This window comes from Coralloluteibacterium stylophorae (assembly GCF_018122625.2).
Classification (GTDB): domain Bacteria; phylum Pseudomonadota; class Gammaproteobacteria; order Xanthomonadales; family Xanthomonadaceae; genus Coralloluteibacterium; species Coralloluteibacterium stylophorae.
On record NZ_JAGQFT020000002.1, the window covers coordinates 111525 to 166935 of the forward strand.

At 72.5% G+C, this 55411-nt stretch carries 53 protein-coding genes and 1 pseudogene (2 of these 54 only partly in view); 26 read left to right on the top strand and 28 right to left on the bottom strand.

Going from position 1 to position 55411, the window contains the following annotated elements; genetic code table 11:
- The 3 genes from cysQ to KB893_RS02985 all read left to right on the top strand — a co-directional run.
- A protein-coding gene (gene cysQ, locus KB893_RS02975) for a 3'(2'),5'-bisphosphate nucleotidase CysQ (protein ID WP_211926591.1) crosses the window boundary here: on the top strand, nucleotides 1-322 show its final stretch. The gene continues 467 nt to the left of window position 1, outside the view; 322 of the gene's 789 nt are visible here — the last part of the coding sequence; its start codon lies beyond the left edge, outside the window; its stop codon occupies nucleotides 320-322.
- A complete protein-coding gene (gene mazG, locus KB893_RS02980) occupies nucleotides 315-1133 on the top strand; it encodes a nucleoside triphosphate pyrophosphohydrolase (protein ID WP_211926590.1) in 819 nt (272 codons plus the stop codon). Before cysQ ends, mazG begins: the two co-directional genes overlap by 8 nt.
- 82 nt (nucleotides 1134-1215) lie before the next feature.
- A complete protein-coding gene (locus KB893_RS02985) occupies nucleotides 1216-1518 on the top strand; it encodes an Mpo1-like protein (protein WP_211926589.1) in 303 nt (100 codons plus the stop codon).
- A 4-nt stretch (nucleotides 1519-1522) separates the two neighbouring features.
- Here the strand turns inward: KB893_RS02985 and KB893_RS02990 are convergent, their stop codons facing one another.
- The 3 genes from KB893_RS02990 to KB893_RS03000 form a co-directional block, all read right to left on the bottom strand.
- Nucleotides 1523-1873 carry a DMT family protein gene (locus tag KB893_RS02990; RefSeq protein ID WP_211926588.1) on the bottom strand — a complete coding sequence of 117 codons (351 nt, stop codon included), beginning with the start codon at nucleotides 1871-1873 and terminating at the stop codon, nucleotides 1523-1525.
- A gap of 65 nt (nucleotides 1874-1938) precedes the next feature.
- Nucleotides 1939-4428, bottom strand: a complete 2490-nt coding sequence (locus tag KB893_RS02995) for an ABC transporter permease (protein WP_211926587.1) — start codon at nucleotides 4426-4428, stop codon at nucleotides 1939-1941.
- Nucleotides 4425-5141 carry an ABC transporter ATP-binding protein gene (locus KB893_RS03000; protein WP_211926586.1) on the bottom strand — a complete coding sequence of 239 codons (717 nt, stop codon included), beginning with the start codon at nucleotides 5139-5141 and terminating at the stop codon, nucleotides 4425-4427. Before KB893_RS03000 ends, KB893_RS02995 begins: the two co-directional genes overlap by 4 nt.
- On the opposite strand from KB893_RS03000, the gene KB893_RS03005 reads away from it, so the two are divergent.
- From KB893_RS03005 to KB893_RS03015, 3 genes are all read left to right on the top strand, one after another.
- Nucleotides 5089-5742: an arylesterase gene (locus tag KB893_RS03005; RefSeq protein WP_211926585.1), complete on the top strand. Its 654-nt coding sequence runs from the start codon at nucleotides 5089-5091 to the stop codon at nucleotides 5740-5742. The genes KB893_RS03000 and KB893_RS03005 overlap by 53 nt on opposite strands.
- A gap of 78 nt (nucleotides 5743-5820) precedes the next feature.
- Entirely contained in the window at nucleotides 5821-6561 is a 741-nt protein-coding gene (locus KB893_RS03010; RefSeq protein WP_211926584.1) for a response regulator transcription factor, read from the top strand.
- 22 nt (nucleotides 6562-6583) lie between these two features.
- Nucleotides 6584-7654, top strand: a complete 1071-nt coding sequence (locus tag KB893_RS03015; protein ID WP_211926583.1) for a sensor histidine kinase — start codon at nucleotides 6584-6586, stop codon at nucleotides 7652-7654.
- A 27-nt stretch (nucleotides 7655-7681) separates the two neighbouring features.
- Here the strand turns inward: KB893_RS03015 and KB893_RS03020 are convergent, their stop codons facing one another.
- Nucleotides 7682-8347, bottom strand: a complete 666-nt coding sequence (locus tag KB893_RS03020; protein WP_211926582.1) for a TVP38/TMEM64 family protein — start codon at nucleotides 8345-8347, stop codon at nucleotides 7682-7684.
- Nucleotides 8347-9912 carry a TerC family protein gene (locus tag KB893_RS03025; RefSeq protein WP_213173426.1) on the bottom strand — a complete coding sequence of 522 codons (1566 nt, stop codon included), beginning with the start codon at nucleotides 9910-9912 and terminating at the stop codon, nucleotides 8347-8349. Before KB893_RS03025 ends, KB893_RS03020 begins: the two co-directional genes overlap by 1 nt.
- Before the next feature lie 293 nt (nucleotides 9913-10205).
- On the opposite strand from KB893_RS03025, the gene KB893_RS03030 reads away from it, so the two are divergent.
- Nucleotides 10206-11204 carry an isoaspartyl peptidase/L-asparaginase family protein gene (locus tag KB893_RS03030; protein ID WP_211926580.1) on the top strand — a complete coding sequence of 333 codons (999 nt, stop codon included), beginning with the start codon at nucleotides 10206-10208 and terminating at the stop codon, nucleotides 11202-11204.
- Nucleotides 11205-11249: 45 nt separating this feature from the next.
- Here KB893_RS03030 and KB893_RS03035 read toward each other — a convergent pair whose 3' ends face one another.
- Nucleotides 11250-12254 carry a TIGR00266 family protein gene (locus KB893_RS03035; RefSeq protein WP_213173427.1) on the bottom strand — a complete coding sequence of 335 codons (1005 nt, stop codon included), beginning with the start codon at nucleotides 12252-12254 and terminating at the stop codon, nucleotides 11250-11252.
- Nucleotides 12255-12325: 71 nt separating this feature from the next.
- Complete coding sequence (locus KB893_RS03040; protein WP_211926578.1) at nucleotides 12326-12985, bottom strand: DUF533 domain-containing protein; 660 nt, start codon at nucleotides 12983-12985, stop codon at nucleotides 12326-12328.
- A 156-nt stretch (nucleotides 12986-13141) separates the two neighbouring features.
- Here KB893_RS03040 and gcvPB point away from each other — a divergent pair, with 156 nt between their 5' ends.
- From gcvPB to KB893_RS03070, 6 genes are all read left to right on the top strand, one after another.
- A complete protein-coding gene (gcvPB, locus tag KB893_RS03045; protein WP_213173428.1) occupies nucleotides 13142-14593 on the top strand; it encodes an aminomethyl-transferring glycine dehydrogenase subunit GcvPB in 1452 nt (483 codons plus the stop codon).
- 4 nt (nucleotides 14594-14597) lie between these two features.
- Nucleotides 14598-14987 (top strand): diacylglycerol kinase, encoded by a 390-nt coding sequence (locus KB893_RS03050; RefSeq protein ID WP_211925876.1) that lies wholly within the window; start codon nucleotides 14598-14600, stop codon nucleotides 14985-14987.
- Nucleotides 14988-15000: 13 nt separating this feature from the next.
- Entirely contained in the window at nucleotides 15001-15735 is a 735-nt protein-coding gene (locus tag KB893_RS03055; protein ID WP_211925875.1) for a TerC family protein, read from the top strand.
- Between the two features lie 74 nt (nucleotides 15736-15809).
- Complete coding sequence (lgt, locus tag KB893_RS03060) at nucleotides 15810-16700, top strand: prolipoprotein diacylglyceryl transferase (protein ID WP_211925874.1); 891 nt, start codon at nucleotides 15810-15812, stop codon at nucleotides 16698-16700.
- Nucleotides 16700-17494 carry a thymidylate synthase gene (locus tag KB893_RS03065; RefSeq protein WP_211925873.1) on the top strand — a complete coding sequence of 265 codons (795 nt, stop codon included), beginning with the start codon at nucleotides 16700-16702 and terminating at the stop codon, nucleotides 17492-17494. The genes lgt and KB893_RS03065 overlap by 1 nt, the downstream gene beginning before the upstream one ends.
- Nucleotides 17491-17976, top strand: coding sequence for a dihydrofolate reductase (locus KB893_RS03070; RefSeq protein ID WP_211925872.1), 486 nt, complete (start codon nucleotides 17491-17493; stop codon nucleotides 17974-17976). The genes KB893_RS03065 and KB893_RS03070 overlap by 4 nt, the downstream gene beginning before the upstream one ends.
- A gap of 18 nt (nucleotides 17977-17994) precedes the next feature.
- Here the strand turns inward: KB893_RS03070 and KB893_RS03075 are convergent.
- From KB893_RS03075 to KB893_RS03115, 9 genes and pseudogenes are all read right to left on the bottom strand, one after another.
- Nucleotides 17995-18810: pseudogene (locus tag KB893_RS03075) on the bottom strand (symmetrical bis(5'-nucleosyl)-tetraphosphatase); the annotation flags it as partial.
- Complete coding sequence (gene apaG / locus KB893_RS03080; RefSeq protein ID WP_211925870.1) at nucleotides 18810-19190, bottom strand: Co2+/Mg2+ efflux protein ApaG; 381 nt, start codon at nucleotides 19188-19190, stop codon at nucleotides 18810-18812. The gene apaG and the pseudogene KB893_RS03075, both read right to left, overlap by 1 nt.
- Before the next feature lie 61 nt (nucleotides 19191-19251).
- Nucleotides 19252-20043: a 16S rRNA (adenine(1518)-N(6)/adenine(1519)-N(6))-dimethyltransferase RsmA gene (gene rsmA / locus KB893_RS03085; protein ID WP_211925879.1), complete on the bottom strand. Its 792-nt coding sequence runs from the start codon at nucleotides 20041-20043 to the stop codon at nucleotides 19252-19254.
- Nucleotides 20044-20111: 68 nt separating this feature from the next.
- Nucleotides 20112-21107 (bottom strand): 4-hydroxythreonine-4-phosphate dehydrogenase PdxA, encoded by a 996-nt coding sequence (gene pdxA, locus KB893_RS03090; protein ID WP_338026839.1) that lies wholly within the window; start codon nucleotides 21105-21107, stop codon nucleotides 20112-20114.
- Between the two features lie 7 nt (nucleotides 21108-21114).
- Nucleotides 21115-22437, bottom strand: coding sequence for a peptidylprolyl isomerase (locus tag KB893_RS03095; protein ID WP_211925868.1), 1323 nt, complete (start codon nucleotides 22435-22437; stop codon nucleotides 21115-21117).
- A 70-nt stretch (nucleotides 22438-22507) separates the two neighbouring features.
- Nucleotides 22508-24754, bottom strand: coding sequence for an LPS assembly protein LptD (lptD, locus tag KB893_RS03100; protein WP_211925867.1), 2247 nt, complete (start codon nucleotides 24752-24754; stop codon nucleotides 22508-22510).
- Nucleotides 24755-24878: 124 nt separating this feature from the next.
- Entirely contained in the window at nucleotides 24879-25799 is a 921-nt protein-coding gene (locus KB893_RS03105; protein WP_211925866.1) for a histone deacetylase family protein, read from the bottom strand.
- Complete coding sequence (locus KB893_RS03110) at nucleotides 25796-26359, bottom strand: cob(I)yrinic acid a,c-diamide adenosyltransferase (protein ID WP_211925865.1); 564 nt, start codon at nucleotides 26357-26359, stop codon at nucleotides 25796-25798. Before KB893_RS03110 ends, KB893_RS03105 begins: the two co-directional genes overlap by 4 nt.
- Before the next feature lie 9 nt (nucleotides 26360-26368).
- Nucleotides 26369-26983 (bottom strand): DUF6580 family putative transport protein, encoded by a 615-nt coding sequence (locus tag KB893_RS03115; protein ID WP_211925864.1) that lies wholly within the window; start codon nucleotides 26981-26983, stop codon nucleotides 26369-26371.
- 91 nt (nucleotides 26984-27074) lie between these two features.
- Between KB893_RS03115 and ubiH the strand changes: the two genes are divergently transcribed.
- On the top strand, nucleotides 27075-28292 hold the full coding sequence (gene ubiH / locus KB893_RS03120; protein WP_246505268.1) for a 2-octaprenyl-6-methoxyphenyl hydroxylase: 1218 nt from the start codon (nucleotides 27075-27077) through the stop codon (nucleotides 28290-28292).
- Nucleotides 28289-29494, top strand: coding sequence for an FAD-dependent oxidoreductase (locus KB893_RS03125; RefSeq protein ID WP_211925862.1), 1206 nt, complete (start codon nucleotides 28289-28291; stop codon nucleotides 29492-29494). Before ubiH ends, KB893_RS03125 begins: the two co-directional genes overlap by 4 nt.
- A 7-nt stretch (nucleotides 29495-29501) precedes the next feature.
- On the opposite strand, the gene rlmM is transcribed toward KB893_RS03125, so the two are convergent.
- The 4 genes from rlmM to KB893_RS03145 form a co-directional block, all read right to left on the bottom strand.
- Entirely contained in the window at nucleotides 29502-30554 is a 1053-nt protein-coding gene (rlmM, locus tag KB893_RS03130; RefSeq protein WP_211925861.1) for a 23S rRNA (cytidine(2498)-2'-O)-methyltransferase RlmM, read from the bottom strand.
- A gap of 10 nt (nucleotides 30555-30564) precedes the next feature.
- Nucleotides 30565-31125 (bottom strand): nucleoside deaminase, encoded by a 561-nt coding sequence (locus KB893_RS03135; RefSeq protein WP_211925860.1) that lies wholly within the window; start codon nucleotides 31123-31125, stop codon nucleotides 30565-30567.
- Nucleotides 31125-31529, bottom strand: coding sequence for a hypothetical protein (locus KB893_RS18190; protein ID WP_246505269.1), 405 nt, complete (start codon nucleotides 31527-31529; stop codon nucleotides 31125-31127). The genes KB893_RS03135 and KB893_RS18190 overlap by 1 nt, the downstream gene beginning before the upstream one ends.
- 68 nt (nucleotides 31530-31597) lie before the next feature.
- On the bottom strand, nucleotides 31598-33331 hold the full coding sequence (locus tag KB893_RS03145) for a glutamine--tRNA ligase/YqeY domain fusion protein (protein WP_211925859.1): 1734 nt from the start codon (nucleotides 33329-33331) through the stop codon (nucleotides 31598-31600).
- 232 nt (nucleotides 33332-33563) lie between these two features.
- On the opposite strand from KB893_RS03145, the gene KB893_RS03150 reads away from it, so the two are divergent.
- The 3 genes from KB893_RS03150 to KB893_RS03160 all read left to right on the top strand — a co-directional run bounded on the left by KB893_RS03150 (nucleotide 33564) and on the right by KB893_RS03160 (nucleotide 35298).
- Nucleotides 33564-33842 (top strand): putative signal transducing protein, encoded by a 279-nt coding sequence (locus KB893_RS03150; protein WP_211925858.1) that lies wholly within the window; start codon nucleotides 33564-33566, stop codon nucleotides 33840-33842.
- A 278-nt stretch (nucleotides 33843-34120) separates the two neighbouring features.
- Nucleotides 34121-34771 (top strand): peptide-methionine (S)-S-oxide reductase MsrA, encoded by a 651-nt coding sequence (msrA, locus tag KB893_RS03155; RefSeq protein ID WP_211925878.1) that lies wholly within the window; start codon nucleotides 34121-34123, stop codon nucleotides 34769-34771.
- Entirely contained in the window at nucleotides 34768-35298 is a 531-nt protein-coding gene (locus KB893_RS03160) for an adenine phosphoribosyltransferase (protein WP_211925857.1), read from the top strand. The genes msrA and KB893_RS03160 overlap by 4 nt, the downstream gene beginning before the upstream one ends.
- 10 nt (nucleotides 35299-35308) lie before the next feature.
- Here the strand turns inward: KB893_RS03160 and KB893_RS03165 are convergent, their stop codons facing one another.
- The 3 genes from KB893_RS03165 to ahpC form a co-directional block, all read right to left on the bottom strand.
- A complete protein-coding gene (locus KB893_RS03165; protein WP_211925856.1) occupies nucleotides 35309-36256 on the bottom strand; it encodes a LysR substrate-binding domain-containing protein in 948 nt (315 codons plus the stop codon).
- Between the two features lie 118 nt (nucleotides 36257-36374).
- Nucleotides 36375-37967 (bottom strand): alkyl hydroperoxide reductase subunit F, encoded by a 1593-nt coding sequence (gene ahpF / locus KB893_RS03170; protein ID WP_213173429.1) that lies wholly within the window; start codon nucleotides 37965-37967, stop codon nucleotides 36375-36377.
- A 116-nt stretch (nucleotides 37968-38083) separates the two neighbouring features.
- Entirely contained in the window at nucleotides 38084-38647 is a 564-nt protein-coding gene (gene ahpC, locus KB893_RS03175; RefSeq protein WP_211925853.1) for an alkyl hydroperoxide reductase subunit C, read from the bottom strand.
- Between the two features lie 213 nt (nucleotides 38648-38860).
- On the opposite strand from ahpC, the gene KB893_RS03180 reads away from it, so the two are divergent.
- From KB893_RS03180 to prmC, 3 genes are read left to right on the top strand one after another with little or no spacing between them, the layout of a single operon-like run.
- Nucleotides 38861-39436, top strand: coding sequence for a carboxymuconolactone decarboxylase family protein (locus tag KB893_RS03180; RefSeq protein WP_211925854.1), 576 nt, complete (start codon nucleotides 38861-38863; stop codon nucleotides 39434-39436).
- Nucleotides 39437-39476: 40 nt separating this feature from the next.
- Nucleotides 39477-42173, top strand: a complete 2697-nt coding sequence (locus KB893_RS03185; RefSeq protein ID WP_213173430.1) for a M1 family metallopeptidase — start codon at nucleotides 39477-39479, stop codon at nucleotides 42171-42173.
- Nucleotides 42170-43015: a peptide chain release factor N(5)-glutamine methyltransferase gene (gene prmC / locus KB893_RS03190; protein ID WP_211928223.1), complete on the top strand. Its 846-nt coding sequence runs from the start codon at nucleotides 42170-42172 to the stop codon at nucleotides 43013-43015. Before KB893_RS03185 ends, prmC begins: the two co-directional genes overlap by 4 nt.
- 412 nt (nucleotides 43016-43427) lie before the next feature.
- Here the strand turns inward: prmC and dxs are convergent, their stop codons facing one another.
- From dxs to KB893_RS03210, 4 genes are all read right to left on the bottom strand, one after another.
- Nucleotides 43428-45338, bottom strand: coding sequence for a 1-deoxy-D-xylulose-5-phosphate synthase (dxs, locus tag KB893_RS03195; protein ID WP_211928130.1), 1911 nt, complete (start codon nucleotides 45336-45338; stop codon nucleotides 43428-43430).
- Nucleotides 45339-45414: 76 nt separating this feature from the next.
- Nucleotides 45415-46053, bottom strand: coding sequence for an HNH endonuclease (locus KB893_RS03200; RefSeq protein ID WP_211928129.1), 639 nt, complete (start codon nucleotides 46051-46053; stop codon nucleotides 45415-45417).
- Between the two features lie 82 nt (nucleotides 46054-46135).
- On the bottom strand, nucleotides 46136-47923 hold the full coding sequence (locus KB893_RS03205; RefSeq protein ID WP_213173431.1) for an acyl-CoA dehydrogenase C-terminal domain-containing protein: 1788 nt from the start codon (nucleotides 47921-47923) through the stop codon (nucleotides 46136-46138).
- Between the two features lie 44 nt (nucleotides 47924-47967).
- Nucleotides 47968-48450, bottom strand: a complete 483-nt coding sequence (locus tag KB893_RS03210; RefSeq protein WP_211927103.1) for an LEA/WHy family protein — start codon at nucleotides 48448-48450, stop codon at nucleotides 47968-47970.
- A 164-nt stretch (nucleotides 48451-48614) separates the two neighbouring features.
- Here KB893_RS03210 and KB893_RS03215 point away from each other — a divergent pair, with 164 nt between their 5' ends.
- Entirely contained in the window at nucleotides 48615-49622 is a 1008-nt protein-coding gene (locus KB893_RS03215; RefSeq protein ID WP_211927104.1) for a GGDEF domain-containing protein, read from the top strand.
- A gap of 5 nt (nucleotides 49623-49627) precedes the next feature.
- Here the strand turns inward: KB893_RS03215 and KB893_RS03220 are convergent, their stop codons facing one another.
- Complete coding sequence (locus KB893_RS03220) at nucleotides 49628-50737, bottom strand: ABC transporter ATP-binding protein (protein WP_211927105.1); 1110 nt, start codon at nucleotides 50735-50737, stop codon at nucleotides 49628-49630.
- Nucleotides 50738-50984: 247 nt separating this feature from the next.
- Here KB893_RS03220 and zwf point away from each other — a divergent pair, with 247 nt between their 5' ends.
- The 4 genes in view from zwf to edd are tightly spaced (at most 26 nt apart) and all read left to right on the top strand, a layout consistent with a single transcriptional unit that may run on beyond the window.
- On the top strand, nucleotides 50985-52442 hold the full coding sequence (gene zwf, locus KB893_RS03225) for a glucose-6-phosphate dehydrogenase (protein ID WP_211927106.1): 1458 nt from the start codon (nucleotides 50985-50987) through the stop codon (nucleotides 52440-52442).
- Nucleotides 52439-53440, top strand: a complete 1002-nt coding sequence (gene glk / locus KB893_RS03230) for a glucokinase (protein WP_211927107.1) — start codon at nucleotides 52439-52441, stop codon at nucleotides 53438-53440. Before zwf ends, glk begins: the two co-directional genes overlap by 4 nt.
- Nucleotides 53437-54180, top strand: a complete 744-nt coding sequence (locus KB893_RS03235; RefSeq protein WP_211927108.1) for a 6-phosphogluconolactonase — start codon at nucleotides 53437-53439, stop codon at nucleotides 54178-54180. The genes glk and KB893_RS03235 overlap by 4 nt, the downstream gene beginning before the upstream one ends.
- Before the next feature lie 26 nt (nucleotides 54181-54206).
- Nucleotides 54207-55411, top strand: partial view of a phosphogluconate dehydratase gene (edd, locus tag KB893_RS03240; RefSeq protein ID WP_211927109.1) — the 5' portion only. The gene runs 715 nt beyond the window's last position; only the first 1205 of its 1920 coding nucleotides appear in the window; it begins with the start codon at nucleotides 54207-54209; its stop codon lies off the right edge, out of view.

Sequence of the window (55411 nt, forward strand, 5' to 3'; positions counted from 1 at the left end):
CGTTGCCGCCAGCCGTTCGTGGCGGGATCCGCGGGTCGAGCGCATGCTGGCGCACGTCCCGGGCGCCGAATGCGTGGGCATCGGCTCCTCGCTCAAGTTCTGCCGCATCGCGGAGGGACGCGTCGATCTCTATCCGCGTTTCGGCGCAACCTGCGAGTGGGACACCGCGGCCGGGCAGTGCGTGCTGGAGGAGGCCGGCGGAGGCGTGTTCGCCACCAGCGGCGAACGGCTGGCCTACAACACCCGCGAGTCCCTGGTGAACCCGGACTTCGTCGCGGTCGGCGACCCGGCGCTGCGCTGGCGGGACTGGCTGGATGGCTGAGGCCAGGCCGGACCCGGGCGACATCGCCGGCCTGCTCGCGGTGATGGCGCGCCTGCGCGATCCCGAACGCGGCTGCCCATGGGACCTGCAGCAGCGCTTCGAGACGATCGCGCCGTACACGATCGAGGAGGCCTACGAGGTCGCCGACGCGATCGACCGCGGCGACCTCGACGACCTGCGCGACGAACTGGGCGACCTGCTGCTGCAGGTGGTGTTCCACGCGCGCATGGCCGAGGAGGCGGGCCGCTTCGGCTTCGCCGAGGTGGTCGCGGGCATCCGCGACAAGATGCTGCGCCGGCATCCGCACGTGTTCGGCGATGCGCGCGCCGGCGATGCCGCCGCCGACTGGGAGGCGATCAAGCGCCGGGAGCGACGGGACCGTGGCGCGGCCGACACCTCGGCGCTGGCCGGCATCGGCCGCGGCATCCCGGAATGGCAGCGGGCGCTCAAGCTGCAGGCGCGCGCGGCGAGGACGGGCTTCGAGTGGCCGGCACCGGGGCCGGTGCTGGACAAGCTTGCCGAGGAACTCGCGGAAGTGCGGGCGGAATTCGATGCGGTCGCCGCCGAGCCGGAGGACGCCGCCGCGCAGGACCGGCTCGAGGACGAGCTCGGCGACGTGCTGTTCGTGGCGGTCAACCTGGCCCGGCACGGACGCGTCGACCCCGGCACCGCGCTGCGGCGGGCGAATGCCAAGTTCGAGCGGCGCTTCCGCCGCATGGAGGCGCTGGCGGCGGCGGACGGGCTGGTCTTCGAGCAGCTCGGCCTGGCCGAGCAGGACGCGCTGTGGGCGCGCGCCAAGCGCGAGGAATGAACGGGCGTCGGCGCTGCGCCGCAACGTGCGCGCGCCGGCGCGGATGCGCACCATGCTCGGCCCGCTCCGCCGGGAGACGCCCATGTCCCGATTCGCCAGCTTCCGCGAGTTCTATCCCTTCTACCTGAGCGAGCACGCCCACCCGGTCTCGCGCCGGCTGCACTTCCTCGGCAGCTGCGGCGCCGTGCTGCTGGTGGCGCTCGCCGCGGCCACGGCCAGCGCGTGGTGGCTGCTGGCCGCGCTGGTCTGCGGCTACGCGTTCGCCTGGGTCGGGCACTTCTTCTTCGAGAAGAACCGCCCGGCGACCTTCCGCCACCCGCTCTATTCCTTCCTCGGCGACTGGGCGATGTTCGCCGACATCCTGCGCGGCCGGATCCGCCTCTGACGCGTCAGTCCAGGAAGATCAGCCAGCTGGCCAGCACGATCAGGGCGAAGCCGGCGAGATGGTTCCAGCGCAGCGACTCGCCGAGGTAGAGCACCGAGAACGCGGCGAAGACCGCCAGGGTGATCACCTCCTGGATCGTCTTGAGCTGCGCGGCCGAATAGACCTGGTGGCCGATGCGGTTGGCCGGCACCGCCAGCCAGTACTCGAACAGCGCGATCGCCCAGCTGGCGAAGACGACGATCCACAGCGGCGCCTTCGGGAACTTCAGGTGCCCGTACCAGGCGAACGTCATGAACACGTTCGAGGCCAGCAGCAGGGCGATGGGGGCGAGGAAGGACGCGGCTTGGCTGGGCATGGGGGCAGGGTGCACGGCGGGGGCGACAGCGTAATCCGCCGCCGCCCGCGCCGCCCGGACCAACCTCAGCCCTCGCGCAGTGCCCGCGCCGGCGGCGTGCGCAGCACGTGCCGCGTGCCGAAGCGGCCGGCGGCGATGGCGAGCAACAGGCCACCGGCCGCACCGCCCAGCAGGATCTCCCAGGGCAGTTCCAGTGCCATCTCGAACGCCTGCCGGGCCAGGATCTCGCCGGTGAGCACCGCGCCGAACACCGCCAGCAGCGCGGCCAGCCCGCCGAGGGTGGCGAACTCCACCGTTACCGCCGCCGCGAGCTGCCGCTTGCGGGCGCCGAGGGTGCGCAGCACCGCGCTTTCGAAGCGGCGTTCGGCCGCGGTCGACTGCAGCGCGGCCAGCAGCACCAGCACGCCGGCGGCAAGACTGAAGCCCAGCACCAGCTGCACCGCCTGGGCGACGCGCTGCATCACCTCGCGCACCCGCGACAGGATCGCGTCGATGTCGATGAGGGTGACGTTGGGGAAGGCGCGGCTGACCTGGGCCAGCTCCGGGCCCCGGCCGCCGGGAAGGTGGAAGCTCGAGATCAGGCTGTAGCCGGCATCGCCGACCGCGCCGGCGTTGACCACCACGAAGAAGTTCACCCGGAACGAATCCCACTGCGCCTCGCGCAGGCTGGTGATCGCGAAGTCCAGCACCCGCTCGCCCACGCGCACGCTGAGCGTGTCACCCAGGGCCAGGCCGTAGCGCTCGGCGAACTCGCTCTCGACCGAGGCTTCCGCGGCGCTGCTGCCCGGCTCCCAGAAGCGGCCGGCGACGAGCGTGTTGGCCGGCGGGAAGGTGCTGCGCCAGGTGAAGTTGAGCGGGCGGTCGGGATCGCCGGAGCCGCCGCGGTCGTCGTCGTTGTCGCCGCGGCGCGGCGGCGGCGCGCCGTTGATGCCGACCAGGCGCCCGGTGCTGAACGGCTCGATCTGCACCTGGCTTGCGCCGAGCGCATCGAGGCGGGCCGCGACCGCCTCGCGCTGGTCGGGCTGCACGTTCATCAGGAAGTAGTTCGGCGCATCCGGCGGCAGCCGCGCCTGGCACTGGCGGAGCAGAGCAGGGCCGATCGCGGCCAGCAGCAGCAGCGCGCACAGCGACAGCGACAGGCCCACGAGCTGCAGCACGCCGAGCCCGCGGCGGCGCAGCAGCGAGGCGAGCCCGAGGCGGGCCGCCCCGCGCAGGCGCGCCTGCACCCGTCCGAGCACCCACAGCAGCAGCGCGCCGAGCAGACCCGCCGACACGGCCAGGGCGCCGAGGCCGGCCATCACCCACAGCGCCAGTTCCAGCTCGCGGGTGGCATAGACCGCAAGGCCCACGCTCGCCGCGAGCGCCGCCAGGTAGGCGAGCGCGGAGGTCGGCGGCAGGGTCGCGTAGCTGCGGTTGAGCACGCGCATCGGCGGCACCCCGCGCAGGCGCAACAGCGGCGGCAGGGCGAAGCCGACCAGCAGCACGATGCCGATCGCCGCGCCAGTGAGCGCCGGCGCCGCGTTCGGCAGCGGCAGGCGCGCCGGCAGCAGCGTGCCCAGGATCTCCACCAGTCCGGCCTGCGCGGCCATGCCGGCGGCGATGCCGAGAGCGCAGGCCGGCACCGCCAGCATCACCAGCTGCAGGGCGAGCGTGGCGAGGATGCGGTTCTGGCGCGCGCCCATGCAGCGCAGGATCGCCACCTGGTCGGTACGGCGCAGCGCGAAGCGGTTGGCCGCCAGCGCGGTGGCCACGCCCGCGAGCAGCACCGCGAGCAGCGCCGCCAGGGCGAGGAAGCGGCCGGCGCGCTCGAAAGCCTGGCCGACCGAGCGCTGGGCGTCGGCGAGGCTGACCATGCGGAAGCCCTCCGCGCGCGGCTGCACCCAGTCGCGGAAGGCGTCGACCGCCGCGGCGTCGCCGGCCACCATCAGCCGCTGCGAGACGCGGCTGCTCGGGCCGAGCAGCTCCGCACGCTCCACGTCGGCGAGGCTGACCAGCAGGCGCGGGGCGAGCTGCATCAGCTCGCCCGCCGCATCCGGCTCGGTGTGCAGGAGCCGGCTGACCCGAAGCGCGCCGTCGCCGAACTCGATGCTGTCGCCGACGTCGACGCCGAGCGTCGACAGCAGCCGCGCGTCGGCGTAGGCCTCGCCCGGCGGCGGTGCGCGCGCGGGCTCGGGCGCGAGGCCGCTGCGTTCGCGCGCGACCTGCAGCGTCCCGCGCAGCGGGTAGCCGGCGTCGACCGCCTTGATCTCGGCGAGCTGGCTGGCGTCGCCGGCGAAGACCACGCTGGGGAACTCGACGATGCGCGCGGTGGCAAGCCCCTGCCGCTCGGCCTCCGCCTGCCAGGCCGGATCCGGCGCCTGGCGGCCGCGCACGCCGAAGTCGCCGCCGATGACCTCGGCGCCGCTGCGCTCCAGCGCCAGCTCGACGCGGTTGACGAGCGTGCCCACCGCCGTCATCACCGCCACGCCGAGCACCAGCGCGGCGAACACCGTCGCCAGGTCGCCGTGCCCGAACTCGCGGCGCAGCGAGCGCCAGGCGAAGCGGACGACGTTCATGCCGCCTGCTCCTCGCGCAGGCGGCCGCCCTCGATGCGCAGCACGCGCTGGCAGCGGCGGGCGAGGGCGAGGTCGTGGGTGACCAGCACGAGCGTGGTGCCGGTGTCGCGGTTCATCGCGAACAGCAGGTCGCCGACGTGGCGCCCGGTGGCCTGGTCGAGGTTGCCGGTGGGCTCGTCGGCGAAGAGGATGCGCGGCCGCGCGACGAAGGCGCGCGCCAGGGCCACGCGCTGCTGTTCGCCGCCCGACATCTGCCGCGGGTAGTGGCGACGGCGCGCGGTCAGCCCGACCGCCTCCAGCGCCGCGGCGACGCGGCCGCCGTCCTCCTGGCCGGCGAGCTCCAGCGGCAGCGCGACGTTCTCCTCGGCGGTCAGCGCCGGCAGGAGATGGAAGCTCTGGAACACGAAACCGACTTCGCGCGCACGCAGCGCCGCGCGCGCCTCCTCGTCCATCCGTTCAAGGTGCGCGCCGCCGAGCACGATCTCGCCGCGCGTGGGCACGTCGAGCCCGGCCAGCAGGCCCAGCAGCGTGGTCTTGCCCGAACCCGAGGCGCCGACGATGGCGACGCTTTCCCCGGGGTTCACGTGCAGCGTCACCCCCGCCAGTATCGTCAGTTCCCCTTCCGGTCCCTGCACCGACTTGCCGAGGTCCCGCACTGCAATGACCGCTTCCCCGCCTGCCGCTTCCGTGTCCGCCTGGATCTCGCGCTGCATCGTCGTCCTCTGTCTGTGGATGGCGGCCGCGGCCGCCTGGGCGGCGCCCAGGCCGCTGCTGGTCGTGGGCGACAGCCTGAGCGCCGCGCACAACATTCCCGTGGAATCGGGCTGGGTGAGCCTGCTGGAGGATCGCCTCGCCGAGTCCATGGTGACACCGCCGAAGGTCATCAATGCCAGCATCAGCGGCGAGACCAGCGCCGGCGCGCTGACCCGGCTGCCGGCGCTCCTGGAGCAGCACCGGCCGGGCGTGGTGGTGATCGAGCTCGGCGGCAACGATGCGCTGCGCGGGCTGTCCCCTGTGCAACTGCGCGACAACCTCGCGCGCATGATCGAGGCGAGCCGCGAGGCCGGCGCGAAGGTGCTGCTGCTCGGCATCGAGATCCCGTCGAACTACGGCCCGGCCTACCGCGACCGGGTGCGCGGCGTCTACAGCGGCCTGGCGGAATCGCTGGACGTGGCGATGCTGCCCTTCCTGCTCGACGGCATCGCGCTCGATCCGGCGCTGATGCAGGCCGACGGGATCCATCCGACCGCTGCCGCGCAGCCGCGCGTGCTCGACAACGTCTGGCCGCGACTCGAGCCCCTGCTTGACGAGTGATTCACTGCGTTCACGTTCAAATCACCGCGAAATCGTCAGCTTTCACAAAGCTGAAGCCACTCCGTTGGGGTTTTGATCATGCGTAGCCGAGAAGAACCCGCCGGCCTTGTGCTGGTGGTCGAAGACAACCGCAACATCTCCGAGATGGTCGGCGAATACCTGGAGTCCCGGGGGTTCGGCGTCGACTATGCCGCCGATGGCCTGGACGGATTCCGCCTGGCGAGCGACAACAGCTACGACGTCATCGTGCTCGACCTGATGCTGCCGCGGCTCGATGGCATCGGCGTGTGCCGCCGCCTGCGTCAGGAGGCCAAGAAGGCCACGCCGGTGCTCATGCTCACCGCGCGCGACACGCTCGACGACAAGGTCGCCGGCCTCGACGCGGGCGCCGACGACTACCTGGTCAAGCCCTTCGCCGTGCCCGAGCTGGAGGCGCGCATCCGCGCCCTGATCCGCCGCGAGCGTCGCCAGGTCAGCGCCGAGCTGCTCAAGGTCGACGACCTCGTCCTGGACACCGCCAGCCTGCGCGTGACCCGCGCCGGCCGCGAGATCCAGCTGTCGCCGATCGGCCTGCGCCTGCTCACGATCCTGATGCGGGAGTCGCCGCGCGTGGTCAGCCGCCGCGACATCGAGCGCGAGATCTGGGGCGACGCCCTGCCGGATTCCGACACCCTGCGCAGCCACCTCTACAACCTGCGCAAGGCCATCGACCGGCCGTTCGAGAAGCAGCTCCTGCACACGGTGCAGACCGCGGGCTACCGTGTCGCGGACCTGGAAGCCCCGCCGGCGTCCGCGTCCGCGGCGGCTGTCGGAGCCTGAGGACGATGCTCCAGGTGCATTGATGAAACGCAGTTCCGAACTGCGCGAGAAGGTCCGCCGGGCGTTCCTGCTGCATGCCGCATCCATCCTGTTCGCCGCCCTCGCGGGGGCGGCGATCACGTGGCTGGCGATGACGCACGCCCAGGACCGCATCGACGCGATCGGCGAAAGCGCCCTGGCCCTGCTGGCGGCGCTGGCGCTGGTGATCGTGGTCGCAGCCTCATGGCGGACCTATCGCGGCTACAGTCGCGCGGTCGGGCCGATGCGCTGGCTCGCCGGGCGCGTGCGCGACTTCGATCCCCGCAGCCATGCCGGCGACGGTTTCGCGCCGGACGACCTGCCGCGTGGCATGGACGCGGAGACCCGCGTGCTGGCCTCCTCGCTGCACGAGATGTCGCAGCACGTGCAGGAGCTGGTCGAGCGCGAACGCAGCTTCACCCGCGACTCCAGCCACGAGCTGCGCACGCCGCTGACCGTCATCCGCATCGCCAGCGACCTGCTGCTGTCCGATCCGGGGCAGTCGGAGTACGCGCGTCGCTCGCTGCGACGCATCCAGGACGCGGGCCGCGAGATGGAGGCACTGATCGACTCCTTCCTGCTGCTGGCGCGGGCGCCCGACATGGAGCGCACCGGCGAGGAGGCGCGGGTGGCCGACCTGGTCTACGAGCAGGTCGAGGACGTGCGTCCGCTGCTCGAGGGCAAGGACGTCGACCTCCACGTCGAGCACGAGTTCGACTTCCTCGTCCAGGCACCCTCCCGGGTGGTGGCGGTGCTCATCGGCAACCTGCTCAGGAACGCCTGCATCTTCACCGACCGCGGTCGCATCGTGGTGCGGATCGGGCGCGGCGAGGTGACGGTGGAGGACAGCGGCGTGGGCATGAGCGAGGACGTGCTCGCGCGCGCGTTCGAGCCGTTCTACCGCGCCACCGAGGGGCGCCGCGGGCACGGCATCGGGCTGTCGATCGTGCGCCGGCTGAGCGACCGCTTCGGCTGGTCGATCGACCTCGACAGCACCCCCGAGCGCGGCACCGTCGCCCGCGTCCGCTTCCCGGAGGCCGAGGTCGTCGGCCGCCACGTCGTCGTCGAGCACTGAGGTCCGGCGGCCGGCGTCGGGCCCTGCTCAGGTCCCGCTGCGTCGCTCGCGCCGTCGTCGCCACCAGCCGAGGCCGAGCACGAGGAGCATCACGGCCGCCAGCGCGACCAGCGCCTGGCCGAGATCGCCGTCGAGCGCCGACTCTCCCAGCACCACGAAGGCGATGCCGTAGATGCCGCTGATGGCGAAGGCGCAGGTCGCATAGATCGGGAACGGTACCCGCGCGACGCCCAGCAGGTAGTGCTTGGCGAAGAGCGGGACGCCCGGCGCGAGCTTGACCATCAGCGCGAAGCGCCAGGCGTCGGTCCGCGCGCCGGCATAGTCGGGCAGGGTGCGCTGGTGGCGCCGCAGCCAGCGCCGCAGCCATGGCCGCAGGCCGCTGTGTGCAAGCCAGTAGCACAGCACCAGGTTGGCGGCCAGCGCGATCGCCGAGCCGCCGAGACCGCCGGCCACGCCGAAGCGCATGCCGGCGATGATGAAGAAGGGCGTGATCGGCACGCCCAGTGCGGGCAGGACCGCCATCGCCACGAAGAAGGGAACCGGGGCCAGGTCGCGCAGCAGGTCCTGCGCGGCGTCCAGGTCGAGGCCGGCCCAGCGCCATCCAGCCACCGCGGCGAGGGGGAGCGCCGCGACCAGCACGACCGACCCCCACGGCACGGCCCGGGTGCCGCGGTCGTGCACGGAGCGCGCCATCAGGCCGGGTCCGCCGTCACCGCCGATTGCAGCGGGACGGCCCGCACCTCGACGATGCGCGGTCCCTGCATCTCCACGACCTCGAAGCGCCAGCCCTGGTGCTCGAGCGCCTCCCCGGTGGCGGGGACATGATCGAGATGGAAGATCAGCAGCCCGGCGAGGGTGTGGTAGCTCGCCTCGCGGTCGTGGTCGAAGTCGAGCAGGTGCGCCGCGGCCGAGGCGGGCATCCCGCCGTCCAGGCGCCAGCTGCCGTCGTCGTTGCGCGCGGCGATGCGGTCCGGGTCGCGGGTGTCGGCGAGGTCGCCGACGATGGCGGCGAGGACGTCGCTGGCGGTCACCAGGCCTTCGACGCTGCCGTACTCGTCGAGGACCACCGCGACCGGGATCGGATGCCGGCGCAGGTCCTGCAGCACGCGCAGGGCGCTGGCGCTTTCGTGCACGATCAGCGGCGCGGTGATCGCCGCCGCGGGGTCGAGATCGCCGCCGTCGAGCAGCTGCTGCAGGAGCGCGCGCGACTCGACCACGCCTTCGAAGCGGTCGAGTTCGCCACGGGCCACCGGGATGCGGCTGTGCGGCGATTCGCGCAGCGTCCTGACCTGGGCGTCGCGGTCGTCGTCCAGGTCGAGCCAGTCGATGTCCGGGCGCGGCGTCATCAGCCATTCCACCGGCTTGTCGGCGAAGCCGAGCACGTTGTAGACCATGTCGCGCTCGGTCTTTTCGAAGCCCGGCTCGGCGGCGTCGGCCACGCGGTCGTGGACGTCGGCGTCGTCACCGGGGCCGTCCTCGCGCGGGCGGCTGCCGAGCAGCTTGAGCACGGCCTCGGCGGTGCGCTCGCGCATCGGCCGCGCGCGCGCCTGCTTCTGCCGGTTGCGCAGGGCGAGCTGGTTGAACACCTCGATCAGGATCGAGAAGCCGATCGCCGCGTAGAGATAGCCCTTGGGCAGGTGGAAGCCGAAGCCCTCGGCCAGCAGGCTCAGGCCGATCATCAGCAGGAAGCCCAGGCACAGCATCACCACCGTCGGGTGCGCGTTTACGAAGCGCGTCAGCGGCTTGCTCGCCAGGATCATCACGCTCATCGCGACGATCACCGCCACGTACATGATCGACAGGTGCGGGACCATGCCCACCGCGGTGATCACCGAGTCCAGCGAGAACACCGCGTCGAGCACGACGATCTGGGTGACCACCACGCCGAAGCTCGCGTAGCCGCCGCTGCTCTGCGCGTGGTCGCGCCCTTCCAGGCGCGAGTGCAGCTCCATCGTCGCCTTGAACAGCAGGAAGATGCCGCCGGCGATGAGGATCAGGTCGCGTCCGGAGAAGCCGCGCCCGAGCACCTCGAACAGCGGCTCGGTCAGGCGCATGATCCAGGACAGGAACGCCAGCAGGACCAGGCGCATGACCAGCGCCAGGCCGAGGCCGATGATCCGCGCGCGGTCGCGCTGCTCGGGCGGCAGCTTGTCGGCGAGGATGGCGATGAACACCAGGTTGTCGATGCCGAGGATGATCTCGAGCACGATCAGCGTGGCGAGGCCCATCCAGGCGGTGGGGTCGGCGATCCATTCCATGGCGAATCAGGACTCTGCGATGAGCCGGTCGGCCTGCGTCGACGCAGGGCCGCGCAGTGCAGCCGAGGCATGCGCGGCACGTGCGCCGCGCGCGGCGCCGGCCCGCAACGGAGCCGGTGCGGGGCGCGATGCGGGGGCGGACCGGAGGGGGAGGGAGCGCGCGGACCGCGCGGCGGAGCCGCGGGACGCCGCGGTGGCCGGGTCCGGGTCGGAGGCGGGCATGCGTCGAGCATACCCGATGCCGGTGATGCGCCGGTATGCTCGGCGGTCCCGTTCCGTCGCCCGGAGGTTGCATGCGCCGTCTCGCCTTCCTGTTCACCGCCCTCGCCGTCGCCAGCGGCGCACAGGCGGCGGAGCCTCGGGTCGCCATCGCAATCCATGGCGGAGCGGGCACGATGTCGCGCGCCGCGCTGACCCCGGAGGCCGAGAAGGCGATCCGCGCCGACCTCGACCGCGCGCTCGATGCCGGTCACCAGGTACTCGTCGCCGGTGGGCCCGCGCTGGACGCGGTCGAGGCGGCGGTGCGCGTGCTCGAGGATTCGCCGCGCTTCAACGCGGGCCGCGGCGCCGTCTACAACGCCGAGGGCGTCAACGAGATGGACGCGGCGATCATGGACGGGCACAGCCTGGCCGCCGGTGCGGTCGCCGGCGTCCACCGCGTGCGCAACCCGATCGGGCTGGCGCGGGCGGTGATGGAGAAGTCGCGGCACGTGATGCTGGTCGGCGATGGCGCCGAAGCCTTCGGCCGCAGCGTCGGCATCGAGATGGTGGAGCCGTCCTACTTCGGCACCGAACACCGCCGCCGGCAGCTCGAGGAGGCGCAGGCGAAGGAACGGGCGCAGCCGCGGGCGGCCCTGCCCGCCAGCGCCTACTTCGGGACCGTCGGCGCGGTCGCCCTGGATGCGGAAGGCCACACCGCGGCGGCCACCTCAACCGGCGGCATGACCAACAAGCGCTGGGGGCGCGTCGGCGACGCGCCGATCATCGGTGCCGGCACCTATGCCGCGGAGGATTGCGCGGTATCGGCCACCGGCTGGGGCGAGTTCTTCATCCGCCTCGCGGTGGCGTACGACATCTGCGCGCGCGCGGCCTACCGCGGCGACAGCGTGGCCGAGGCCGCGACCGAGGTGGTCATGCGCCGGGTGCCCGGGCTGGGCGGCGACGGCGGCGTGATCGCCATCGACGGGCAGGGCCGGATCGCGCAACCGTTCAACACCCCGGGCATGTACCGCGGCTGGATCGCCGCGGACGGCAGCCGCGGCACCGCGATCTTCGCCGACGCGGAGGAGTGAGGCGGCGCGCCCGCGCAGCGTTGCGCGGGCGCGGACCCGGTCGCGCTAGAAGCCGCGGTCGCCGCCGAGCAGGTCGCCGAGGCTGCCGAGGACCGAGCCCTCTCCCTGGCGCTGGCCGCCGGCCTGCGGCGCGGCCATGAACATGCGGCTGGCCAGGCGCGAGAACGGCAGCGACTGCAGCCAGACCTTGCCCGGCCCGGTCAGGGTCGCGAGGAACAGGCCCTCGCCGCCGAAGAACATGGACTTGACCCCGCCGACGCGGCGGATGTCCATGTCGACGCCGTCGGTGTAGGCGACCACGCAGCCGGTGTCGACGTCCAGGCGCTCGCCTGCGCGCAGCTCGCGCTCGACCACGGTGCCGCCGGCGTGCACGAACACCAGGCCGTCGCCCTCGAGCTTCTGCATGATGAAGCCCTCGCCGCCGAACAGCGCGGTGAGCACCTTGCGCTGGAAGTGGATGCCGATCGACACGCCGCGAGCGGCGCAGAGGAAGCTGTCCTTCTGGCAGATCACCCGGCCCCCGAAGTTCGACAGCGACAGCGGCACGATGGTGCCGGGGTAGGGCGCGGCGAAGGCCACCCGCGCCTTGCCCTGGCCGCCGTGGGTGAACACGGTGGTGAACAGGCTCTCGCCGGTGATCACGCGCTTGCCCGCGCCGACCAGCTTGTCGAGGAAGCCGCCGCCGCCGCCGCGGGTGCCGTCGCCGAAGATCGTCTCCATCCCGACCGCGGCGTCCTTGTACATGAGCGCCCCGGCCTCGGCGATGGCGCTCTCGCCCGGATCGAGCTCGACCTCGACGAACTGCATGTCCTCGCCGTAGAGCCTGTAGTCGATCACGTCGGCGCGCTGGGTCTGCGACATCGGCGGCGGCCGGGTGCCGGCCGGCGTCGGCTCGCCGCCGAGCTCGGCGCAGCTCGCGATCGGGATCCACTCGGCGAAGCCGGCGCGCCAGCAGTGGCCCTGCGGATGCGCGCGGGCGCGTGCGATCGCCGCCTCCTCGTCGAGCGGGCCTTCCTGCTTGCCGTCGTAGCTGAGGTACCACTGGTGCATGGGTCGTCTCCGGATAGGGCGCGGGGAGCCCGATGATGCCGGGCGTGGATGACCGGGTCAGCCGCCGGAGGTCACGGCAGCGGCGGGGCCGGCGGCAGCAGGCGGGCCTCGATGCCGGCACGTGCGGCGGCATCCAGGCCGAGCGCGTCGGCCAGGCGCGCGAGGTAGTCGCGCTCGGCCGGGGTGTCCACGCGGATCGCCAGCAGCGATGCCGCGTAGGCATCCGCGGCGAGCCCGTCGCGGAGCGTGGCGATGAGGCGCTCCAGCGGCAGCGGATGCGCAAGCTCGTGGTCGAGCGCGGCCAGGGCCTCGGTATCGAGACCGGCCTCGCGGGCGCGCGAGACGATGCCACGATGCTCCTGGCTGTCGATCAGGCCGTCGGCATGCGCGGCGGCGATCATCGCGCGGACCAGGGCGAGCGCGTCCTGCTGCTCCGGTGTCATCGGTGCGGTTGCTGCGCTGCGCGCGGGCGGAGGCGGCGGGGTGCCGGCGGGCGCTGCCGCCGGGGTGCCGGCGCGGGCCTGGTCCTGCTCCCGGTAATGCTCCCAGGCCGCATAGGCGACGCCGAGCGCGCCCAGGGCCAGGCCGCTGCGGCCGACGAAGCCCCCGAGCCCGCTGGCGTTCCCGGGCGCAAGGCCATAGCGCTGGTGCTTCTTCCTTTTCTTCTTGCCGTAGCCGCCGCCGAGCGACTCGCCCAGCATCTGGCCCAGGAGGTGCCTCGCGTCGAACATGCGCCGTCTCCGAGCAGGGCGGAAGCGCCGGGCCACGCGGGTGCGCGACCGGCTCCGCGGCGCCATCCTGCCATCCGGGGGCTCCGGACGCGGGCGGGCGCTGTGGCACCATACGCGCTCCCCATCGCCAGACCCGACGGCCCCGGCCGGACCCACATGCTGATCTTCGAGCAGTCGCAGCCCGGCCGCAGCGCCGCCGCCCAGCGCCCCGAGGGCGCCGATGCCTCCGCGCTTCCCGAGCGCTTCCGGCGCACCTCGCCGACCGGCCTGCCGGAGGTGTCCGAACTGCAGGCGGTGCGGCATTTCACCAACCTCAGCCGCAAGAACTTCTCGATCGACACGAACTTCTACCCGCTGGGTTCGTGCACGATGAAGTACAACCCGCGCGCCTGCCATTCCCTGGCGATGCTCGACGGCTTCCTCGGCCGCCATCCCTATGCGCCCGATGCGCTCTCGCAGGGCTTCCTGTCGTGCATGTACGAGCTGCAGGAGATCCTCGCCGACGTCACCGGCATGCAGGGCGGCGTCTCGCTCACGCCGATGGCCGGCGCGCAGGGCGAGTTCGCGGGCATCGCGATGATCATGGCCTACCACCGCCAGCGCGGCGACCTGGAGCGGACCGAGATCATCGTGCCCGACGCGGCACACGGCACCAATCCCGCCACCGCCGTGATGTGCGGCTGCACGGTGCGCGAGATCCCGACCCAGGCCGATGGCGACGTCGACGTCGAGGCGCTGAAGAAGGTGCTGGGCCCGAAGACCGCCGGCATCATGCTGACCAACCCGTCGACGATCGGCGTGTTCGAGCGCCGCATCGTCGAGATCTCGAAGCTCGTGCACGAGGCCGGCGGCCTGCTGTACTACGACGGCGCCAACCTCAACGCCATCCTCGGCAAGGTGCGGCCCGGCGACATGGGCTTCGACGCCATCCACATGAACCTGCACAAGACCTTCTCCACCCCGCACGGCGGCGGCGGGCCGGGCGCCGGCGCGGTGGGCGTCTCCGAGCGCCTGCGCGAGTACCTGCCGGTGCCGCAGGTGGTGAAGGAAGGCGAGGGCTACCGCCTCGTCCACGAGAAGGAGCGTCCGCTCTCGATCGGCCGGTTGTCGACCTTCGCCGGCAACGCAGGAGTGCTGCTGCGCGCCTACGTCTATGCGCGCCTGCTCGGCCGCGAGGGCATGCGCCGGGTGTCGGAGTTCGCCACGCTCAACGCCAACTACCTGGCCAGGCGCATGGCCGAGAAGGGCTTCGACCTCGCCTATCCGCAGCGCCGCGCCAGCCACGAGTTCATCGTCAGCGTGCAGAAGCAGAAGAAGGCGCACGGCGTGACCGCGCTGGACTTCTCCAAGGGCCTGCTCGACTACGGCATCCACGCGCCGACCAACTACTTCCCCCTGCTCGTGCCCGAGTGCCTGCTGATCGAGCCGACCGAGACCGAGAGCAAGGAAGTGCTCGACGGCTTCGTCGAGGTCATGGCCGAACTGCTGGAGAAGGCGAAGACCGATCCGGAGTGGCTCAAGGCCGCGCCCTATACCACGCCGGTGCGTCGCCTCGATGACGTCAAGGCCGCCAAGGACCTGGATCTGGCGTATCGCGCACGAGCGTGAGGGCATGCGCGACGGCCGCGCCAGCAACGTCCCGCGCGGCCCGCGCGGCGTCCTGCGGGCCGCGCGCTGGTCGCTGCGCGGCCTTGCCGCCGCCTGGCGCTACGAGGCGTCGTTCCGCCTGGAGGTCTGCGTCGCGGCGGTCCTGCTGCCGCTCGGCGTGTGGCTCGGCCAGAGCCCGGTGGAGCGGGTGCTGCTGACCGGGACCGTGCTCCTGGTGCTCACGGTGGAACTGCTGAATTCGGCGATCGAGACGGTCATCGAGCGCTTCGACCCCGGCTTCCACGTGCTCGCCGGGCGCGCCAAGGACCTGGCCTCGGCCGCGGTCTTCGCCGCCATGCTCAACGTGGCCGCGTGCTGGCTGCTCCTGCTGCTGCCGCGCTGGCTCGGCACATGAGGATCCCGACCCGATGATGGAACTGCTGACCAGCCCCGAAGCCTGGATCGCCCTGTTCACCCTGGCGACCCTGGAGATCGTGCTGGGCATCGACAACCTGGTGTTCGTGTCGATCGCGGTGAGCCGCCTGCCGCCGTCGCGGCGCGACTTCGCGCGGCGCTTCGGCATCGCCGTGGCCTGCCTGACCCGCATCGGCCTGCTGCTGACGCTCGCCTACCTCGCGCGGATGAGCGAACCGCTGTTCCTGCTGTTCGGCCAGGGCATCTCGATCCGCGACCTGATCCTGATCCTCGGCGGCATCTTCCTGGTGGTGAAGGGAGCGCTCGAGATCCGCTCGGCCATCGCCGGCGAGGAGGATTCGGCCGGGGAGGGCAAGGCCTCGGCGGTGTTCGCGCTGGTCATCGCGCAGATCGCGGTGATCGACATCGTGTTCTCGCTGGACTCGGTGATCACCGCGGTGGGCATGGTCGACCAGGTCCCGATCATGGTCGGCGCGATCCTGATCGCGGTGACGCTGATGTTCTTCGCCGCCAATCCGCTGGGCCACTTCATTGACGCCAACCCGACGGTGAAGATGCTGGCGCTGGCCTTCATCGTGCTGGTCGGCCTGGTGCTGGTCGCCGACGGCTTCGGCTTCCACATCCCGCGGCCCTACGTGTACGTCGCGATGGGCTTCTCCGGCGTGGTCGAGGTGCTGAACCTGATGGCGCGGCGGCATCTGCTGCGGCACGACGGGCAGGATCGGTGAATCCCGATCGCGCCCATGCGCCGGTGACGCCGCGTCAGGCAGAATGTCCGCTTCCCCGCGGAAGCCGCTGACGCATGGTCTACCTGCACCAGATCGACCCGATCGCGCTTTCGCTCGGGCCCCTCGCGATCCACTGGTACGGGTTGATGTACCTGGCCGGCTTCGTCGCCGCCTGGTTCCTGGGGCGCGCGCGCATCCGCCAGGGACGCCTGCCGGGCGTGGACGAGAACGGCCTCGGCGATCTCTTCTTCGCGGCCATGCTGGGCGTGGTCGTCGGCGGACGCATCGGCTACGTGCTCTTCTACGACTTCGGCGCCCTCCTCGCCAACCCGCTGATGCTGTTCAGGGTCTGGGAGGGCGGCATGAGCTTCCACGGCGGGTTGCTCGGCGTGCTGGTGGCGGGCCTCTGGTGGTCGCGGCGCGCGGGCCTGCACTTCTTCGACGTGATCGACTTCCTCGCCCCGCTGGTGCCGCCGGGGCTGGGCTTCGGCAGGCTGGGCAACTTCATCGGCGGCGAGCTGTGGGGCAAGTTCACCGGTGCCGGCTGGGGTGTGGTATTTCCGAACGCACCGGAGCTGCGCGGGCAGAGCATGGAGGCGATCCGGGCCATGGACGCGGCCGGTGCGCTCGAGGGATTCGCGCGGCACCCGTCGCAGCTCTACCAGGCCGGCCTCGAGGGCCTGGCCATGTTCCTGCTGCTGTGGTGGTTCTCGCGGCGGCCGCGGCCGCGTTATGCCGTGTCCGGACTGTTCGCGATCCTGTACGGCTGCTTCCGGATCCTGGTCGAATTCGTGCGTGTGCCGGACGCGCACATCGGCTACCTGGCCTGGGGCTGGGTGACCGAGGGGCAGCTGCTGAGCGTGCCCTTGATCGCCATTGGCGTGTTCCTGCTGTGGCTGTCGCGCCGCGCGCCGACCGTGCAGCCGCTGCCGCCGTCCGCCGCCACGCCCGGAAAGGCCGCCTGATGCGCCAGTACCTCGACCTCCTCGGCCACGTGCTCGAGCACGGCACCGTCAAGGGCGACCGCACCGGCACCGGCACGCGCTCGGTGTTCGGCTGGCAGATGCGCTTCGACCTGCGCCAGGGCTTCCCCCTGGTCACCACCAAGAAGCTGCACCTGCGCTCGATCGTGCACGAGCTGCTGTGGTTCCTGCGCGGCGATACCAACATCGCCTACCTGCGCGAGAACCGGGTCTCGATCTGGGACGAGTGGGCGGATGCCGACGGCGAGCTCGGCCCGGTCTACGGGCGGCAGTGGCGGAGCTGGGAAGGCGCCGGCGGCGAGACCATCGACCAGATGCGCTGGGTGGTGGAGGAGATCCGGCGCAACCCCGATTCGCGGCGCCTGGTCGTCTCCGCCTGGAACGTGGCGGAGCTGCCGAAGATGGCGCTGATGCCCTGCCATGCGCTGTTCCAGTTCTACGTCGCCGATGGCCGCCTGTCCTGCCAGCTCTACCAGCGTTCCGGCGACATCTTCCTCGGCGTGCCCTTCAACATCGCCAGCTACGCCCTGCTGACGCACATGGTGGCGCAGGCCTGCGACCTCGAGGTCGGCGATTTCGTGCACACGCTCGGCGACGCGCATCTCTACAGCAACCACCTCGACCAGGCCCGCGAGCAGCTCGCGCGCACGCCGCATCCGCTGCCGCGGCTGCGCCTGAACCCGGAGGTGCGCGACCTCTTCGCGTTCCGCTACGAGGACATCGGGATCCTGGACTACGTCTGCGATCCGGCCATCCGCGCGCCGGTGGCGGTGTGACCCTCGCCCTGGTCGCCGCGCTCGACCGCAATCGCGCGATCGGCCGCGGCAACGCGCTGCCCTGGCGGCTGCCGGACGATCTCAGGCGCTTCAAGACGCTGACGCTCGGGCATCCGGTGCTGATGGGGAGGAAGACCGCGGAGTCGCTGGGGCGTGCGCTGCCCGGGCGCGAGAACCTGGTCCTGACCCGCAGCGGCCGCGCTCCCTTCTCAGGCATGCGCGCGGTCGCTTCGCTGGAGGCGGCGCAGGCGGTGGCCGGTGCGGCGACGCTGATGGTGATCGGCGGCGGCGAGGTCTATGCGCTGGCGCTGCCGCATGCGCAGCGGCTGCATCTCACCCATGTCGATATCGCGATCGACGGCGCCGACGCATTCTTCCCCGCCTTCGCGGCCGGCCAGTGGCGCGAGGTGGCGCGCGAGGCGCATCCGGCCGACGCGCGGCACGCCGTCGCGTTCGACTACGTCGACTACGTCAGGGCCTGACGCTCAACCCGCCTTCGCGTCGCGGCCCGGCACCTGCACGATGCGGCGCTCGTCGCCGTCCAGGCGCAGCGCGGTGAGCGGGCCGCCCCAGACGCAGCCGGTATCGAGCGCATAGATGCCCATGCCCATCTGCAGGCCCAGCGAGGACCAGTGGCCGCAGACGATGGGCAGTTCGCGCTCGACCCGCCCCGGGGCCGAGAACCACGGATAGACGCCGGCCGGCTGCGTGCCGGGCATGCCCTTGACGTCGAACACGATGCGCCCGCCCGGCGTGCAGTAGCGCATGCGGCTGAACACGTTGATGATCGCGCGCCAGCGGTCGCCGCCGGCCAGGCGCGGGCTCCAGCCCGGCTTGTCGCCGTAGAGGTTGCGCAGCAGCTTGGCGTGGGCCGGCCCGCGCAGGCGCTCCTCGACCTCGGCGGCGTAGCCGCGCGCCTCGTCGAGGCCCCACTGCGGCAGGATCCCCGCGTGCAGCATCGCGAAGCCGAGGTCGCGGTCGATGTGCATGAGCGGCTGCTGCCGCAGCCAGTCGAGCAGCACGTCGCGATCCGACGCGAACAGGATCCGGCGCAGGTCGGGGTTGACCTTCTGCTGTTCCTCCGGCCGCCGCAGGCCGATCGCCAGCAGCGAGAGGTCATGGTTGCCGAGCACCACGGTGCAGCTCGCGCGCAGCTCGTGGACCAGGCGCAGCGTTTCCAGCGACTGCATGCCGCGGTTGACCAGGTCGCCGCACAGCCACAGGCGGTCGCGCGCGGGGTCGAACGCGATCTTCTCGAGCAGTCGCTGCAGCGGGTCGTAGCAGCCCTGGAGGTCCCCGATCGCCCAGATCGCCATCAGTGCAGGGTTCGCGGGACCGAGAGCGTGAACGCGGGGATCGGCGCGAGGAACTCGTCCCCGTCGTCGTCGCGCATGGCGTAGCTGCCGCGCATGGTGCCGACCGCGGTCTCGAGCACGGCGCCGGAGGTGTACTGGAAGTCGTCGCCGGGGCGCAGCCACGGCTGTTCGCCGACCACGTCCTCGCCGCGCACTTCCTGCACCTTGCCGTTGGCGTCGGTGATGATCCAATGCCGCGCCACCAGCTGCGCGGCGCGCCGCCCGGTGTTGCGGATGGTGATCGTGTAGGCGAAGACGTAGCGATCGTCGTCCGGTGCCGACTGGTCGGCGAGGAACCGTGTCGCCACCGCGATCTCGATAGGGGAGGCGATGTCGCTCATGCCCGGCATTGTACGTAAACCACCGGCGCCCGGTGCCGACAACATGAACCGCGACGCGTGCCTAGCGCGCGTCGGCGAGCAGGTTGGCGAGGGCGACGAAGCGCTCGACCGCGACCGTCTCCGCGCGCGCGCCGGGATCGATCCCGGCCGCGTCGATCGCCTGCGCATCGCAGACCGGCGCGAGCGCGTTGCGCAGGGTCTTGCGACGCTGCCCGAACGCGGCGCGCACGACGCCGGCGAACAGGGCCGGATCGGCGATGCCGACGGCGTCCTCCGGCTTCGGCACCAGGCGCACGACCGCGGAGTCGACCTTCGGCGGCGGCCGGAACGCGCCCGGCGGCACCCGGATCAGCGGCGTGACCCGGCACCAGGCCTGCAGCATCACGCTCAGGCGTCCGTAGACCTTGGAGCCCGGCGCCGCGCCCATGCGGTCGACGACCTCCTTCTGCAGCATGAAGTGCATGTCGCGCACCACCGCGCGGTGCGCCAGCGCGTGGAACAGGATCGGCGAGGACAGGTTGTAGGGCAGGTTGCCCACTAGGCGGATCGGAGCGCCCGCGGCGAGCGCGGTCAGGTCGACATCGAGCACGTCGGCGTGGATCACCTCGAGTTCGCCGAGGTCGCCGGCGGCGGCCCGGAGCGGCGCGATCAGGTCGCGGTCGAACTCGATCGCGGTCAGCGTGCGGTGGCGGCGCAGCAGGGGGAAGGTCAGCGCGCCGGCGCCGGGGCCGATCTCCACGATGCGCTCGCCCGGCTGCGGATCGAGCGCCTGCAGGATCCGCTCGACCACGCTGGTGTCGTGCAGGAAGTGCTGGCCGAGGGACTTCTTGGTGCGGTGGGCGTCGAGCGACATGGCGTGGCGGAGCGCGGGCGGCGCGGAAGGGTACGGCATCCGCGCGCTCGGCGCCGGATGCTCCGGCGTCAGCCGCGGGCGGCGCCGGCCAGGCGCGCGCAGAGACGGTGCGCGGCGCGCAGGCTGGAGACGTCGGCGACGCCGCGTCCGGCGAGGTCCAGGGCGGTGCCGTGGTCCACGGCCACGCGGGGGTAGGGCAGGCCGAGGGTGATGTTCACCGCGCGCTCGAACCCCGCGAACTTCAGCACCGGCAGGCCCTGGTCGTGGTACATCGCCAGCACCGCGTCGCAGCGCGCGAGCCGGTGCGGCAGGAAGGCGGTGTCGGCAGGCAGCGGGCCCTCGAGCAGCAGGCCTTCCTCGCGCAGCCGCCGCAGGGCCGGGGCGATGACCTCGATCTCCTCGCGGCCGAGATGGCCGTCCTCGCCCGCGTGCGGGTTGAGCCCGAGTACCGCGATGCGCGGGCGGACGATCCCGAACCGGCTGCGCAGCGACGCGTCGACGGTCCGCAGCACCGTCTCCAGGCCGGCGCCGGTGACGGCGTCGGCGACCGCGCGCAGCGGCAGGTGCGTGGTGGCCAGCGCCACGCGCAGCTCCCGCGCGTCCGCGTCCTCGGCGCCGACGGTGGCCAGCATCATCACCACCTCGCAGCCTGCGTGGGCCGCGAGCAGTTCGGTGGTGCCGACGTAGGGGATGCCGGCGGCGTTGATCGTCGCCTTGTGCGTCGGGCCGGTTACCAGCCCGTGGCAGTCGCCGCGCAGGCAGGCATCGGCGGCGGCGGTCAGCGCCTGCACCACCGCCGGCGCGTTCGCCGGATCCGGCTCGCCGAAGCGCGTCGTCCGGGCCTGGGGCACCGCATGCACGGCGAGGGTGGCCGGGGCGCGGGCGGGAGCGCCGTCGTGGCTCAGCCGGAGCGGCAGGCCGAGCAGGTCGGCCGCCGCCTCGAGCGTCGCAGGATCGGCGAAGGCGACGAGATCGTGGTCGCGTGCGTCCTGCGCCAGGCGCACGCAGAGCTCGGGCCCGACGCCGGCGGGTTCGCCGGGAACGAGCGCGAGCCTGCGCGTCACGCCGGGATCAGGGCGTCGCGGTCGAGGCGGAGCTGTCGGCCGCCGCGCCGGCCAGGCGCACGTCGACATAGGCCTCGCCGCGCAGCTGGCGCAGGAAGCGCTCGTATTCCTCTTCCGACTTGCGGCGGCCGATCGCCTCGCGCACCTGGTTGCGGCGCAGCTCCTCGGTCACGTCCTGCTGGCGCGAACCGAGACGTTCGATCAGGTGCCAGCCGACGTCGCTCTGGAACGGCTGCGACAGCCCGCCGTCCTCCAGCGCAGTCAGCTGCGCCGCGACCGCGCCGCCCCAGGCGTTCTCCTCGAACCAGCCCATGTCGCCGCCCTCGGCGCGGGTGGAGGTGTCCTCGGACACCTCGCGCGCGACCTCGGCGAAGTCGTCGCCGCCGACGATGCGGGCGCGGGCGGCGTCGATGCGCTGCTTGGCCTGCTCCGGCGAGACCACTTCGCTGGTGCGGATGAGGATGCCGCGGGCGTGGTACTGCGTGGCGATCTGGCGCTGGGCCTCGCGACGGTCGATCACCTGCAGCAGCGTGTAGCCGCTGGGACCGCGGATGGGGTCGGTGACGCCGCCGGGCGGAAGATCGCGGACGACGTTGGCGAACAGCGGCGGGATCTCGTCGTAGCTGCGCCAGCCGAGGGTGCCGCCTTCCAGCGCGTTGGGGCCGTCCGAATAGCGCGCGGCGGCCGCGGCGAAGTCCATCTCGCCGCTGGCGATCAGGTCCTTGACGCCCTGCGCCTTGGTCAGGCCGGTCTGCGCCTGCTCGGGCGTCGCCCCGTCGGGCAGTGCGATCAGGATGTTGGCGATCTGCACCTGCTCGCCGCTGCCGCCGGCGCCGTTGGCGATCGCGTTGTCGACCTCGGCATCGCTGACGCTGACGCGGCTGCGGGTCAGCTGCTGCTGCAGGCGCTGGACCAGGAGCTCGTCGCGCAGGTTGCGCCGGAATTCCTCGAACGAGAGCCCTTCCGCCTCGATCCGGCGCCGGAAGTCGTCCGGCGTCATCTGGTTCTGCTGCATCACCGCCTGCGTCGCCTGGTCGAGTTCGGCATCGCTCACCCGGATGCCGCTCTCGTTGGCACGCGCGACCTGCAGCTTCAGCAGCACCAGGCGGTCGAGCACCTGGCGGCGGAGCACGTCATCGGGCGGGAGCGCGTTCGGATCGTTCGCGTACTGCGCGCGGACGTTGGCGACGGCCCGGTCGAGTTCGCTCTGGAGGACGACGCTCTCGTCGACGACGGCGACGATGCCGTCGATCTGCTGCGCCTGCACCGGCGCAGCCACCGTCGCGAAGGCGAGCAGGACGGGAAGGAGGAAGCGGGAAGGATGGGTCATTGCGGGGTGCCGGAGCGGGCGGCCGTGGCGCGCAGCGAGGCGCGCCGACCGCGGGATGGATCAGCGGAAATCAGCGCTGGTAGCCGAGGATAGTACCCGTCAGCAGCTCTTCAGTCTTGCGGCCAAATGAACCGAGCCCCTTGAGCTCGAGCTCGAAATAGATGGCGTTGCCCTTCTCCACGTCGTCGAGGTCGTCGGTGTAGCGGCTCTTGACGTAGTGCCGGCCCATGGCCCTGACCGCCACGCAGCAGCTCTGCCACTCCACGCCCGCGATCGCGTCCGCCGTCGACTCGTCCGGCAATGAGTAGTTCCAGCGCGCGATGAGGCGCCATGCCGGGCTTAGGGGATAGACGGTGGATACGTCCGTCTGCTCGAGCAGGCCGCGTCGATAGCGGTAGGAGGCATTGACCAGGCCGCCGGCACCGAAGCGGTACTGGGTGCGCAGGATGTTCAAGGCCGTCTGCTCGTCCTCCGGATCCCATTGATAAGAGGCGCCGACGTCCCAGTCGTCGGTCAAGGCCGCAGTCAGGTCGGCGATATAGAACGACCCGTCGAGAACGACCTCGCTCGGCCTCCCGCTGCGGGTCACCCGTGGGGAGTCGAAATAATGGATCCGACCAAGACTCAGCACCCCCAGCTCACGGCCGGTGTTCGCCTCGTGCAGACGGGTGCTGACGGCGCCGGTGAGTTGGTTGGCGTCGACCTGTCTGTCCGCACCCGAAAACGTGTTGTCGCGAAAGAGCTGCTGATAGCTGAAAAGCAGCTCCCGCGTGTCGAAGATCGGGATGTCGCTCTGGTCCCGGTACGGAACACGCAGGTAGAACAGTCTCGGCTCCAGCGTCTGCACCAGATCGCGCTGGCCCCAGTGCAGGTCGCGCTCGAAGAACAGCCCGCTGTCGAGGCTGTAGATTGGCACGGATCGGGTCGGTTGCAGGTTGTCCTGGCGCGACCCGTACGGATCGAGTTCGTAGCGCGTGTGCCGATAGGCGAATTGAGGCCTGACGAACCACCAGGATCCGGCGAAGTCGAGCCGGGCGTACGGCTTCAGATCGAGACGTGCCCCTTCGATACGGTCACTGTGGCGGAAGTCGACCACCTCGCTGCGAAGCCCGACCGTCAGATACTCCCCCAGCGGGCGGTCATAGTCGAAGTTGATCTTGGGCAGTTCGAAATACGGAACTTCGGCGTCACTAAGCCAGGGATCGAGGATCTGCCAATCCTCGATCCGCACGCGGGCAGTCCAGTAGGTGCCTCGGCCAACGAGTGCAGCGGAGCTGCGCAGAAGACGTTGATAGGAGTCGGTACTCGTCGTACTGAAGTCTTCCCGGAACCTCCCATCGCTCACGCGATGCACGTTCACCTTGGCCGACCAGCGTTCGTCGAAGACGCTCCGATGCGTCAAGTGATATTCGTACCGATCGTGCCCGCGGATCTCGTCATCCTCGGACTCGGTGTCGTTGGGCAGCCAGCTCGTCTCGATCACGCCGCGACTGCTGCCGAACAGGTAGCGGAACTCGCCGTTCAGCATGACCCCGCGCTGGCTCATGATGCGCGGGGTGATGGTGGCGTCGTAGTTCGGCGCGAGGTTGAGGTAGTAGGGCAGGAACAGGTCGACGCCGAGGTCGTCCTCGTAGCCCACGGTCGGATACAGGAAGCCGCTCTTGCGGCGGTCGTCGATCGGGAAGCTCAGCCACGGCGTGTACAGGACCGGCACGTCGCCCACGCGCACGGTCACGTTGCGGGCCACGCCCTCGCCGGCATCCTGGTCGATGTCGAGCTCGCGCGCGCGCAGCTCCCACTTGCGGTCGGTGGGATCGCAGGTGCTGTAGGTCGCCGCATCCATGTGGCCGAGCACGCCGCGCACGTCCACGCTCTCCGCGCTGCCGTTGCCGCGCTGCGCGAGCAGCTGGTAGCGCACGTCCTCCAGGTGGTGCGTGTCGGCACCGGTGTCGCCCTCGGCGGACGTCGCGCGCATGCGCAGGCCCGCGTCCTGGTAGCGGACGTTGCCCTCGGCCCGGTAGCGCTCGGATTCGAACAGGTAGGTCAGCGCGTCGCTGCCCAGCCACTGGGTTCCGCGCTGCAGGCGCACGTCGCCGCGGAACACGCTGCTGCGCTGGTTCTCGCCCTCGAGGGTGTCGAAGTCGATCAGCGTCTCCGAGGTGGCCGGGTCGCCGGCATCGGCGGGGATGTCGGCGAACGGCGCGATGGCCTCCGGGCCGCGGCACAGCACCCATGCGTCGGCGGGAAGTTCGGCGGCGTGCGTCGCCCCGGCGGCGATGCAGATCGAGAGCAGGCTCAGGCGCGGGATCGGGCGCAAGACGTGTCCGGAAGGGGAGAAAAAACCGCGCTAGCTTGCCGCAAGGGCGCACCCGCGGCAACGCGACAGGCACCGGCCGGACGGGCCGCCGGAGGCGACCCGGCGGCGCTCTGGCACGTCCGCCTCAGGCCTCCGCCAGGGCACCCACGTGCGCCACCGCAGCCTCGCGCAGCGCACTCAGGCTGTAGCCGCCTTCCAGCATCGAGAGCGCGCGGCCCTGCGCGTGGCGCCCGGCGAGCGCGACGAGTTCGGTCGTCAGCCAGGCGAAATCGGCGCTGTCGGCACCGAGGTCGGCCAGCGGGTCGAGGTGGTGCGCATCGAAGCCCGCGGAGATCAGCACCAGCTGTGGCCGGAAGTCCTCCAGCGCGGGCAGCAGTTCGTCGTGCCAGACGCGCCGGAACGCGGCGCCGTCGGCACCGGGCGGCAGCGGCGCGTTGAGCACGTTGCCGACGCCCCGCTCGCTGCGGAAGCCGGAGTCGGGATACAGCGGGGACTGGTGGCTGGACACGTAGTGCACGCGCGGCTCGTGCTCGAAGATCGCCTGCGTGCCGTTGCCGTGGTGGACGTCGAAGTCGGCGATGGCGACGCGTTCCAGCCCGTGCGCGTGCAGCGCGTGCGCCGCGGCCACCGCGATCGAGTTGAACAGGCAGAAGCCCATCGCGATGCCGGCGGTGGCGTGGTGCCCGGGCGGGCGCACCGCGCAGAAGGCGCGCGACTCGCCGCGCCGCAAGGCGCCGTCGACCGCGGCGACCCCGGCACCCGCGGCGCGCAGCGCGGCCTCGGCGGAGTGTTCGTTCATCGCGGTGTCGGCATCGAGCCGGCGCGTGCCCACGGTCGGAACGTCGAGGACCTCGGCGATCAGCCGTCCGGCGTGCACGCGCTCGAGCTGGCTGCGCAGCGCCTGCGGCGCCTCGCGCCAGTCGAGATCGGGCCAGGCGTGGCGCAGGCCGTCGACGACGGCGCCGAGGCGCTCGGGGCATTCGGGATGGCCCGGGCCCACCACGTGCCGCATGCAGGCGGGATGGGTATAGACGGGGAGGTTCATCGGCGACGGCCGCTGCGGCGGGCGGGATCCCAGAGCACTTCGCCGCAGCCTTCCGCACGCGCGAGCGCGCGGGCGAGGACGAACAGCAGGTCCGAGACGCGGTTGAGGAAGCGTCGAGCGTCGGCCCGCACCGTCTCGGCGCGCGCCAGGGCAACCAGGGCGCGTTCGGCGCGGCGCGCCAGGGTCCGCGCGAGATGGCAGTGCGCGGCGGCGGTGCCGCCGCCCGGCAGGACGAATTCCTTCAGCGGGGGCAGGTCGGCGTTGAGCGCCTCCAGCCGCGCCTCGATCCAGTCGACGTCGCCGGCTCCGAGCACCGCATGGCCGGGCACGGCGAGTTCGGCGCCGAGGTCGAACAGCGCGTGCTGCAGGTCGAGCACCAGGGCGCGCAGGTCGGCGTCGGTGGCCGCGGCGGCCACCAGGCCGAGCGCCGAGTTCGCCTCGTCGACCGCGCCGATCGCCTCCACCCGCGCGCCGTCCTTCGGCACCCGGCTGCCGTCGCCGAGCCCGGTGCTGCCGTCGTCGCCGGTGCGGGTGACGATCCTGCTGAGCCGGTGTCCCACGCGGGCGCCTCAGACGGTCTGCGGGCGCAGCGCCGGCAGGCCGCGGCGCAGCAGGGCGAAGCCGCCGAAGAGCGGCGCGGCGTAGAACAGCGTGCCGGCCAGCGTCCACTGGAAGAACGGCAGACCGGCGAGGTAGCAGGCGCCGAGGCCTGTGGTGCAGGGCTCGCCCGGGACGGCCAGCAACCACGCGACCAGGTTGCTGGTGAGGAAGAACGCGACCGCGCTGGCGATGCCGAAGCCGAGCACGCGCGCGGGCCGGGCACGTCCGCGCAGGCCGAAGCCGAGCAGCACCGACAGCAGCGAGCAGGCATAGATCGCTGCGGAATGTCCGCTCAGGAGGTAGTCGACGTAGAGCCGCGTGTCCTGGGTCCAGCCGAGGTCGAGCGCGCCGTGCAGCAGTCCCAGCGCCAGGTCGGAGACCAGCAGCGCCAGCAGCGGCACGGCGATCGCCCAGCCGCGCCGCGCGAAGTGGGCGCCGCCGAACAGGGCGATCGCGCCGATCGGGGAAAAGTTCGGCGGATGCGGGAGCAGGCGCGTCAGCGCGGCGACCAGGATCAGCGCCGCGAGCACCAGCGGACCGGCGGCGAAGGTATGGGAGTCGTGCGGCGGAGAGGTCGGACGCATGCGGAACGGCGGCGCGGGGGAGGCGGATCCGGAGGATACCGCAGGGCCCGCGCGCGGCCGGGTGCGGCGGAGCGCCGCGTATCATCCACGCATGACCTGCGAATCCAGCGCTACGCGCTTCGATGTGCTCATCGTCGGCGGCGGCCTCGTCGGCGCCAGTCTCGCCTGCGCCCTCGAGGGCTCGGGCCTCCGCATCGGCCTGGTCGAGGCGGAACCGCCCGGCACCACGCCCGCGCCGCCGTCGACCTTCGACCAGCGCAACCTCGCGCTGGCCGCCGGCAGCGTCGCCACCCTCGCGGAACTCGGCGTGTGGCCGCACCTGGCGCCGCGCCACGCGCCGATCCGGCGCATCCACGTCAGCCGCGCCGGCGACTTCGGCGCGGTGCGGCTGGTCGCGCGGGACTATGGCCGCGAGGCCTTCGGCGCGGTGGTGGTCGCGCGCGATCTCGGCGAGGCGCTGGAACGGCGGCTGGCGTCCCTGGACGCGGTGACCCGGTTGCGGCCGGCGCGGCTGCGCGACGTCGGCGCGCTCGCCGACGGCATGCGCACCGTCGAGGTCGAGACGGAAGGCGGACCGCAGCGGCTCACGGCGCGCCTGCTGGTCGCCGCCGACGGCACGCGCAGCGTGGTGCGCGAGGCGCTGGGGATCGGCGTCGCGCGGCACGACTACGGGCAGGTCCTGTTCGTCTCCAGCGTGGCGGCGCAGCGCGCGCCGGACGGCGGCGCCTGGGAGCGCTTCGGCCCGCACGGCCCGACCGCGCTGCTGCCGCGCCCGGACGGGCGCTACGGCGCGGTCTGCGGCGTCGCCGCGGACGAGGCGGAGGCGGTGGCCGCGTTCGACGATGCGGCCTACCTGGAGTTCCTGCAGGCGCGCATCGGCTGGCGCGCCGGGCGCCTCACCGCGGTCGGCGCGCGCGCGGCCTATCCGCTCGTACGCACCGTCGCCGACGCGCTGGTCGCGCCGCGCGCGGTGCTGGTGGGCAACGCCGCGCAGACCATCCATCCGGTCGGTGCGCAGGGCTTCAACCTCGGCCTGCGCGACGCCATGGGCCTGGCCGCCGCGATCGCGGGGCGCGCCGATCCCGGCGCCGCCGACGTGCTCGCCGGCTACGCCGCCGCGCGCACGGCCGACCGTACGCGGACGCTGGCGTTCAGCGACGGCCTCGCCCGCATCACCTCCAACCCGTCGCGCCTGCTGGCCGCGCTGCGCGGGCTCGGCCTGCTCGCCGTCGACCTGCTGCCGCCGCTGCGCGATCCGCTGGTGGCCGGTGCCATGGGCTTCCGCGGCCGCCCGGAGCAGGTGGCATGAGCGCGCGCGAGATGCTGGACGTGGCGGTGGTCGGCGCCGGCGTGGTCGGCAGTGCGGCGGCGCTCGCGCTCGCGGCCGAGGGCCTGCGCGTGGCCCTGGTCGAGGCGCGCGCGCCGGCGCCCTGGCAGGCGGCGCCGCCGGACCTGCGGGTCTATGCCTTCGCGCCCGACAACGCCGGCCTGCTCGACCGCCTCGGTGTCTGGGCGGACATCGCCGGCACCCGCGCCGCCGCCTACCGGCGCATGCGCGTGTGGGACGCGGCCGGCGGCGGCGAGCTCGCCTTCGACGCCGCCGACCTCGGCCGCGAGGAGCTCGGCTGGATCGTCGAACATGCGCTGCTGGTCGACCGCCTGTGGGCGCGGCTGCCGGCCGCAGGCGTGCGCGTGCTGTGCCCGGAGCGAGTGAGCGCGGTGGCGCAGGACGACGCCAGCGCGACGCTCGCCCTGGAATCGGGCGCGCGGCTGCGTGCGCGGCTGGTGGTCGCGGCCGACGGTGCGGCTTCGGCGGTGCGCGGCCTGCTCGGCATCGCCGTCGATACCCGCGACTACCGGCAGCAGGGCGTGGTCGGCTACGTGTGCACGGCGCGTCCGCATGCGCGCACCGCCTGGCAGCGCTTCCTGCCTGGCGGGCCGCTGGCGTTCCTGCCGTCGGCCGAGGGCGGACTCGACGGCGCCGAGGCCGGCCACGTCAGTTCCATCGTCTGGAGCCTGCCGCAGGACGAGGCGGAGCGGGTCGCCGCGCTCGACGACGCGACCTTCGGCGCCGAGGTCACCCGCGGCTTCGATGCGCGCCTGGGCGAGGTCGTGCCGCTGTCGCCGCGCGCGGCCTTCCCGCTGCGGCGGGTGCTGGCGCGGCATTACGTCGCCGGCCGCGTGGTGCTGTGCGGCGATGCGGCGCACGTGGTGCATCCGCTGGCGGGGCAGGGCGTGAACCTCGGGCTGCGCGACGTGGCCGCGCTACAGGCCGCGGTGCGTGCGGCGCTCCGGCGTGGCGGCGACATCGGCGCGAGCCGACGCCTGGCCGCGTGGCAGCGCGCGCGCCGCAGCGACAACGTGCTCTCGGCGCACGCTTTCGAGACGATCAACCGCGCCTTCTCCAACGACGCCCTGCTGCCGACCCTGCTGCGCGGCCGCGCGCTCGGCCTCGCCGGGCGCCTGCCCGGGCTCGGGCCGCTGCTGGCGCGCCACGCGGTCGGCGGCTGAGCCGCCGCTAGCGCGCGGGCGCGGCGAAGACCGTGATCTCCTCGCGGTCGTGGTAGAGCTGGCGCGCGCGGATCTCCAGCGGCATGCCGGCGCGCTCGCGCAGCAGGTCGAGGCAGAGCGCCGTCTCGTCCCAGCGCTTCTTCATCGGCAGCTTGAGGTTGAAGATCGTCTGCCGGCACCAGCCCTCGCGCAGCCAGGTCGCCATCCGGTCGGCGACGCGGCGCGGCTGCTCGACCATGTCGCAGACCATCCAGTCCAGCGTCTGCGGCGGCTGCCAGCGGAAGCCGTCGGCGCGCACGTGCTCGATCAGCCCGGTGGCATGCGCCGAGGCGGCGAGGGGCCCGTTGTCGATCGCCCACACGCGCAGGTAGCGCCGCGCCAGGATCCAGCTCCAGCCGCCGGGCGCGGCGCCCAGGTCGGCGGCGTACATGCCCGCCGCCAGCCGGCGTTCGCGCTCGCCCTCGTCGAGCAGCACCGCGATCGCCTCGTCGAGCTTCAGCGCCGAGCGCGAGGGCGCGTCGGCATGGGTGCGCAGGCGCGGGATGCCCAGCGGCCACGGCGCGCTGTGGCGGGTGTCGCCGAGCGCCAGCAGGGCGTGGTCGCCGGCGAGGAAGCACACGTGCAGGCGCGGCAGCGCGGGGTCGTCCTGCGCGGCGAGCAGGCCCGCCTTGCGCAGCGCCGGGCGCAGGGCATTGCCGAAGGCGCGGGCGAGGCCGGAGAGCGGCCGTCCCGCATCGGAATCCGGATGCTCCACCCACAGCGCACCGAAGTGCAGGCCGCTGGCGGCGACGGCGGCGAGGATCGGGGCGAGGCGGTCCTTCGGATCCAGCCCACGCAGCTCGGCCAGGCGCTGCAGCGACTGCCGCGCGAAGATCGTCCCGCGCCAGGGCAGGGCCCGCGCGAGCTGGTGGCCGTCGGCGCCGAGCAGTTCGACGACGCCGCTGCCGCGTTCGGTGCGCGGCCAGGCGCCGAGGCCGGCATCGCCGGCGCGCTGCGCGAGTTCGGCCGCGAGCTCGGGTTCGAACCCCGCGCGGCAGTAGCAGAGCAGGCCGTCGCTCACGTGGCCGGGTTCAGTAGCGGCCGGCTTCGGCGGTGCCGTAGGCGCGCAGCACCGCGCGCGCCTCGTCGCGGCGGATGTCGCGGCGCACGGCGATGCCGCGGCGTTCCAGCTCGCCGCTCCAGTCGGCCGGCAGCGGGCCCTCGTCGAAGGCGGTCAGCGCCTCCACGTCCTCGGCGCGCGCGCCGATCAGGAGCTCGTCGATGCCGGCCCAGAACGCCGCGCCGTAGCACATGCAGCAGGGCTGCGAGGAGGTCGCCAGCACGAAGCGCCCGCCGCCCTCGTTGAGCCGGGCGCGCTGCAGGCGCTGCTGGGCGAGCATCCAGGCCATGGTCTCCGCGTGCGCGACCGAGGTCGACTGCGGCAGCACCCGGTTGACGCCCACCGACACCAGCCGGCCGTCGCCGGCGAACACCGCCGCACCGAACGGACCGCCGCTGCCGTGCTCCACGTTGAGCGCCGACAGCCGGATCGCGAGCGCCACCTTGGCCTCGTCGTCCGGATAGGCGGCGTCGGCGTCGACCGCCTCGTGCACCCACGCCGGCAGCGTCAGGTGGACCTGCGCGTACAGCATCAGCGCACCACCGGCTCGACGCCGCGCGCGCTGCCGTATTCGTTGCTGCACCGGCCGTCGACGCAGCTGCAGCCGGCGACCTCGCGGAACCCGCACACGCTCATCCGGCCTTGGCTGCCGCACGCGGCCTGCACCTGCTCGGGGAAGGTGGGGCTGTCGACGTTGACGCAGGACGGGAACTCGCCGCAGCAGTTGCCGACGTTCTTGACCGTGCAGTCGGCGTCGGTGGTGCAGGAGGTATCGACCGCGCCGGGCGCGGCGCTGCGGCCGATGTCGCCGAGCATGCGTCCGGCGTCGTCCTCCGCCGTCGCGGCGGCGCCAGCGGTCGGCGGCGCCGCGTTGCCTGGCGTCGGTGCGCAGGCGGCGGTGGCGAGCAGCAGCAGGGCCAGGAACAGGATGCGCATGGCGATTCCTCCAGGTGGGGTGGGGCAGGGTAGGCACGGCCGGGTGAGGGCCGCGCCCGCGGGTCGGATCAGCCCTCGCGCCGCGCCCACACGTCGCGCAGCGTCACCACGCGGTTGAACACCGGCCGCCGCGGCGAATGGTCGCGGCGGTCGGCGACGAAGAAGCCCAGCCGCTCGAACTGCAGCCGCGTCTCCGGCTCGACCTCGGCCGCCGACGGCTCGACGAAGCCGCGCACCACGCGCTTGGCCTCTGGATTGAGATGATCGCGGTAGCCCTTGCCGTCGGCGTCGTCGTCCGGGTCCGCCACGTCGAACAGGCGGTCGTAGAGCCGAACCTCGGCGTCCAGCGCGTGCAGCGCGCTGACCCAGTGGATCGTCCCCTTGATCTTGCGGTCGGCGCCGGGCATGCCGGGGCGGGTGTCGAGATCCAGCGTGCAGCGCAGCTCGGTGACGCGCTCGCCGTCGACCACCACCTCGTCGCAGCGCACGATGCCGACCCCGCGCAGGCGCACCTCGCCGCCCGGCTTGAGCCGGTGGAAGCCCTTGACCGGCTCGCGCATGAAGTCGTCCTGCTCGATCCACAGCGTGCGCGAGAACGGCACCGCGCGCGTGCCGAAGGACTCGTCCTTCGGATGGTTCGGAAACACCAGCTGCTCGGCGTGGTCCTCGGGCAGGTTGGTGATGACCAGCTTCAGCGGGTCGATCACCGCCAGCCGGCGCGCCGCGGCGGCGTCGAGCACCTCGCGCGCGCAGCCTTCCAGCACCGAGAAATCGGTCACCGAGTTCTGCTTGCTGATCCCGACCCGGTCGGCCAGCAGGCGCAGCGCCGCCGGCGGGAAGCCGCGCCGGCGCAGGCCCTGCAGGGTCGGCATGCGCGGGTCGTCCCAGCCGTCGACCAGGCCCTCCTGCACCAGGGTCATCAGCTTGCGCTTGCTGGTGATGTTGAAGTTGAGCGACAGCCTGGAGAACTCGATCTGGCGCGGCTTGGAGGCGGCGTCGTCGATGCCGCGCTCGCGCAGCGGCGCCAGGAGTTCCGGCGAGCCGGCGAGGTCGACGCGGTCGACGAACCAGTCGTACAGCGGGCGGTGGTCCTCGAACTCCAGCGTGCACAGCGAGTGGGTGATGCCCTCGATGGCGTCGGACAGGCAGTGCGCGTAGTCGTACATCGGGTAGATCGGCCAGGCGTCGCCGGTGTTCTGGTGCGGCACCTTCTTGATCCGGTAGATCGCCGGGTCGCGCAGGTTGATGTTGCCGCTGGCCATGTCGATCTTCGCGCGCAGGGTCTTGGCGCCGTCGGCGAACTCGCCGGCGCGCATCCGCCGCAACAGGTCGAGGTTCTCCTCCGGGCTGCGCTCGCGCCAGGGCGAGTTGCGGCCGGGCTCGGTCAGGGTGCCGCGGTGGTCGCGCACCTCCTCGGCGGAGAGGTCGTCGACGTAGGCGTGGCCCTCGCGCACCAGCTTCTCGGCGGCCAGGTAGAACACCTCGAAATAGTCGGAGGCATGGCGCAGGTTCGCCCAGTCGAAGCCCAGCCAGTGCACGTCCTCCTGGATCGCGCGGACGTACTCCGGCAGCTCCTTTGCCGGATTGGTGTCGTCCAGGCGCAGGTTGCAGGTGCCGCCGAACTCGCGGGCGACGCCGAAGCTCAGGCAGATCGCCTTCGCATGGCCGATGTGCAGGTAGCCGTTGGGCTCCGGCGGGAAACGCGTGCGGACCGTCTGTTGGCGGCCTTCGGCGAGGTCGGAACGGACGATCTGGCGGATGAAGTCCTGACGCGGTGCGTCCGGCGAGGTGGCGTCGGTCATGTCTGCGGGCGTGCGGAAGGCGGGGACGCCGCGGAGCGGTACGCGGCGGATCGCCCAGTCTACCGGCTCGCCGCGCGCGGCGGCAGGCGCGCGCGGGTGCTGCGCGGTGACGGCGGGGGCGCCGTGCGCGGCCTGCCGAGGACGTCACCGGCAGGCTGCCGCGCACGATCCATCACATTGGGTCCGGCCGGCGGCGACTATCCTCGACCGCATCCAGCGACCGGGGAAGCGCATGCGCGTGGTGTACGAGGCGGCCCATCTGATCGACGCGCACCTGGTGCGCGGTGCGCTCGAGCAGGCCGGCATTCCCGCCTTCGTGCGTGGCGAACACCTGACCGGCGCGATGGGCGAACTGCCCGTGGCGGGCCTGGTCGCGGTGTGCGTGCCGGAATCGGCGCTGGAGCGGGCGCGTGGGATCGTCGCCGAGGTCGACGCGGCGCTGCGCGAGGCGCAGGCCGCCGCGGCGGAGGACGGTGGGCGGACGCTGGACGACGGGGTGTTGCAGGCTTGAGGTGCGGGAGGCGGGAGGCGGGAGGCGGGAACGGGGAACGGGGAACGGGGCGCGGGAATCGGGAATCGGGAATCGGGAATCGGGAATCGGGAATGGCGAGGTGACGGCGGCGCCGGATGCCTCGCGCGTGCAGACGGGCAGACTGCGGCCCGACCACGCGACCTGCAGGTCCCGATTCCCGATTCCCGGGTTCCCGCTCCATTCCCCCGCTTGAACCCCGCCGCGGCAGCCGCCATCTCCGGACCTCCCGACGAAGGAGCCTTCCCATGCTCGACCATCTGCTCGGCATCGGCGCGTTCAAGCAGCGCATGGTGCAGCCCGACAAGGCGCTTCCCGGGCGGGCGACGCCGCTGCGCGTGGAGCCCGTCCACTTCGTCACCGGCCGTCCCATCGTCGGCCCGTTCGCCGAGGGGCTGGCGCGGGTGCAGTTCGGCATGGGCTGTTTCTGGGGCGCCGAACGCAAGTTCTGGTCGATCCCCGGCGTGGTCGCGACCGCGGTCGGCTATTCCGGCGGCTACACCCCCAACCCGAGCTACGAGGAGGTCTGCAGCGGCCAGACCGGGCATACGGAATCGGTGCTGGTGGTCTACGACCCGGCCGTGGTCGGCCTGGAGGCGCTGCTCAAGGTGTTCTGGGAGAACCACGATCCGACCCAGGGCATGCGCCAGGGCAACGACACCGGCACCCAGTACCGCTCGGCCGTCTATGTCGACGACGACGCCCAGCTCGCTGCGGTCGAGGCGTCGCGAGAGGCCTTCCAGGCCCGTCTGGCGGAGGCCGGCTACGGTGCGATCACCACCGAGATCCGCCGCGACGTCCCGTTCTTCTACGCCGAGACCTACCACCAGCAGTACCTGGCGAAGAACCCGAACGGCTACTGCGGGCTCGGCGGCACCGGCGTGAGCTGCCCGATCGGGACCGCCGCGTGAGCGACGCGGCGGCCCGGCTCGCCGCCCTGGTGCGCCCGGTGCGGGATTTCCCGCAGCCGGGCGTGCTGTTCAAGGACATCACCCCGCTGCTGGCCGACGCCGCCGCATTCGCCGCGGCCGTCGATGCGATGGTGGCGCCGTGGCGTGCGGATCCGCCGGATCTCGTGGTGGGGATGGAGTCGCGCGGCTTCATCCTCGGCGCTGCCGCGGCGCTGCGGCTGGGCTGCGGCTTCGTGCCGATCCGCAAGCCCGGGCGCCTGCCCGCGGAGACCCTGGTCGAGGACTACGTGCTCGAGTACGCCAGCGGCCGGCTTGAGATCCATGCCGACGCGGTCGCGGCGGGGCAGCGCGTGCTGCTGATGGACGACGTGCTCGCCACCGGCGGTACGCTGATGGCCTCGCGCCGCCTGGTGGAACGCCTGGGCGGTGCGGTGGTCGGCGCCGCGGTGCTGGTCGAGATCGCCACGCTGGGCGGCCGCGCGCACTGGGCGGGGCCGTCGCCGCTGCACGCTGTGCTGCGCGACTGAAGGTGCGGGTCTAGCTCGCCGCGGCGAGGGACGGCGATGCCGCGCGCGGCTGCATCGGCGCCGCGAGGAGCTCGGGTGCGAGCCTGAACTGCTGTGCCAGCTTCATCAGGAAGCCGTGCATCGCCGACGAGCGCCGCCACACCATGGCGATGCGCCGGTTCGGCACCGCGTCGTCGTCGAAGGGGATGAGCCGGATCGCCGGCGACGGCGCGACCGGCGGCTTCACCGCCAGCGTCGGCAGCAGGGTGATGCCGACCTCGGCGGCAACCATCTGCCGCAGGGTCTCCAGGCTGGTGGCGCGGAATCCGGAACGTTCGTCGGCGCCGGCGAGCCGGCAGACGTCGAGCGCCTGGTCGCGCAGGCAGTGGCCGTCCTCGAGCAGCAGCAGGCTCTCGCGCCCGAGGTCGTCCATGTTCAGCGAGGCGCGGCGCGCCAGCGCGTGGCCGGCCGGTACGGCGAGGACGAAGGGCTCGTCGAACAGGGGTTCGACGTGCAGCGGCTCGTCGTGCAGGGGCAGGGCCAGGATCGCGGCGTCGAGCCGGCCCTCGCGGAGCTGTGTCAGCAGCAGCTCGGTCTTCTCCTCGACCAGCAGAAGTTCCAGCCGCGGGAAGCGCGTGCGCACCTGCGGCACCACGTGCGGCAGGAGATAGGGCGCGAGCGTAGGGAAGATGCCCAGGCGCACGGTGCCGGCCTCGGGATCGTGGCTGCGGCGCGCGATGTCGCGCAGTTCCTCCGCCTGCGCCAGGATCCGCCGCGCGCGGTCGGCGATCTCCAGCCCCACCGGGGTGAGCATCACCCGCCGCGGTGCGCGCTCGATCAGGATGACGTCGAGCTCCTCCTCGAGCTTGCGGATCTGCGTCGACAGCGTCGGCTGGCTGACGAACGACGCTTCCGCGGCGCGGCCGAAATGCTTGTGGTCGGCGACGGCCACCAGGTACTTGAGGTCACGCAGGTTCATGGCGGACTCCTGTGCTGGCGGGACGGCAGCTGCCGTCGAAGGACGCGATGCGGTCCTCCGCACCGCGCCGTCGGCCGCCCGGCTGACTCGGCGGCCGCTGGCGCGGCCGCCGGATGCCTCACGCGGCCTGCGCGGCGCCGGCCGCGGCCGGGGCGGAGGTGCGGATGAGGTGGTCGAAGGCGCTGAGCGCGGCCTTGGAGCCCTCGCCCATCGCGATCACGATCTGCTTGTAGGGCGTGGTGGTGGCATCGCCGGCGGCGAACACCCCCGCGAGCGAGGTGCGGCCGTGGCTGTCGACCTCGATCTCGCCGCGCGGCGACAGGTCCAGCGCGCCCTTGAGCCACTCGGTGTTCGGCAGCAGGCCGATCTGCACGAACACCCCGGCCAGTTCGACCTTGTGCTGCTCGCCCGAGGTGCGGTCCTTGTAGACCAGTCCGGTGACCTTCTGCCCGTCGCCGGTGACCTCGGTGGTCAGCGCCGAGGTGATCACGACCACGTTCGCCAGGCTGCGCAGCTTGCGCTGCAGGACCTCGTCGGCGCGGAGCTTCGCGTCGAACTCGATCAGGGTGACGTGCTCGACGATGCCGGCGAGGTCGATCGCGGCCTCGACGCCGGAGTTGCCGCCGCCGATCACCGCCACCCGCTTGCCCTTGAACAGCGGGCCGTCGCAGTGCGGGCAGTAGGCCACGCCCTTGTTGCGGTACTGGTCCTCGCCGGGCACGCCCATCTGCCGCCAGCGCGCGCCGGTCGCCAGCACCAGGGTCCTGGCCTTCAGCGAGGCGCCGTTGGCCAGCTTCACCTCGTGCAGGCCGCCCTCCGCCGACGCCGGCACCAGGGCCTCGGCGCGCTGCAGGTTCATGATGTCGACCTCGTACTCGCGCACGTGCTGCTCGAGCGCGGCGGCGAGCTTCGGGCCCTCGGTCTCCGGCACCGAGATGAAGTTCTCGATCGCCATGGTGTCGAGCACCTGGCCGCCGAAGCGCTCGGCGGCGACGCCGGTGCGGATGCCCTTGCGCGCGGCGTAGATCGCCGCCGCGGCGCCGGCCGGGCCACCGCCGATCACCAGCACTTCGTAGGGCGCCTGCGCGGCGATGCGCGCGGCGTCGCGCTTGGCGGCGCCGGTGTCGAGCCTGGCGACGATCTCCTCGGCGCCCATGCGGCCCTGGCCGAAGACCTCGCCGTTGAGGTAGATCGTCGGCACCGACATGATCTGGCGCGACTCGACCTCCGCGGGGAACAGCGCGCCGTCGATCGCGGTGTGGGTGACGTTGGGGTTGAGCACCGCCATCAGGTTCAGCGCCTGGACCACGTCCGGGCAGTTCTGGCAGGACAGCGAGAAGTAGGTCTCGAAGTGGAACGTGCCCTCGAGGCCGCGGATCTGGTCGAGCACGTCCTGCGCGAGCTTGGAGGGATGCCCGCCGACCTGCAGCAGCGCGAGCACCAGGGAGGTGAACTCGTGGCCCATCGGGATGCCGGCGAAGCGCAGGCCGATGTCGTGGCCGGGGCGGCCGATCGAGAACGACGGCGTGCGCGCGTCGCTGTCGCGGCGTTCGATCAGGGTGATCTGCGAGGACAGGCCGACGATGTCGGAGAGCAGCGCCGACATCTCGCCCGACTTCTCGCTGTCGTCCAGCGAGGCGACGATCTCGATCGGCTGCGTGACCTTCTCAAGGTAGGCCTTGAGCTGGGACTTGAGGGTGGCGTCGAGCATGACGTGCTCCGGGAATTTCGGGGAGGGTTCGGGGGCGCGGGCGGCGCGCGATCGGCTGCCTGCGGGCGCACCGGAAGCGTCCGGACGCGCGTGGCGTCCGGACGCAGGGGACGGCCTTAGATCTTGCCGACCAGGTCCAGCGACGGGGCGAGGGTCTTCTCGCCCTCGGTCCACTTGGCCGGGCACACCTCACCCGGATGGGCGGCGATGTACTGCGCGGCCTTGACCTTGCGCAGCAGCTCGGACGCGCTGCGGCCCACGCCCTCGGAGGTGATCTCGATCAGCTGGATGACGCCGTCCGGATCGATCACGAAGGTGCCGCGGTCGGCCAGGCCCTGGCCCTCGCGCAGGATCTCGAAGTTGGTGCTGATCGACAGGTTCTGGTCGCCGATCATGGGGAACTTGATCTTGCCGATCGCCGGCGAGGTGTCGTGCCAGGCCTTGTGCGAGAAGTGGGTGTCGGTCGACACGCTGTAGACCTCGACGCCGAGCTTCTGGAACTGCTCGTAGTGGTCGGCCAGGTCCTCGAGCTCGGTCGGGCAGACGAAGGTGAAGTCGGCCGGATAGAACATCACGACGGACCACTTGCCCTTGAGGTCGGCATCGCTCACGTCGATGAACTTCCCGTTGTGGAAAGCGGTCGCCTTGAACGGCTTGATGGGGGTGTTGATCAGGGACATTCGTCTTCCTCTGCTGGTGGGGTGAACAACGAGCCCGCCATGCTACGGATCCGGCCAGGATCGATCAAATCGATGAATGGAATCGTTTTGATTGATTCATGCTATCGATCCGGAGGCGATCGCCGCCAGCGTCTCTGCGGCTTGGCCTCCGCCCGGTGCCGCGTATCCTCGATGCGACAGTCGCAGCCATAGCGACGCACGAGGAGAGGAACCATGAGACTCGAGACCGTCATCGACGCGCTGCCCGCCTATGCCGGGGACCTGCGCCAGAACCTGGACTGCGTGCTGTCCGAGCGCGGCAGCCCCGGGCTCGACGCCAAGCAGATCCGCGCCGTGGCGCTGGCCTCCGCGATCGCCGCGCGGCACCGGCCGCTGACCGAGGCGATCACCGCCTTCGCCGCCGAGGAGCTCGACGAGCGCGAACTGGACGGCGTGCGCAGCGTCACCATGGTCATGGGCATGACCAACATCTATTACCGCTTCACCCACCTGGTCTCCAACCGCGAGTACGGCGGCCTGCGCGCGGGCCTGCGGGTGGGCGTGCTGGCCGATCCGGGCATCGACAAGCTCACCTTCGAGCTCGCGGCCATGGCGGTGTCGGCGATCAACGGCTGCGGCCTGTGCATGGACTCGCACGAGAAGGTGCTGCGCGAGCGCGCCGTCGGCGCCGAGGCCGTGCAGAGCGCCGTGCGCATCGCCGCGGTGGTGAACGCGCTGGCGGTGACCCTCGAGCAGCCGCGCGACGCCGGCGCCGGACCGGGTCGTGCCGAACTGGCCGGAGCCGCCTGACGCGCTAAGCTCGCCGGTTTCCAACACGGAGACCGGCCGCATGTCGACGACCTTCCGCGCGAACGCGCTCTGCCGGGCCATGGCGTTCGCCATTGCGGCCATCGCCGCGGCGCCGCTGGCCGCGCAGACGGATGCGGAGGTGCCGACCGGGCGCCTGCCGCGCAGCGTCGAGCCGAGCCACCGCACGCTCGAGCTGCGGATCGATCCGGAAACGGCGCGGATGCAGGGGCGGGCGGGCATGGACGTCGATGTCGAGCGCCCCACCGAGCGCCTCTGGCTGCACGGCCGCGACCTCGACATCGCGCGCGCGGCGATCGTGGTCGAGGGCGGCGAGCGGCTGCCGCTGAAGGTCGAGCAGGTCCACGTGTCGGGGGTGCTGGCGCTGACCGCGCCGACCGAGATCCCGGCGGGCAGGGCGCGCATCGAGATCGAATACGCGGCGCCCTACGGCCAGCTGCAGGGCGCCTACAAGGTGCGCCCGGACAGCAACGACTACGTCGTCACGCAGATGGAGCCGCTGGGCGCGAGAAACGCCTTCCCGGGCTTCGACGAACCTTCGTTCAAGACGCCCTGGGACATCAGCCTCGTCGTCCCGCAGGACCAGGTCGCCGTCGCCAACACCCGCCAGGTCGCCGAGGAGGACGCGGGCGGCGGCTTCAAGCGCCTGCGCTTCGCCCGCACCGAGGCGCTGCCGAGCTATCTGATCGCCTTCGCGGTCGGCCCCTGGGACGTGGTCGATGCGCCGGACCTGCCGCCGAACGCGGTGCGCGAGGTGCCGCTGCCGCTGCGCGGCATCGCCGCCGAGGGCCGTGGCGGCGAGCTGGACTACGCGCTCGCCCACACCGGGGCGATCGTCGATGCGCTGGAAACCTACTTCGACATCCCGTACCCGTTCGACAAGCTCGACATCCTCGCCGCTCCCGACTTCTGGGCCGGCGCGATGGAGAACGCCGGCCTGATCGTCTACCGCGACAGCCTGCTGCTGCTCGACGAGGACTCCGGCACGCGGCAGAAGCAGGCCTACTGGGGCGTGCATGCGCACGAGCTCGCGCACCAGTGGTTCGGCAACCTGGTCACCATGCCCTGGTGGAACGACCTCTGGCTCAACGAGGCCTTCGCCACCTGGATGGGCAACAAGATCGTCGGCCAGCTGCAGCCCGGCTTCCACACCGACCGCGGCCTGCTCGAGGGGGCCTACGGCGCCATGGCGGCCGACAGCCTCGCCAGCACCCGGCGCATCGGCGAACCGGTGCACGACTTCACCGACGTCTCCGCGGCCTTCGACGGCATCACCTACCAGAAGGGCGGGGCGGTGCTGGCGATGTTCGAGCGCTTCATCGGCGAGGACGCCTTCCGGCAGGGCGTGCGCGACTACCTCAGGGCCCATGCACGCGGCAATGCCACCGCGCAGGACCTGATCGCCGCGGTCGCCGCGCGCAGCGACGATCCGGCGCGCGTGCGCGCCGCCTTCGCCGGCTATATCGACCAGCCCGGCGTGCCGCTGCTGAAGGCGGCGCTGGACTGCGACGATCCCGCCGCGCCGGCGCTGCAGGTCGAGCAGTCGCGCTTCCTGCCGCTGGGCTCGCGCGCGCAGGGCGGGCAGCAATGGGGGATCCCGGTCTGCGTGCGCACCGACGGCGCCGGCCCGACCTGCCAGCTGGTGTCCGAGGCGCGCGCGCGCATCGCGCTGCCCGGCGGGCGTTGCCCCGCCTTCGTGATGCCGAACGCCGGTGCCAACGGCTACTACCGCTTCGACCTCGCCGCCGACGACCGCGCCGCGCTCGCCGCCAACTTCGACCGCCTCGATCCGCGCGAGCAGCGCGCGTTCGCCGATTCGCTGGATGCCGCCTACCAGACGGGCACCCTGGACACGGCGGGCTTCCTTGCGGCCGCGGCCCCGCTGGCCGGCGCCGAGGCGCGGCAGACGGTGACCGCGCCGTTCGCGCGCATCGAGTGGATCCTGGAGACCCTCGTCGACGATCCCGCCACGGCCGCGGCCATCCGCAAGCGGGTCGGGTCCGCGTGGCGGCCGCGCCTGCAGGCGATCGGGCTCGAGCCGCGGGAGGGCGAGGCCGACGAAGTCCGCCTGCTGCGCAGCGAGCTGGCCGGCTTCCTGGCCGCGGTGGTCGAGGATCCCGAGCTGCGCGCCCGGCTCGCGGCGCAGGGCCGGCGCGTGCTCGGCATCGACGGCGACGGCGCGCTCGATCCGGACGCAGTCTCGCCCGACCTGCGCGGCACCGCGCTGGCGATGGCGGCCGATGCCGGCGACGCCGACACGTTCGCGGTCATCGAACGCCACCTGCGCGCGAGCGCCGATGCCACCCTGCGCAGCGAACTGCTGCGCGCCCTCGGCCGCTTCACCGATCCCGTCCTCGCCGGGCGCGCCCGCGCCCTGCTGCTGGAGCCCGACGTCCTGCGCCGCAACGAGGTCCTGCCGCTGCTCGACGCGCAGATGGGACGGGCGGCGCTGCGCGCCTCGACCCGCACCTGGCTGGACACCCACTGGACCGAGCTCGAGGCACGGCTGTCTCCCTCCGGCGCGCGCCTGGTACGGGTCGACGCGATCGGCCTGTGCGGCGCCGGTGACGCCGCGTCGCTGCGCAAGGCCTTCTCCGCACGGGTCGCGGCGATGGAAGGCGGCCCGCGCGCGCTCGACCAGGCGGTGGAGCAGATCGGCCTGTGCGGGGCGCTGCGCGATGCGCAGCGCGAGGCGGGCGTGGCCGCGCCGCGCGGATGACGCCCGCCGCACTGCTCGCCGCCGGCGCGCGCCGCCTCGCCGGCGGCGACAGCCCGCGCCTCGATGCCGAGCTGCTGCTCGCGCACGCGCTCGGGCGGCCGCGGACCTGGCTGATCGCCCACCGCGACGATGCGCTCGACGCGGCCGCCGTCGCGCGCTACGAGGCGCTGCTCGCGCGCCGGGCGGCGGGCGAACCGGTGGCCTACCTGCTCGGCCGCCGCGGGTTCTGGACGCTGGAGCTCGATGTCGCGCCCGGGGTGCTGGTGCCGCGGCCGGAAACCGAACTGCTGGTCGAGCTCGCGCTCGCCCGCATTCCGACCGACGCCGCCGTGCGCGTCGCCGACCTCGGTACCGGCTCCGGTGCCATCGCGCTGGCGCTGGCATCGGAACGTCCCGCGGCCCGCGTGGATGCGGTGGACGCGAGTGTGCAGGCGCTGGCGGTCGCAGGACGCAATCGCGATGCGCTCGGGATCGGCAACGTCGAGCTGCACGCCGGCGACTGGTTCGCGCCGCTGGCCGGTCGCCGCTACGCCCTGGTGGCCAGCAATCCGCCCTATCTCGCCGCCGACGACCCGCACCTGGAGCAGGGCGACCTGCGCCACGAGCCACGCTCGGCGCTGGTCGCCGGCGTGGACGGGCTCGACGCCATCCGCCGCATCGCCGCCGCCGCGCCGGCACACCTCGAGCCGGGCGGCTGGCTGCTGGTCGAGCACGGCCTGGCCCAGGGTGCGCCGGTGCGCGCGATCCTCGCCGCCGCCGGCTTCCGGTCCGTCGCGACCGAACAGGACCTCGAGGCCCGCGATCGCGTCACCCTCGGCCGCGCCGCGGAAACCTCGCCGTAGGAGCGGCCGCAGCCGCGACCGGCCCGGGCGCCCGCCAGCCTTCCTGTGGGAGGGGCTTCAGCCCCGACATGGTCGGCGGCCGGTCCCTGCGCCCGTCGCGGCTGAAGCCGCTCCCACAAAAGGCGTGGCCAGCATCCTGCCGCGGGGAACCCGTCGCGGGCGTCCTGCTTCGCGGCTGATCCTGCACGCGTCTGCCGCGCCTCACGCGACCCGGAAGGGCAACGGCAACAGCAGAAGGCGACGGCAGGACGAGGCGCCCGGGCTGTTGTAGGAGCGGCTTCAGCCGCGACCGGCGTGGAGCAGCCGTGCGGCTCGATCGGGGCACGGGCGCACGACCCGCGAGGCCCCACCGCCACGGGATCCGGAGGCGCAGAGCTCGCGGCCGAAGCCGCTCCTGCAGGAGGAGGGCCGGTCAGCCCGCGGCGCTGCGTACGCCGGAGGCCGGCTTCAGCGCGTCCTTGAAGCGCGCCTGGATCGCGTCGCGAACCCCCGCCGCGTCGAGCCCGGCTTCGGCGAGAAGCTCCTCGCGCGCGGCGTGCTCCATGAAGCGGTCGGGCAGGCCGAGGTGCTGTACCGGCAGGAGGATCGCCTCCGACGCCAGGAACTCCGCCACCGCGCTGCCGGCGCCGCCGGCGATCGCGTTGTCCTCCAGGGTGACGAAGCCGGCATGCGTGCCGGCAAGCTCGCGCAGCAGCGCCTCGTCGAGCGGGCGCACGAAGCGCATGTTGACCACGGTCAGGTCCAGCGCCGCGCCGACGTCCTCGGCCACCTGCACGAGCGGGCCGAAGGCCAGCAGCGCCAGGCGCGAGCCGCGGCGGCGCACCTCGGCGCGGCCCAGCGGCAGCGTGTCCAGCGTCGGCGCGATCGCGGCGCCGGGGCCGGTGCCGCGCGGATAGCGCACCGCGGCGGGGCCGGGGTGGCGGAAGCCGGTGGTCAGCATCTGCCGGCATTCGTTCTCGTCGGCCGGCGCCATCAGCACCATGTTCGGGATGCAGCGCAGGAAGGAGAGGTCGAAGCTGCCCGCATGGGTGGCGCCATCGGGGCCGACCACGCCGGCGCGGTCGATGGCGAACAGCACGTCAAGCTCCTGCAGGGCGACGTCGTGGATCAGCTGGTCGTAGGCGCGCTGCAGGAAGGTCGAGTAGATCGCGACCACCGGCTTGGCGCCTTCCAGCGCCATCCCCGCGGCGAGCGTGACCGCATGCTGCTCGGCGATGGCGACGTCGAAATAGCGGCCCGGGTACTCCTTCGAGAACCGCACCAGGCCCGAGCCTTCGCGCATCGCCGGGGTGATGCCCATCAGCCGCGCGTCGGCGGCGGCCATGTCGCACAGCCAGTCGCCGAAGATCTGGGTGTAGCTCGGCTTCGACGGGCCCTTCTTGGCGACCAGGCCCACCTCGGGATCGAAGGGCGACACGGCGTGGTAGCCGATCTGGTCGCCCTCGGCGAGGTCGTAGCCCTTGCCCTTGGTGGTGACCACGTGCAGCAGCTTGGGGCCCTTGAGCTTCTTCAGCGTGCGCAGGGTCGAGACCAGGGCGCCGATGTCGTGGCCGTCGATCGGCCCGGTGTAGTGCAGGCCCATCTCCTCGAACAGGGTCGAGGGCACGAACATGCCCTTGGCGTGCTCTTCCCAGCGCCGCACGAAGCGCGCGGCCGGGTTGCTCTTGTCGCCGAGAAGCTTCTTGCCGCCCTCGCGCACCGCGTTGAGCGTGCTGCTGCCCATCATCCGGCCGAGCATGCGGGTCAGCCCGCCGACGTTCTCGGAGATCGACATCTGGTTGTCGTTGAGGATCACCAGCAGGTTGGGCTCGGGCTCGAGCCCGCCGGCGTGGTTGAGCGCCTCGTAGGCCATGCCGGCGGTCATCGCGCCGTCGCCGATCACCGCCACCACCTGGCGCGGATCGCCCTCGGCCTCGAGCGCCAGCGCCATCCCCAGCGCGGCCGAGATCGAGGTCGAGGAATGACCGACATCGAGCGTGTCGTAGACGCTCTCCTTGCGCTTGGGGAAGGGCGCCAGCCCGTCCTTCTGCTTGACCGTGTGGATGCGGTCGCGGCGGCCGGTCAGGATCTTGTGCGGGTAGCACTGGTGGCCGACGTCCCAGACGATGCGGTCCTCCGGCGTCTGGTACAGCCAGTGCAGCGCCACGGTGAGCTCGATCACGCCGAGCCCGGCGCCGAAGTGGCCGCCGGCGCGGGAGACCTGCTCGATGAGGTAGGCACGCAGCTCGTCGGCGATGGCGGGCAGTTCGGACTCGTCGAACGTGCGCAGGTCGGCCGGGCTGTCGATGCGCGAGAGGCGCGGATAGCGCGTTGCGTCGATCATCCGCGGATTGTCGCCCCGGCGCAGGTGAGCGGCAAGGAAAGGGCGAGGAATGGCCGCGGCGCGCCGGCCCCCGGGTTCAGGCCTGCGGGCGCCGCCTCCGGGGCAGGTGGCTGCGCAGGAAGCTCATCTGGTCGGCGAGGATGTGGCGGTTGCTGAGGATCAGGTGCTCCACCCAGCTCGGCCGGAACGGCACCGCCAGCAGCGGCATGCCCGCCTGCTGCGGCGTGCGCCCGCCCTTGCGCGAATTGCAGGCCAGGCAGGCGGTGACGACGTTCTCCCAGACGTCGCGGCCGCCGCGCGAGATCGGGTGGACGTGGTCGCGGGTGAGCTGGGCGCGCTGGACCTCGCGCCCGCAGTACATGCACAGGTAGGCGTCGCGGGCGAACAGCGCCGGATTGCTCAAAGCCGGGGACGGGTTGAGCGCCCGCGGCTTGGCGTGGCCGCGGGCGGCCACGATCGGGTGCAGCTCGATCACGCTCTGCCGGTCGGAGGCGCGGTTGTGGCCGCCGTGCACGGTGATGCAGGGTTCGCCGAGCGTCCACACCACCGCGTCGCGCACGTAGAGGCAGACCGCGTCCTGCCAGCTCATCCAGTCGAGGATGTGGCCCTGGGCGTCGAGGCAGAGCACGCGGGGCTTCGGATGCAGCACGGAGACGCGGGCGCCCGCGGCGGGATCCGCGGGGAATGCGATCGGCAGGGGCGTCTGACCCGGCATCGAAGGCCGAGCATAGAGCAAAACCGTGACGGTTTGACAAGCGCGGCGCCGGGGGCGTCCGGCACCGCGCCCGTGGACGGCTTCAGGCGTCGAACGCGGCGGCGTCCAGGCGCATGAGCGTGCCGGCACCGCTGCGGATGGCCGCGGCATGCGCCAGGCGCCGCGGCAGGATGCGGCCGTAGTAGAAGCGCGCGGTTTCCAGCTTGGCGCTGCGGAAGGCCTCGGGCTGGTCGCCGCCGCGCAGCGCCGCCACCGCACGCGCCCACCAGTAGCCCAGGGCGACGTAGCCCGAGCAGAACAGGTAGTCGACCGCGGCGGCGCCGATCTCCTCCGGATCGGTGCCGGCGCGCGTCACCACCTCCTGCGTCAGCGTCGCCCAGTCGGCGGCGGCCTCGCCGAGCGGCGCCACGAATTCGGCCAGGGTGGCATCGGAGGCGTGGTCGGCGCAGAAGCGCTCGATCTCGGCCAGGAACAGCCTCAGGCCGGCGCCCTTGAGCTGCAGCAGCTTGCGCCCGACCAGGTCGTTGGCCTGGATCTGGGTGGTGCCCTCGTAAAGCGTGGTGATGCGCGCGTCGCGCGCGAACTGTTCGATGCCGTGCTCGCGGATGTAGCCGTGGCCGCCGTAGACCTGGATCGCGTTGTAGGTGCATTCCACCGCCCACTCGGTGAGGCAGCCCTTGACGATCGGCGTGAGGAAGCCGGCCAGCGCCTCGCCGCGGGCGCGGCCGTCGGCATCGGTGCCGCGCTCGTGCTCGTCGAGCTGGGCGAAGGCGTAGGCCGCGAGCAGGCGCGCGCCTTCGGTCAGGGCCTTGTTGGTCAGCAGCATCCGGCGCACGTCGGGGTGCACGATGATCGGGTCGGCCGGCTTCTCCGGCAGCTTCGGCCCGCCGAGCGCGCGCATCTGCAGGCGCTCGCGCGCGTAGGCCAGGGCGTTCTGGGTGGCGCGTTCCATCAGGCCCAGGCCCTGCACGCCGACGCCGAGGCGCGCCGAGTTCATCATGATGAACATGCCCTGCAGGCCGCGGTGCGGCTGCCCGACCAGCCAGCCCTGCGCGCCGTCGAAGTTGATGACGCAGGTGGCCGAGCCCTTCAGGCCCATCTTGTGCTCGATCGCGCCGCAGCGGACCGCATTGCGGGCGCCCATGGCGCCGTCGCGGCCGACCTGGAACTTCGGCACGAGGAACAGCGAGATGCCCTTCACCCCGGGCGGCGCATCGGGCAGGCGGGCGAGGACGAGGTGCACGATGTTCTCGGTGAAGTCGTGCTCGCCGGCGCTGATGAAGATCTTGGTGCCGGTGATCGCGTAGCTGCCGTCGGCCTGCGGCTCGGCGCGCGTCTTGAGCAGGCCGAGGTCGGTGCCGCAGTGCGGCTCGGTCAGGCACATGGTGCCGGTCCAGCGGCCCTCGACGATGGGCGTGAGGAAGGCCTGCTTCTGCCAGTCCTCACCCTGGTGGCGCAGCGCCTCGATCGCGCCGTGCGAGAGCAGCGGATAGGTGCTCCAGGAGAGGTTGGCGGCGTCGAGCATCTCCTTGAACACCGCGTCGACCATCAGCGGCAGGCCCTGCCCGCCGATCTCCGCCGGCACGGTCAGGCCCTGCCAGCCATCCTCGACGAAGCGCGCATAGGCCTCGCGGAAGCCCGGCGGCGTGCGCACCTCGCCCGTGGCCGCATCGAAGCTGCAGCCGTGTTCGTCGCCGGCCTGGTTGAGCGGCGCGAGCACCTGCCCGGCGAAGCGTGCGGCCTCCTCCAGGACGGCCTCGACCGTCTCGCGGTCGGCCTCGTTGCCCAGGCGGGCGGACTGCGCCTCCAGGCCGAGCACGTCGAACAGCGCGAACCGGTAGTCGCGCAGGGGAGCGGTATAGCGGGTCATGGATCCACTCGATGCGGGGAAGGGCGTCGCGCGGCGCCGCGGCGTCAGCGCAGGGTGCCGGCGAGGCCCGGTACCGGGTTCAGCAGGCTGTTGAATTCGAAAGGAAACTCACGGTCGTCGGGTTCGCCGGTGCGGATCCGGCCCTCGAAGCGATAGCGGACGCCGGTGCGGCCGGCCAGCACCTTCTCCATCGCCGCGCGCGCCTCCGGCGTGGGCTGCAGGCGGGCCTGCGTGGTGTCGGCGGCGAAGCGGCCGATCGACATGGCCGGCGCCACCTCGATGCGCCCGGCCTCGACGCCGCCGAGGGTCAGCGCGGCCTCGACCTGCTCGAACTGCATGCTCACGGTGCTGAAGTTCTGCATGCGCAGGTCGATCGTCCAGCTGCCGTCGGACTCGACCTGGAGCTGCTGGATGCTCGCCTGCGGCGGGAAGATCCGGCGCACCTCGCCGCTGCCGCAGCCGGCGACGACGAGCGCGAGCAGGATCGTGGCGAGGCGGGGCAGGGCAGCGGTTCGCGGGCGGCGCATGGCGTCGTCCTTCGTCGGATGGAGGGCCGCCGAGGATAGCAGCGGGGCCGGGACGTGATGCACCGCACGATCCCGCACATCTCGACGTGGCGTTCACTCTGCGCGCCGCGGCGCTGGCTAGTCTGCACCGATCCGCTCCCCCCGGCGGCAGGACTTCCCCACCGATGCACCGAGACGACGGGTTCGAGCCCCTGGAGCCGTTCGCGTCCCTGCGCGACGTCTGCAGCAGTGCGCTCACGATTGCCCGCGAAGGATCGCCCCTGGACAACTGGATGGCCGCGCGCCTGGAGGGCGACGCCCTGGTCGTGGAGGCGGTGGATGCCGCCGGCGACGGTGCTCCGCGGGTGGCCGAGCGCCTGCCGTGGCGCGGCACCATCGGCCATCGCATGGCGGTGGGCGACTGCCCGTACGTGGTGGCGGACGTGGGTGCGGTCGAGGCCTATGCCGACCGGCCCTGCGTGGCTCGCTTCGGCATGCGCGCCTATGCCGGCGTGCCGCTGGTCGACCACCACGGGCGCCTGTTCGGCGTGCTCTGCGGCTGGTCGGGACGCGCGCTGGCGCTGGACGTGGCCGCGCACGAGCAGCGCATGGTGCTGGCCGCGCGCGTGCTGTCGACCTACCTGGCGCTGCGCGCGCGGCTGGACGCGGTGGAGCGCCGCGCGGAGCAGGCCGAGACCGCCTCGCGCACCGATCCGCTGACCGGGCTGGCGAACCGGCGCGGCTGGGACGCGGCCATCGAAGGTGGGCAGCGCAAGCTGGTCCGCGAGGAGGCCAGCGCGGCGGTGGTGGTCGCCGACGTCGACGGGCTCAAGCACGTCAACGACAACGTCGGTCACGAAGCCGGTGATGCGCTCCTCGTGCAGGTGGCGCAGGTGCTCGCGCGCCTGGTCCGGCCCAGCGACACCGTGGCGCGGCTCGGCGGCGACGAGTTCGCCCTGCTGCTCGACGGCGTGCACCGGAGCCAGCGCAACGAGGTGCTCTCGCGCCTGCGCGAGGCCCTGCATGCGGCGGGGCTGCAGGTCAGCCTCGGGATCGCCTGCGCCGAGCGCGGCCATTCGCTGCGCCGCGCCTTCGCGGTCGCCGACGCGCGGATGCTGCAGGACAAGGCCGTGCGCCATGCGCAGGGCGAGATTCCGATGCTGTGCCCGATGCCGACCCGGCACACCGCCTGAGCGGCTCAGGCCGCGGCGGCGGACGGCGCGGCGGGCATGCGGCGCTCGCTGTCGGGATCGAAGAAGTGCAGCCGTGCCGGCTCGAACGCCAGCGTCAGCTCGGCGCCCGGCGTCGGCAGTTCCGCGCCGGGCGGCATCCGCGCGATCACCTCGCGGCCGTCGGCGCTGGCGTAGAGGAAGACCTCGTTGCCGACCGGCTCGACCACGTCGAGGCGCACCCGGATCGCCCCGGCGGTATCGCTGCCGCCGACGTGCAGCTGCTCGGGACGAATGCCGACGACGACGCGGCGTCCGCGATGGCCGGCCAGTGCGGCCGACTGCGCCGGGTCCAGCGCCACCGGCCGCCCCTGCAGGCGCAGGGTGCCGTCGGCGGCCACCTCGCCGTCGAACAGGTTCATCGCCGGGCTGCCGAGGAAGCCCGCCACGAACAGGTTGGCGGGCCGGTCGTAGAGGTTCATCGGCGTGTCGATCTGCTGCACCTCGCCGTCCTTGAGCACCACGATGCGCTGGCCGAGGGTCATGGCCTCGATCTGGTCGTGGGTGACGTAGATCATGGTCGCCCCGAGCCGGCGGTGCAGGCGCGCGATCTCCACCCGCATCGAGGTGCGCAGCTTGGCATCGAGGTTGGACAGCGGCTCGTCGAGCAGGAACACCGCCGGGTCGCGCACCAGGGCGCGGCCCAGCGCGACGCGCTGGCGCTGGCCGCCCGAGAGCTGCCCCGGCTTGCGCTCGAGCATGGTGTCCAGGCCCAGGATCTCCGCCGCCTCGGCGGTGCGCCGCGCGATCTCCTCCTTCGACTGGCCGCGCAGCCTGAGCCCGAAGGCGAGGTTCTCCGCCACGCTCATGTGCGGGTAGAGCGCGTAGCTCTGGAACACCATGGCGATGTCGCGGTCCTTGGGCGCGACGTCGTTGACCACCCGCTCGCCGATCGCGAGCGTGCCCTCGCTGATCGACTCCAGCCCCGCGATCATGCGCAGGAGCGTCGACTTGCCGCAGCCAGAGGGTCCGACCAGCACCAGGAACTCACCGTCGGCGACCTCGAAGTCGGCGCCCTTCACGGCGACGAAGCCGTTGTCGTAGACCTTGCGGACGCCGTCGAGGCGGACCTGGGCCATCGTCATCTCTCCTGTGGAATGCAGCTGCGGCCGTGCAGCATGAATGCCGGCGGCCGCTTGCGCTAATCTTCCATGTAAACGTTTTCATCGACCACGGGCAAGGCGCGGCGCAGCGTGGGTGCCGGAACCGGCGAGGGCTGCGATCATGCTGTCCCCGCCGGGACAGCGAACCGGTTGCCGCCGGCAGCGCCCGGTGCCGACCGTGTACTGTCTCCGGCCCGACCACCCGCAGAGGCTCACTTCCGCGATGCACGACACCCTCCTGCTGTTCGGTGCCACCGGCGATCTCGCCGCCCGGATGCTGTTCCCGTCGCTTGCGCACCTGCTGCGCGACCGCCTGCTGCCGGATGGGTTCCGCGTGGTCGCGGTCGGCCGCCAGGAGTTCGATCCGGACGGGTTCCGCGAATGGCTGTCCGAGCGCATCGAAGGCTTCGTCGGCGACGACATGAAGGCCCGCGAGTGGGTCGAGCTGTTCGAGCGGACCGAGTACGTCACCGCCGACCTGGCCGACCCGGCTTCGATCCCGGAGGTGCTCGGCCACTACGCGGAGCGGCCGTGCGTGAGCTACCTGGCGACGCCGCCGGCGCTGTTCATCCCGATCACCCAGGGGCTCAAGGCCGCCGGACTGCTGGACGCGCCCTCGCGCCTGGTGCTGGAGAAGCCGCTCGGCCGCGACCTGGCCTCGGCCCGCGAGATCAATGCCGCGATCCGCGCCTGCGCCGCCGAGGAGCAGGTGTTCCGCATCGACCACTACCTCGGCAAGGCGGCGGTGCAGAACCTCGCCGCGCTGCGCTTCGGCAACACCCTGTTCGAGGCGGTGTGGAGCCGGCGCTGGATCGAGTCGGTCGACATCATGATCGCCGAGACCACCGGCGTGGACGGCCGCGACGGCTACTACGCCAAGTCCGGCGCGCTGCGCGACATGGTCCAGAACCACATCCTGCAGCTGCTGTGCCTGATCGCGATGGAGCCGCCCTCGGCGCTCGACGCCGACTCGGTGCGCGACGAGAAGCTCAAGGTGCTGCGCGCGCTGCGCCCGATGCGCCCGGCCGATGCCTGCACCGACGTCGTGCGCGGCCGCTACGGCGACGGCGTGGTCGGCGGCAGGTCGGTGACCGGCTACGCGCCGCCGGAAGGCACCGACCCGGAGACCTTCGTCGCGGTCCGCGCCTACATCGACAACTGGCGCTGGGCCGGCGTGCCGTTCCGGCTGGTCACCGGCAAGCGCATGCCCACCCGCAGCACCCAGGTGGTGGTGAACTTCCGGCCGGTCTCGCACTGGCTGTTCGAGCATCCGCGCCGCGAGAAGGCCGCGCCCAACCGCCTGGTGCTCAAGCTGCAGCCGGAGGAGGCCGTGGAGCTGGGCCTGATGAACAGCCTGGCGGGTCCGGAATGGGGCGCGCAGGAGCTCAAGCCGCTGCCGCTCGACCTCACCGTGCACCGCGAGACGCCGCGCCGCATCGCCTACGAGCGGTTGCTGCTGGATGCCCTGATCGGCAACCCGGCGCTGTTCGTGCGCAGCGACGAGGTCGAGGCGGCCTGGGCCTTCATCGACAGCGTCATCGCCGCCTGGACCGCCGGCAGCTGCCCCGTCCATCCCTATCCCGCCGGCTCGTGGGGCCCGAAGGAAGCCGAGGAATTCCTGCCCGGCGCCCTGACCGAGCCGCCGCGGCCCGAACGGCCTACGCCCCGGAGCGCACTGTGAGCGACGTCCTCCTGGCCGACATCGGCGGTACCAACGCGCGCTTCGCGCTCGCCGACGACAGCGCTGTCAACCCGCTGGTGGACGGCAGCATGCGCCGCTACGACACCGCCGATTTCCCCAGCCTCGCCGAGGCCGCACGGCACTACCTCGGCGAGATCGGCGCCGATCCCAGCCGCGGCGTGTTCGCGGCGGCCGGCCCGGTGGTCGGCGATTCGATCCGCATGACCAACTGCCCCTGGGTGATCTCCTTCAGCCAGACCCGGCAGGCGCTGGATTTCGCGCGGCTGCACGTGGTCAACGATTTCCACGCGATGGCGCGCTGCGTCCCGCTGCTCGAGGACGCCGACGTGGAGCCGGTCGGCGGCGTCGCCCAGGCGCACATCGAGCTCGGCGAGTCCAACCACAACTGCGCCGTGCTCGGGCCGGGCACCGGCCTCGGCGTGGGTGGGCTGATCCTGCGCGAGGGCCGCGCCTTCGCGCTGGAGACCGAGGGCGGTCACGTCAGCTTCGCCCCGGTCGACGAGCTGGAGATCGACATCCTGAGGCGCCTGGTCGCGCGCTTCGGGCGCGTCTCGACCGAACGCCTGATCTGCGGCAGCGGCCTGGTCGTGCTGCACCAGACGCTGGCCGAGATCGAGGGCCACGCGCCCGAGGACCTCGAGCCCAAGGACGTGACTGCGCGCGCCGAGGCGGGCGACGCCGCTGCGCTGCGCACGATCGAGGTGTTCTGCGCGATCTTCGGCAGCGTCGCCGGCGACGTCGCGCTGATGCTCGGAGCCTGGGACGGCGTCTACCTCACCGGCGGACTGGTGCCGCGCCTGATGTGGTGCCTGCGCGACGGCCGCTTCCGCGAACGCTTCGAGGCCAAGGGCCGCTTCGCCGAGGTCCTGGCGGCCACGCCGACGGTGGCGATCCTGCATCCGCAGCCGGGCCTGCTGGGCCTGGCCGCGATCGCCCTGGACGAGCGCCGCCACGTGGCGCCGGGAGCGCTGTCGTGAGCTTCCGCGTCGATCCTGCGGCCAGCGACTACCGCTGGACCGAGTTCCGCGACGTGGAGGCCTGGGCCGAGGGCGCCAGCGACGCCATCGTCGCGGCGCTGGCCCACGCCGTGCAGGAGCGCGGCGGCGCGCGTCTGCTGCTGTCCGGCGGCGGCACGCCCGCGCCGGTGTATCGTGCGCTGCCGGACGCGGTGCTGGACTGGTCGAAGGTCCGCGTCGGCCTCGTCGACGAACGCGCCAGCGACGCGGCGGAGGCGAGCAACGCCCTGCTGGTGCGCGAGACGCTCCTGCGCGACGGCGCGCGCGCGGCGGTGCTCGAGCCGCTGCATCCGGTCCCGGGCGATCCGCCGCCGCAGCCGGGTGCCGACCTGGTCGCCGAGGCCGACGCCCGCCATCGCGCGGCGGACGCGCCGCCGCTGGTGGCGGTGTTCGGGATGGGCGACGACGGCCACACCGCGTCGCTGTTCCCGCACGGCCCCGACCTCGCCGACGCCCTGGATGCCGAGGCGCATTTCGTCCGCACCGACGCCAGCGCGATCGCCGGCGCGCGCGGCTGGCCGCGGCGCATCACCCTCACCCCCGCGGGCTGGCGCCATGCCGCCGCGCGCATCCTGCTGCTGCGCGGCGACGGCAAGCGCCGCCTGTTCGGCCGCGCGCTGGAGTCCGGCGACGTCGCCGAGCTGCCGGTCCGTGCGCTCTTCGCCGGAGACACGCCGCTGCACGTGTACTGGTGCCCCTGACCGCCACGCTTTCACGAGCCGAGCCCATGACCATCGATCCCCGCATCGCCGCCGTCACCGAGCGGATCCGCCGTCGCAGCGTCGACACGCGCCGCGCCTACCTCGAGATGATCGACGCCGCGCGCGCGCGCGGCCCGTCGCGCGGACGCCTGTCCTGCGCCAACCTGGCCCACGGCTTCGCCGCCTGCGGCCCCGAGGACAAGGCCGCGCTCAAGGGCGGCGTCACCCCGAACCTGGGCATCGTCACCGCCTACAACGACATGCTCTCGGCGCACCATCCCTACGAGCACTACCCCGAGGTGATCCGCCGCGTCGCCCGCGAGGTCGGCGGCACCGCGCAGGTCGCCGGCGGCGTGCCGGCGATGTGCGACGGCGTCACCCAGGGCCGCCCGGGCATGGACCTGTCGCTGTTCTCGCGCGACGTCATCGCCCAGGCCACGGCCATCGCGCTCAGCCACGACATGTTCGACGCGGCGGTCTGCCTCGGCATCTGCGACAAGATCGTGCCGGGCCTGCTGATCGGCTCGCTCGCCTTCGGCCAGCTGCCGGTGGTGTTCGTGCCCGGCGGGCCGATGCCGACCGGCATCCCCAACAAGAAGAAGGCCGAGGTGCGCGAGCGCTACGCGGCCGGCGAGGCCACGCGCGAGGAGCTGCTCGAGGTCGAGTCGGCCTCCTACCACTCGCCGGGCACCTGCACCTTCTACGGCACCGCCAATTCCAACCAGGTCATGCTCGAGGCGATGGGCCTGCAGCTGCCGGGCAGTTCCTTCGTCAATCCGGGCACGCCGCTGCGCAGCGCGCTCGACGCCGAGGCGGTGCGCCAGGCGTTCGCGATCACTGCCCTGGGCGAGAACTACCGGCCGATCGGCCACCTCGTCGACGAACGCGCGATCGTCAACGCCGTGGTGGCGCTGCTGACCACCGGCGGATCCACCAACCACACCATCCACTGGGTCGCGGTGGCGCGCGCGGCCGGCATCCTGATCGACTGGGACGACTTCGACGAGATCGCCGCGGCGACGCCGCTGCTGGCGCGCGTCTATCCCAACGGCGAGGCGGACGTGAACCACTTCGAGGCGGCAGGCGGCACCGTGTTCGTGCTGCGCGAGCTGCTCGACGCCGGCCTGCTGCACGACATCCCCAGCATCGTCGGCAGCATGCGCGACTACACCCGCGACCCGAAGCTCGCCGAGGGCGGCAGGGTGCGCTGGGTCGACGGCGCGCGCGAGTC

Coding starts and splice junctions, on each gene's coding strand:
- KB893_RS02985 (WP_211926589.1), top strand. CDS start 1,216: ATGTCCCGATTCGCCAGCTTCCGCGAGTTCTATCCCTTCTACCTGAGC.
- KB893_RS03200 (WP_211928129.1), bottom strand. CDS start 46,053: ATGCCGGGTCAGACGCCCCTGCCGATCGCATTCCCCGCGGATCCCGCC.
- KB893_RS03020 (WP_211926582.1), bottom strand. CDS start 8,347: ATGGCGCGCTCCGTGCACGACCGCGGCACCCGGGCCGTGCCGTGGGGG.
- KB893_RS02990 (WP_211926588.1), bottom strand. CDS start 1,873: ATGCCCAGCCAAGCCGCGTCCTTCCTCGCCCCCATCGCCCTGCTGCTG.
- KB893_RS03030 (WP_211926580.1), top strand. CDS start 10,206: ATGCGCCGTCTCGCCTTCCTGTTCACCGCCCTCGCCGTCGCCAGCGGC.
- KB893_RS03220 (WP_211927105.1), bottom strand. CDS start 50,737: ATGGCCCAGGTCCGCCTCGACGGCGTCCGCAAGGTCTACGACAACGGC.
- KB893_RS03025 (WP_213173426.1), bottom strand. CDS start 9,912: ATGGAATGGATCGCCGACCCCACCGCCTGGATGGGCCTCGCCACGCTG.
- KB893_RS03055 (WP_211925875.1), top strand. CDS start 15,001: ATGATGGAACTGCTGACCAGCCCCGAAGCCTGGATCGCCCTGTTCACC.
- ubiH (WP_246505268.1), top strand. CDS start 27,075: ATGACCTGCGAATCCAGCGCTACGCGCTTCGATGTGCTCATCGTCGGC.
- KB893_RS03105 (WP_211925866.1), bottom strand. CDS start 25,799: ATGAACCTCCCCGTCTATACCCATCCCGCCTGCATGCGGCACGTGGTG.
- KB893_RS03065 (WP_211925873.1), top strand. CDS start 16,700: ATGCGCCAGTACCTCGACCTCCTCGGCCACGTGCTCGAGCACGGCACC.
- KB893_RS03115 (WP_211925864.1), bottom strand. CDS start 26,983: ATGCGTCCGACCTCTCCGCCGCACGACTCCCATACCTTCGCCGCCGGT.
- KB893_RS03165 (WP_211925856.1), bottom strand. CDS start 36,256: ATGAACCTGCGTGACCTCAAGTACCTGGTGGCCGTCGCCGACCACAAG.
- apaG (WP_211925870.1), bottom strand. CDS start 19,190: ATGAGCGACATCGCCTCCCCTATCGAGATCGCGGTGGCGACACGGTTC.
- KB893_RS03210 (WP_211927103.1), bottom strand. CDS start 48,450: ATGCGCCGCCCGCGAACCGCTGCCCTGCCCCGCCTCGCCACGATCCTG.
- mazG (WP_211926590.1), top strand. CDS start 315: ATGGCTGAGGCCAGGCCGGACCCGGGCGACATCGCCGGCCTGCTCGCG.
- KB893_RS03205 (WP_213173431.1), bottom strand. CDS start 47,923: ATGACCCGCTATACCGCTCCCCTGCGCGACTACCGGTTCGCGCTGTTC.
- KB893_RS02995 (WP_211926587.1), bottom strand. CDS start 4,428: ATGAACGTCGTCCGCTTCGCCTGGCGCTCGCTGCGCCGCGAGTTCGGG.
- ahpC (WP_211925853.1), bottom strand. CDS start 38,647: ATGTCCCTGATCAACACCCCCATCAAGCCGTTCAAGGCGACCGCTTTC.
- prmC (WP_211928223.1), top strand. CDS start 42,170: ATGACGCCCGCCGCACTGCTCGCCGCCGGCGCGCGCCGCCTCGCCGGC.
- rsmA (WP_211925879.1), bottom strand. CDS start 20,043: ATGTCGCTCGACGCCCACCGCACCAAGAAGTCCCTCGGCCAGCACTTC.
- lgt (WP_211925874.1), top strand. CDS start 15,810: ATGGTCTACCTGCACCAGATCGACCCGATCGCGCTTTCGCTCGGGCCC.
- KB893_RS03010 (WP_211926584.1), top strand. CDS start 5,821: ATGCGTAGCCGAGAAGAACCCGCCGGCCTTGTGCTGGTGGTCGAAGAC.
- KB893_RS18190 (WP_246505269.1), bottom strand. CDS start 31,529: ATGCGCATCCTGTTCCTGGCCCTGCTGCTGCTCGCCACCGCCGCCTGC.
- KB893_RS03015 (WP_211926583.1), top strand. CDS start 6,584: ATGAAACGCAGTTCCGAACTGCGCGAGAAGGTCCGCCGGGCGTTCCTG.
- KB893_RS03035 (WP_213173427.1), bottom strand. CDS start 12,254: ATGCACCAGTGGTACCTCAGCTACGACGGCAAGCAGGAAGGCCCGCTC.
- KB893_RS03215 (WP_211927104.1), top strand. CDS start 48,615: ATGCACCGAGACGACGGGTTCGAGCCCCTGGAGCCGTTCGCGTCCCTG.
- ahpF (WP_213173429.1), bottom strand. CDS start 37,967: ATGCTCGACGCCACCCTCAAGTCCCAGCTCAAGGCCTACCTTGAGAAG.
- KB893_RS03150 (WP_211925858.1), top strand. CDS start 33,564: ATGCGCGTGGTGTACGAGGCGGCCCATCTGATCGACGCGCACCTGGTG.
- zwf (WP_211927106.1), top strand. CDS start 50,985: ATGCACGACACCCTCCTGCTGTTCGGTGCCACCGGCGATCTCGCCGCC.
- KB893_RS03135 (WP_211925860.1), bottom strand. CDS start 31,125: ATGCTGTACGCGCAGGTCCACCTGACGCTGCCGGCGTGGGTGCACGAG.
- KB893_RS03000 (WP_211926586.1), bottom strand. CDS start 5,141: ATGCAGCGCGAGATCCAGGCGGACACGGAAGCGGCAGGCGGGGAAGCG.
- KB893_RS03095 (WP_211925868.1), bottom strand. CDS start 22,437: ATGACCCATCCTTCCCGCTTCCTCCTTCCCGTCCTGCTCGCCTTCGCG.
- KB893_RS03005 (WP_211926585.1), top strand. CDS start 5,089: ATGACCGCTTCCCCGCCTGCCGCTTCCGTGTCCGCCTGGATCTCGCGC.
- dxs (WP_211928130.1), bottom strand. CDS start 45,338: ATGATCGACGCAACGCGCTATCCGCGCCTCTCGCGCATCGACAGCCCG.
- KB893_RS03050 (WP_211925876.1), top strand. CDS start 14,598: ATGCGCGACGGCCGCGCCAGCAACGTCCCGCGCGGCCCGCGCGGCGTC.
- KB893_RS03185 (WP_213173430.1), top strand. CDS start 39,477: ATGTCGACGACCTTCCGCGCGAACGCGCTCTGCCGGGCCATGGCGTTC.
- KB893_RS03125 (WP_211925862.1), top strand. CDS start 28,289: ATGAGCGCGCGCGAGATGCTGGACGTGGCGGTGGTCGGCGCCGGCGTG.
- KB893_RS03040 (WP_211926578.1), bottom strand. CDS start 12,985: ATGTTCGACGCGAGGCACCTCCTGGGCCAGATGCTGGGCGAGTCGCTC.
- gcvPB (WP_213173428.1), top strand. CDS start 13,142: ATGCTGATCTTCGAGCAGTCGCAGCCCGGCCGCAGCGCCGCCGCCCAG.
- KB893_RS03180 (WP_211925854.1), top strand. CDS start 38,861: ATGAGACTCGAGACCGTCATCGACGCGCTGCCCGCCTATGCCGGGGAC.
- KB893_RS03145 (WP_211925859.1), bottom strand. CDS start 33,331: ATGACCGACGCCACCTCGCCGGACGCACCGCGTCAGGACTTCATCCGC.